At 38.5% G+C, this 57,671-nt stretch carries 60 protein-coding genes (1 of these 60 only partly in view); 40 read left to right on the forward strand and 20 right to left on the reverse strand.

Annotation, left to right across the window (positions count from 1 at the left end; translation table 11 throughout):
• A protein-coding gene (locus tag A6E06_RS17325; protein WP_065593871.1) for an AI-2E family transporter crosses the window boundary here: on the forward strand, positions 1-86 show its end. Its footprint begins 982 nt before the window's first position; 86 of the gene's 1,068 nt are visible here — the last part of the coding sequence; the start codon falls outside the window, past its left edge; the stop codon is at positions 84-86.
• Positions 87-173: 87 nt separating this feature from the next.
• On the opposite strand, the gene bcp is transcribed toward A6E06_RS17325, so the two are convergent.
• Both bcp and A6E06_RS17335 read right to left on the reverse strand, forming a co-directional pair.
• A complete protein-coding gene (gene bcp / locus A6E06_RS17330) occupies positions 174-641 on the reverse strand; it encodes a thioredoxin-dependent thiol peroxidase (protein ID WP_176703448.1) in 468 nt (155 codons plus the stop codon).
• A 32-nt stretch (positions 642-673) separates the two neighbouring features.
• Positions 674-1,207 (reverse strand): glycine cleavage system protein R, encoded by a 534-nt coding sequence (locus A6E06_RS17335; RefSeq protein WP_065593869.1) that lies wholly within the window; start codon positions 1,205-1,207, stop codon positions 674-676.
• Between the two features lie 274 nt (positions 1,208-1,481).
• On the opposite strand from A6E06_RS17335, the gene dapA reads away from it, so the two are divergent.
• Together dapA and bamC are read left to right on the forward strand one after the other, a co-directional pair.
• Positions 1,482-2,363: a 4-hydroxy-tetrahydrodipicolinate synthase gene (gene dapA / locus A6E06_RS17340; protein WP_065593868.1), complete on the forward strand. Its 882-nt coding sequence runs from the start codon at positions 1,482-1,484 to the stop codon at positions 2,361-2,363.
• An 11-nt stretch (positions 2,364-2,374) separates the two neighbouring features.
• A complete protein-coding gene (bamC, locus tag A6E06_RS17345) occupies positions 2,375-3,427 on the forward strand; it encodes an outer membrane protein assembly factor BamC (protein ID WP_065593867.1) in 1,053 nt (350 codons plus the stop codon).
• Between the two features lie 49 nt (positions 3,428-3,476).
• Here bamC and A6E06_RS17350 read toward each other — a convergent pair whose 3' ends face one another.
• The 4 genes from A6E06_RS17350 to A6E06_RS17365 are packed head-to-tail and all read right to left on the reverse strand — an operon-like array spanning position 3,477 to position 5,977.
• The gene (locus tag A6E06_RS17350) at positions 3,477-3,716 is read right to left on the reverse strand and encodes a DUF2897 family protein (RefSeq protein ID WP_065593866.1); all 240 of its coding nucleotides are present in this window, start codon (positions 3,714-3,716) and stop codon (positions 3,477-3,479) included.
• Positions 3,717-3,718: 2 nt separating this feature from the next.
• The gene (locus A6E06_RS17355; protein ID WP_065593865.1) at positions 3,719-4,387 is read right to left on the reverse strand and encodes a M15 family metallopeptidase; all 669 of its coding nucleotides are present in this window, start codon (positions 4,385-4,387) and stop codon (positions 3,719-3,721) included.
• Positions 4,388-4,445: 58 nt separating this feature from the next.
• Positions 4,446-5,579 carry a succinyl-diaminopimelate desuccinylase gene (dapE, locus tag A6E06_RS17360; protein WP_065593864.1) on the reverse strand — a complete coding sequence of 378 codons (1,134 nt, stop codon included), beginning with the start codon at positions 5,577-5,579 and terminating at the stop codon, positions 4,446-4,448.
• A 50-nt stretch (positions 5,580-5,629) separates the two neighbouring features.
• Positions 5,630-5,977, reverse strand: a complete 348-nt coding sequence (locus A6E06_RS17365; protein ID WP_065594242.1) for an ArsC family reductase — start codon at positions 5,975-5,977, stop codon at positions 5,630-5,632.
• A gap of 189 nt (positions 5,978-6,166) precedes the next feature.
• Here A6E06_RS17365 and A6E06_RS17370 point away from each other — a divergent pair, with 189 nt between their 5' ends.
• Both A6E06_RS17370 and A6E06_RS17375 read left to right on the forward strand, forming a co-directional pair.
• Positions 6,167-6,451 carry a type VI secretion system PAAR protein gene (locus tag A6E06_RS17370; RefSeq protein WP_065593863.1) on the forward strand — a complete coding sequence of 95 codons (285 nt, stop codon included), beginning with the start codon at positions 6,167-6,169 and terminating at the stop codon, positions 6,449-6,451.
• Between the two features lie 165 nt (positions 6,452-6,616).
• Complete coding sequence (locus A6E06_RS17375; RefSeq protein WP_060991618.1) at positions 6,617-6,898, forward strand: helix-turn-helix domain-containing protein; 282 nt, start codon at positions 6,617-6,619, stop codon at positions 6,896-6,898.
• 80 nt (positions 6,899-6,978) lie between these two features.
• Here A6E06_RS17375 and A6E06_RS17380 read toward each other — a convergent pair whose 3' ends face one another.
• Genes A6E06_RS17380 through narQ form a run of 3 tightly spaced genes read right to left on the reverse strand, consistent with a single transcriptional unit; the run spans position 6,979 to position 9,630 of the window.
• The gene (locus tag A6E06_RS17380; RefSeq protein WP_065593862.1) at positions 6,979-7,308 is read right to left on the reverse strand and encodes a DUF4156 domain-containing protein; all 330 of its coding nucleotides are present in this window, start codon (positions 7,306-7,308) and stop codon (positions 6,979-6,981) included.
• Between the two features lies 1 nt (position 7,309).
• Positions 7,310-7,921: a response regulator gene (locus A6E06_RS17385; protein WP_065593861.1), complete on the reverse strand. Its 612-nt coding sequence runs from the start codon at positions 7,919-7,921 to the stop codon at positions 7,310-7,312.
• Positions 7,922-7,938: 17 nt separating this feature from the next.
• Positions 7,939-9,630, reverse strand: coding sequence for a nitrate/nitrite two-component system sensor histidine kinase NarQ (gene narQ / locus A6E06_RS17390; protein WP_065593860.1), 1,692 nt, complete (start codon positions 9,628-9,630; stop codon positions 7,939-7,941).
• A gap of 188 nt (positions 9,631-9,818) precedes the next feature.
• Here narQ and napF point away from each other — a divergent pair, with 188 nt between their 5' ends.
• The 6 genes from napF (at position 9,819) to A6E06_RS17420 (ending at position 14,416) form a co-directional block, all read left to right on the forward strand.
• A complete protein-coding gene (gene napF / locus A6E06_RS17395; RefSeq protein ID WP_065593859.1) occupies positions 9,819-10,337 on the forward strand; it encodes a ferredoxin-type protein NapF in 519 nt (172 codons plus the stop codon).
• The gene (locus tag A6E06_RS17400; RefSeq protein ID WP_065593858.1) at positions 10,337-10,621 is read left to right on the forward strand and encodes a chaperone NapD; all 285 of its coding nucleotides are present in this window, start codon (positions 10,337-10,339) and stop codon (positions 10,619-10,621) included. The genes napF and A6E06_RS17400 overlap by 1 nt, the downstream gene beginning before the upstream one ends.
• Positions 10,618-13,107: a periplasmic nitrate reductase subunit alpha gene (napA, locus tag A6E06_RS17405; protein ID WP_065593857.1), complete on the forward strand. Its 2,490-nt coding sequence runs from the start codon at positions 10,618-10,620 to the stop codon at positions 13,105-13,107. Before A6E06_RS17400 ends, napA begins: the two co-directional genes overlap by 4 nt.
• Before the next feature lie 70 nt (positions 13,108-13,177).
• Positions 13,178-13,666 (forward strand): nitrate reductase cytochrome c-type subunit, encoded by a 489-nt coding sequence (locus A6E06_RS17410; protein WP_065593856.1) that lies wholly within the window; start codon positions 13,178-13,180, stop codon positions 13,664-13,666.
• Between the two features lie 32 nt (positions 13,667-13,698).
• Complete coding sequence (locus tag A6E06_RS17415; protein WP_060991610.1) at positions 13,699-14,274, forward strand: NapC/NirT family cytochrome c; 576 nt, start codon at positions 13,699-13,701, stop codon at positions 14,272-14,274.
• Positions 14,275-14,284: 10 nt separating this feature from the next.
• Positions 14,285-14,416: a TIGR02808 family protein gene (locus tag A6E06_RS17420; RefSeq protein ID WP_065593855.1), complete on the forward strand. Its 132-nt coding sequence runs from the start codon at positions 14,285-14,287 to the stop codon at positions 14,414-14,416.
• 65 nt (positions 14,417-14,481) lie between these two features.
• Here the strand turns inward: A6E06_RS17420 and A6E06_RS17425 are convergent, their stop codons facing one another.
• Positions 14,482-14,841 (reverse strand): DUF2956 domain-containing protein, encoded by a 360-nt coding sequence (locus tag A6E06_RS17425; protein WP_065593854.1) that lies wholly within the window; start codon positions 14,839-14,841, stop codon positions 14,482-14,484.
• A gap of 203 nt (positions 14,842-15,044) precedes the next feature.
• Here A6E06_RS17425 and A6E06_RS17430 point away from each other — a divergent pair, with 203 nt between their 5' ends.
• The 3 genes from A6E06_RS17430 to A6E06_RS17440 all read left to right on the forward strand — a co-directional run bounded on the left by A6E06_RS17430 (position 15,045) and on the right by A6E06_RS17440 (position 16,888).
• Positions 15,045-15,494: a DUF2919 domain-containing protein gene (locus A6E06_RS17430; protein ID WP_065593853.1), complete on the forward strand. Its 450-nt coding sequence runs from the start codon at positions 15,045-15,047 to the stop codon at positions 15,492-15,494.
• Positions 15,495-15,507: 13 nt separating this feature from the next.
• The gene (locus tag A6E06_RS17435; RefSeq protein ID WP_065593852.1) at positions 15,508-15,900 is read left to right on the forward strand and encodes a hypothetical protein; all 393 of its coding nucleotides are present in this window, start codon (positions 15,508-15,510) and stop codon (positions 15,898-15,900) included.
• A gap of 82 nt (positions 15,901-15,982) precedes the next feature.
• Positions 15,983-16,888 (forward strand): Dyp-type peroxidase, encoded by a 906-nt coding sequence (locus tag A6E06_RS17440; RefSeq protein ID WP_065593851.1) that lies wholly within the window; start codon positions 15,983-15,985, stop codon positions 16,886-16,888.
• Between the two features lie 329 nt (positions 16,889-17,217).
• Here A6E06_RS17440 and crr read toward each other — a convergent pair whose 3' ends face one another.
• The 5 genes from crr to cysZ form a co-directional block, all read right to left on the reverse strand.
• Positions 17,218-17,727, reverse strand: coding sequence for a PTS glucose transporter subunit IIA (gene crr / locus A6E06_RS17445; protein ID WP_065593850.1), 510 nt, complete (start codon positions 17,725-17,727; stop codon positions 17,218-17,220).
• A 76-nt stretch (positions 17,728-17,803) separates the two neighbouring features.
• The gene (gene ptsI / locus A6E06_RS17450; RefSeq protein WP_065593849.1) at positions 17,804-19,528 is read right to left on the reverse strand and encodes a phosphoenolpyruvate-protein phosphotransferase PtsI; all 1,725 of its coding nucleotides are present in this window, start codon (positions 19,526-19,528) and stop codon (positions 17,804-17,806) included.
• A 57-nt stretch (positions 19,529-19,585) separates the two neighbouring features.
• On the reverse strand, positions 19,586-19,843 hold the full coding sequence (gene ptsH, locus A6E06_RS17455; RefSeq protein WP_005420435.1) for a phosphocarrier protein Hpr: 258 nt from the start codon (positions 19,841-19,843) through the stop codon (positions 19,586-19,588).
• Between the two features lie 319 nt (positions 19,844-20,162).
• Positions 20,163-21,131, reverse strand: coding sequence for a cysteine synthase A (gene cysK / locus A6E06_RS17460; protein WP_065593848.1), 969 nt, complete (start codon positions 21,129-21,131; stop codon positions 20,163-20,165).
• A 163-nt stretch (positions 21,132-21,294) separates the two neighbouring features.
• The gene (gene cysZ, locus A6E06_RS17465) at positions 21,295-22,047 is read right to left on the reverse strand and encodes a sulfate transporter CysZ (RefSeq protein WP_065593847.1); all 753 of its coding nucleotides are present in this window, start codon (positions 22,045-22,047) and stop codon (positions 21,295-21,297) included.
• Between the two features lie 283 nt (positions 22,048-22,330).
• Here cysZ and zipA point away from each other — a divergent pair, with 283 nt between their 5' ends.
• The 7 genes from zipA (at position 22,331) to gltX (ending at position 31,451) form a co-directional block, all read left to right on the forward strand.
• On the forward strand, positions 22,331-23,254 hold the full coding sequence (gene zipA, locus A6E06_RS17470) for a cell division protein ZipA (protein WP_065593846.1): 924 nt from the start codon (positions 22,331-22,333) through the stop codon (positions 23,252-23,254).
• 88 nt (positions 23,255-23,342) lie between these two features.
• A complete protein-coding gene (gene ligA / locus A6E06_RS17475; RefSeq protein ID WP_065593845.1) occupies positions 23,343-25,349 on the forward strand; it encodes an NAD-dependent DNA ligase LigA in 2,007 nt (668 codons plus the stop codon).
• Positions 25,350-25,874: 525 nt separating this feature from the next.
• A complete protein-coding gene (locus A6E06_RS17480) occupies positions 25,875-27,272 on the forward strand; it encodes a multidrug transporter (protein ID WP_065593844.1) in 1,398 nt (465 codons plus the stop codon).
• Between the two features lie 69 nt (positions 27,273-27,341).
• A complete protein-coding gene (locus A6E06_RS17485) occupies positions 27,342-27,698 on the forward strand; it encodes a DUF2799 domain-containing protein (protein ID WP_065593843.1) in 357 nt (118 codons plus the stop codon).
• A gap of 365 nt (positions 27,699-28,063) precedes the next feature.
• Positions 28,064-29,449 carry a multidrug transporter gene (locus tag A6E06_RS17490; protein WP_065593842.1) on the forward strand — a complete coding sequence of 462 codons (1,386 nt, stop codon included), beginning with the start codon at positions 28,064-28,066 and terminating at the stop codon, positions 29,447-29,449.
• A 63-nt stretch (positions 29,450-29,512) separates the two neighbouring features.
• Positions 29,513-29,869 carry a DUF2799 domain-containing protein gene (locus A6E06_RS17495; protein ID WP_065593841.1) on the forward strand — a complete coding sequence of 119 codons (357 nt, stop codon included), beginning with the start codon at positions 29,513-29,515 and terminating at the stop codon, positions 29,867-29,869.
• 154 nt (positions 29,870-30,023) lie between these two features.
• Positions 30,024-31,451 (forward strand): glutamate--tRNA ligase, encoded by a 1,428-nt coding sequence (gltX, locus tag A6E06_RS17500; RefSeq protein WP_065593840.1) that lies wholly within the window; start codon positions 30,024-30,026, stop codon positions 31,449-31,451.
• A 95-nt stretch (positions 31,452-31,546) separates the two neighbouring features.
• Here the strand turns inward: gltX and A6E06_RS17505 are convergent, their stop codons facing one another.
• Positions 31,547-33,412 (reverse strand): tetratricopeptide repeat-containing diguanylate cyclase, encoded by a 1,866-nt coding sequence (locus tag A6E06_RS17505; RefSeq protein ID WP_065593839.1) that lies wholly within the window; start codon positions 33,410-33,412, stop codon positions 31,547-31,549.
• Positions 33,413-33,630: 218 nt separating this feature from the next.
• Positions 33,631-34,767: a flagellar assembly protein FlgT gene (locus tag A6E06_RS17510; RefSeq protein ID WP_065593838.1), complete on the reverse strand. Its 1,137-nt coding sequence runs from the start codon at positions 34,765-34,767 to the stop codon at positions 33,631-33,633.
• Positions 34,768-34,935: 168 nt separating this feature from the next.
• On the opposite strand from A6E06_RS17510, the gene A6E06_RS17515 reads away from it, so the two are divergent.
• Entirely contained in the window at positions 34,936-35,571 is a 636-nt protein-coding gene (locus tag A6E06_RS17515) for a FlgO family outer membrane protein (protein WP_065593837.1), read from the forward strand.
• A gap of 8 nt (positions 35,572-35,579) precedes the next feature.
• The gene (locus tag A6E06_RS17520; RefSeq protein ID WP_065593836.1) at positions 35,580-36,014 is read left to right on the forward strand and encodes an LPP20 family lipoprotein; all 435 of its coding nucleotides are present in this window, start codon (positions 35,580-35,582) and stop codon (positions 36,012-36,014) included.
• A gap of 225 nt (positions 36,015-36,239) precedes the next feature.
• On the opposite strand, the gene A6E06_RS17525 is transcribed toward A6E06_RS17520, so the two are convergent.
• The 3 genes from A6E06_RS17525 to flgA form a co-directional block, all read right to left on the reverse strand.
• Positions 36,240-36,668: a flagella synthesis protein FlgN gene (locus A6E06_RS17525; protein ID WP_065593835.1), complete on the reverse strand. Its 429-nt coding sequence runs from the start codon at positions 36,666-36,668 to the stop codon at positions 36,240-36,242.
• A 49-nt stretch (positions 36,669-36,717) separates the two neighbouring features.
• The gene (flgM, locus tag A6E06_RS17530) at positions 36,718-37,029 is read right to left on the reverse strand and encodes a flagellar biosynthesis anti-sigma factor FlgM (protein ID WP_065593834.1); all 312 of its coding nucleotides are present in this window, start codon (positions 37,027-37,029) and stop codon (positions 36,718-36,720) included.
• Positions 37,030-37,247: 218 nt separating this feature from the next.
• Positions 37,248-37,991: a flagellar basal body P-ring formation chaperone FlgA gene (gene flgA / locus A6E06_RS17535; RefSeq protein ID WP_083190366.1), complete on the reverse strand. Its 744-nt coding sequence runs from the start codon at positions 37,989-37,991 to the stop codon at positions 37,248-37,250.
• A gap of 74 nt (positions 37,992-38,065) precedes the next feature.
• Between flgA and A6E06_RS17540 the strand changes: the two genes are divergently transcribed.
• The 17 genes from A6E06_RS17540 to A6E06_RS17625 all read left to right on the forward strand — a co-directional run bounded on the left by A6E06_RS17540 (position 38,066) and on the right by A6E06_RS17625 (position 57,561).
• Complete coding sequence (locus A6E06_RS17540; RefSeq protein WP_065593833.1) at positions 38,066-38,986, forward strand: chemotaxis protein CheV; 921 nt, start codon at positions 38,066-38,068, stop codon at positions 38,984-38,986.
• Positions 38,987-39,054: 68 nt separating this feature from the next.
• Positions 39,055-39,882 carry a protein-glutamate O-methyltransferase CheR gene (locus A6E06_RS17545; RefSeq protein ID WP_065593832.1) on the forward strand — a complete coding sequence of 276 codons (828 nt, stop codon included), beginning with the start codon at positions 39,055-39,057 and terminating at the stop codon, positions 39,880-39,882.
• Between the two features lie 193 nt (positions 39,883-40,075).
• Positions 40,076-40,471 (forward strand): flagellar basal body rod protein FlgB, encoded by a 396-nt coding sequence (gene flgB, locus A6E06_RS17550; RefSeq protein ID WP_065593831.1) that lies wholly within the window; start codon positions 40,076-40,078, stop codon positions 40,469-40,471.
• A 2-nt stretch (positions 40,472-40,473) separates the two neighbouring features.
• Positions 40,474-40,890, forward strand: a complete 417-nt coding sequence (gene flgC, locus A6E06_RS17555; protein ID WP_065593830.1) for a flagellar basal body rod protein FlgC — start codon at positions 40,474-40,476, stop codon at positions 40,888-40,890.
• 15 nt (positions 40,891-40,905) lie between these two features.
• The gene (flgD, locus tag A6E06_RS17560) at positions 40,906-41,616 is read left to right on the forward strand and encodes a flagellar hook assembly protein FlgD (RefSeq protein ID WP_065593829.1); all 711 of its coding nucleotides are present in this window, start codon (positions 40,906-40,908) and stop codon (positions 41,614-41,616) included.
• A 157-nt stretch (positions 41,617-41,773) separates the two neighbouring features.
• The gene (gene flgE / locus A6E06_RS17565; protein ID WP_065593828.1) at positions 41,774-43,072 is read left to right on the forward strand and encodes a flagellar hook protein FlgE; all 1,299 of its coding nucleotides are present in this window, start codon (positions 41,774-41,776) and stop codon (positions 43,070-43,072) included.
• 213 nt (positions 43,073-43,285) lie between these two features.
• Positions 43,286-44,035, forward strand: coding sequence for a flagellar basal body rod protein FlgF (locus tag A6E06_RS17570; RefSeq protein WP_065593827.1), 750 nt, complete (start codon positions 43,286-43,288; stop codon positions 44,033-44,035).
• Between the two features lie 54 nt (positions 44,036-44,089).
• Positions 44,090-44,878, forward strand: a complete 789-nt coding sequence (gene flgG, locus A6E06_RS17575; RefSeq protein WP_065593826.1) for a flagellar basal-body rod protein FlgG — start codon at positions 44,090-44,092, stop codon at positions 44,876-44,878.
• Positions 44,879-44,890: 12 nt separating this feature from the next.
• Positions 44,891-45,682: a flagellar basal body L-ring protein FlgH gene (flgH, locus tag A6E06_RS17580; RefSeq protein WP_065593825.1), complete on the forward strand. Its 792-nt coding sequence runs from the start codon at positions 44,891-44,893 to the stop codon at positions 45,680-45,682.
• Between the two features lie 2 nt (positions 45,683-45,684).
• Positions 45,685-46,806: a flagellar basal body P-ring protein FlgI gene (locus tag A6E06_RS17585; RefSeq protein WP_065593824.1), complete on the forward strand. Its 1,122-nt coding sequence runs from the start codon at positions 45,685-45,687 to the stop codon at positions 46,804-46,806.
• Positions 46,807-46,942: 136 nt separating this feature from the next.
• Complete coding sequence (gene flgJ / locus A6E06_RS17590) at positions 46,943-47,947, forward strand: flagellar assembly peptidoglycan hydrolase FlgJ (RefSeq protein ID WP_065593823.1); 1,005 nt, start codon at positions 46,943-46,945, stop codon at positions 47,945-47,947.
• Between the two features lie 250 nt (positions 47,948-48,197).
• Positions 48,198-50,078 (forward strand): flagellar hook-associated protein FlgK, encoded by a 1,881-nt coding sequence (flgK, locus tag A6E06_RS17600; RefSeq protein ID WP_065593821.1) that lies wholly within the window; start codon positions 48,198-48,200, stop codon positions 50,076-50,078.
• Positions 50,079-50,094: 16 nt separating this feature from the next.
• On the forward strand, positions 50,095-51,288 hold the full coding sequence (gene flgL, locus A6E06_RS17605; RefSeq protein WP_065593820.1) for a flagellar hook-associated protein FlgL: 1,194 nt from the start codon (positions 50,095-50,097) through the stop codon (positions 51,286-51,288).
• A 582-nt stretch (positions 51,289-51,870) separates the two neighbouring features.
• Positions 51,871-53,010 (forward strand): flagellin, encoded by a 1,140-nt coding sequence (locus A6E06_RS17610; protein ID WP_065593819.1) that lies wholly within the window; start codon positions 51,871-51,873, stop codon positions 53,008-53,010.
• Positions 53,011-53,347: 337 nt separating this feature from the next.
• A complete protein-coding gene (locus A6E06_RS17615) occupies positions 53,348-54,481 on the forward strand; it encodes a flagellin (protein ID WP_065593818.1) in 1,134 nt (377 codons plus the stop codon).
• Between the two features lie 384 nt (positions 54,482-54,865).
• Positions 54,866-55,999: a flagellin gene (locus tag A6E06_RS17620; protein ID WP_065593817.1), complete on the forward strand. Its 1,134-nt coding sequence runs from the start codon at positions 54,866-54,868 to the stop codon at positions 55,997-55,999.
• Positions 56,000-56,433: 434 nt separating this feature from the next.
• Positions 56,434-57,561 (forward strand): flagellin, encoded by a 1,128-nt coding sequence (locus A6E06_RS17625; protein ID WP_065593816.1) that lies wholly within the window; start codon positions 56,434-56,436, stop codon positions 57,559-57,561.
• Positions 57,562-57,671 lie beyond the last annotated feature (110 nt).

The raw sequence follows: 57,671 nt of genomic DNA on the forward strand, positions 1-57,671 counted from the left end.
TATTCTTTGCTATTCCGTTAGCGACACTAGTGAAAGCCGTATGGAAAGCACTTCCTGCAACAGATGAAGTGTTTAATAAAGCATAAAAATAATTTAAGAAATAAAAAAGGCGGGGCTTTTAATGAGCGCCGCCTTTTTATTTTGAGCTTTTAAAATGATTATTTTCGTTTAGCTTATTTATTGTTTAAATAATCCAATACGACTTCATGGTGAGTCTTTGTTTTGAATTTATTGAAGACGTGCTCAATAATACCTTCTTCATTAATTAAGAAGCTAATACGATGTAGTCCATCGTAAGTTTTACCCATGAATTTTTTCTCGCCCCAGACACCAAAAGCATCAGCAGCGGCATGATCTTCATCTGATAATAATGTGAAGTTTAACTTGTCACGCTCAATGAATTTACCTAAGCGTTTTACAGGGTCAATGCTAATACCAAGAGTGATTACGTTATGAGCATCTAATTCAGCTTTAATATCACGAAGTCCTTGAGCTTGAACTGTGCAACCTGGAGTCATCGCTTTTGGGTAGAAATAGAATAAAACCTTTTTACCTTTTAAATCAGAAAGAGAAATAGACTCTCCATTTTGATCAAGTAGTGAAACGTTTGGCGCAGGAGTACCTGCTTCTAATGGTGTAATCATGATATTTCCTTTTGAATTACTTTTTATTATTAGAGCGAGCTTTTATAAAAATTAATCTTACCGTTCACATTTAAGAGAGTACATAAAGCTTCAAATTCTTCTTGGATCTCCATGATGTGACACTCTTGAAAAATCTCTGCGGTAATTTGAATTTGAAATGTATTTTGGTTCTCACCTCTTTTAAGTGTTTGAGCACTTAGGGTTTTTAAATCAATATCGCGATTGGCTAAAAAATCTGTAAATCTCTCAGTTAGGCCTGGGCGATCTTCTGATTCTACAAACGCATCAATAGTGTAGAAAATATCCTTTTCTTGATGAGGAGAGGTTCGCTTCATCATGGTTATTAAGTCGTGTTGTTGACCAAGTAAAGGTAAGGTATTTTCAATACGAGAAATCGCGTTCGCTGTGCCAGACAACAACATGATTAATGTAAACTCATTACCAAATGAGGCTATACGGCTATCTACGATATTGCAGCTTGACTCAGTGACAAGGCGAGTCACCTTATTCGATATACCAGGTCTGTCGGTACCGATTGCGGTAATTACAAGATGTTGAGGCATAAAAAACTCGTGGTTGAAAAAGATAAGCTCATACTAACACGCAAGTGATTGTGTGATAAGCAAGCAATAGTGAACAATCGTCAAAAAAAAGACTCTACAACATAGGCTCTTATGTAATATCCTTGAGGGATATTGAGTGAATGATTTTGCTCATTGCATAAGAAGATGAAAACCAGATAACACATCACGTTCAAGGACGATAACTCTTTGCAATGATATTAATGAATAACAAAATTATTTACACGTTCAGGCTAAGATAAAAAGGGAGAAGGATATGTTCTCAGGTAGCATTGTCGCATTAGTAACACCATTAGATACTGATGGTGAAGTAGATTACACCAGTTTAAAAAATCTTGTTGATTATCATATTGATGCAGGTACAAATGGCATTGTAGCTGTTGGTACTACTGGAGAGTCAGCGACATTAAGTGTAGAAGAGCATGTCAAGTTAGTGATGAAGACCCTTGAGTTTGCTGATGGTCGCATTCCTGTGATAGCTGGTACGGGAGCGAACGCAACTCATGAAGCCGTAACTTTTAGTAAATTATTTAGAGATTCAGGTGTTGCAGGCTGTCTTAGTGTGACGCCTTATTACAACAAACCAACGCAAGAAGGTTTGTATCTGCATTATAAAGCGATTTCTGAATCAACAGATGTGCCTCAAATTCTCTATAATGTACCAGGCCGTACCGCTGTCGATTTATTACCAGAAACGGTTGCTCGTTTGTCTGAATTTAAAAATATAGTCGCATTAAAAGATGCGACGGCTGATCTAGATAGAATTGCAATTACCCGTGAACTTTGTGGTGAAAACTTTATCCAACTAAGTGGTGATGATGCAACAGCACTTGATTTCGTAAAATTAGGTGGTCAAGGTGTTATCTCGGTTACTTCAAACGTAGCAGCAAAAGACATGGCAATGATGTTTGCTTTAGCGGCTCAAGGTAAATTTGAAGAAGCTGAAGTGATTAACCAGCGTCTAATGCCATTACATAATGATTTGTTTGTTGAAGCGAATCCAATGCCTGTTAAATGGGCAACTCATCGTTTAGGTATGATTACTCACCCTGATATTCGTTTACCATTAACCGAATTAAGTCTTTCTGCACAACCAGTCGTTGAACAAGCGTTAATTCGTGCTGGTGTGTTGAAGTAATAGGATTGAAAATGAAAGTGAACACTCGCTTTGTTGTTGGATCGTTAATGATCGCTGTTTTATCAGCGTGCTCAAACAGTCCAACAGAGCGTCGCCAAGCTAAACAAGATTTTAAATATTTAGAAACGGAACCGCTCGTTGAGTGGAAGCAGCCAGTAGAGGCTAAACCGGAATTTTATCCTCAATATGATATTCCAAAAGGGGAGTATGTTGGAGGGATTGGTAAAGATGTTGATATTCGTCCACCTCAACAAGTGCTTGAATTGATCCCTGGAGCTCGTGTTGAAGAAAATAATGGAGAGGTAACTGTCTGGCTGATTAAGGAAGAGGATGTCGATAGATTGTGGCAAACCGTCTTGTCAGTGATTGAAAAACGTGAGATTGGTTTACGTACACAAACGGATTCTGAACTAGAAACGGATTGGATTAAATGGAATTCAGAAGATGAAGACCATGAATTTGGTTCGCGTTATAAGATCAATAAATTTAATAAGAATAATCGTTCAGGTTTCCAAATATCGCTCATTGATTGGCAGGTAGATGGTACGCAAACGGAAGTAACAGAAGCAAATAAAGCACGATATAACATTTTGATGACCAATTTAGTTACGTCTGCTTATGATGCTCAATTACGTGAAGAAGCGCGTATCCGTGCTGAAGAGTTAGTGAAACGAATCCCTATATCAATGGGGCAAGACAGAAGTGGCCTCCCAATAATTATCGCTCGTGCGCCTTATGATATTTTCTGGGAACGTCTTGGTGAATTATTACCAATGATGGGGCTAGAAATTGAAGATAGAAACCGCTCTCAAGGTACGATTAAGGTGAAATATAAAGAACCTGATGATGAATACTGGGAAGAGATAGGTACTAAGCCGTTGGCTTTTGAAGGCAGTACTTATAACCTATTACTAGGTGATTTGGGTAACCGAACGTCTATCAATGTTACTGACGCCGCTGGAAAACCAGTAAACGAAGCAACACTTGATTCAGTTGTGCCTGTTTTAGCTGCGATGGTTGAAAAATCAAATAGCGCACCTAAAGTTGAGACGGAAGAAGAGTAAATTTTAGCGTTAAATTAATAGCGTTTGTTAATAATTTAAGACGTTCACATTAGTGAACGTCTTTTTTTTCATCATTTTTTTCATCATTTTTTTCTGTTGTAATATTTTCTTTGCTTGAGGATGGGATTAAATTGTCGCTTTCAAGTGATTCATGCTCATTTTCTTGTGAGCAAGGTTTTTTCTTTGGTTTGAACTTCATATTCGCTGTTGCTTTTAGGGCTGCAAGGTTACCAATAACGACACTTAAAACAATGACGATAATAACCCAAGGGTTCATTAACCATTCCATATTTATTCCTTATTAATATTAGTAATGTAGCGAACAAATAACGTATCTATGTGTTTAATAATAGTATCTTTTCCCGCTAATTCGATATTTTCCCATGAATCTAAAAGTACATCGGGCGTTAATTTTGTCATAAATAGTGAACTTTGAGCTTTGTGGCTTAAATGCCAAGGTTCAATAGCGACGCCTTTTCTATCTGCTTTATAAGGAAAAAAGAAACCATGTTTTTGCGCATTTTTTTGTAGCCATAGGCTAAAGGAGGCCTGGTGGCCAGTATTATATTCCCAAGGTTCCAATTGAAGCGCGGTGTTTTCAGGAAGGGCGTTTGATGCATAGACATCAAGGTCTGTTCCCCAGTGATGACGGCTTCCTCCAGGGAGTGCTGACCAACGCATAATGGCGTGGATCTTATCTATTTCACTCATATCATCAGTATTAAGTGGTTGTCCATCTTCACCTAAAATAGGACGGATCCCATTAAATTTATTATTCCAAATCATCAATTGGCGTTCAAAATCACGGAAGCTACTTGCAATGGTTAGGGTAAAACCTGAACTAAGTGCTGCTTGTGTTAATGCATGAAAAGAATCAACGCAATGACGATGAAGCTGACGGTTGGGGGTTACAAAAGAGAGGTGTTGAGTCGATAGACCTGTAAGTTGTGCTTTTTCCATAATTCACCACAATAAAAAAGAGAGGATCGAAACCCTCTCATCATATACCCAAAAATCATTAAGCAAATAGGTTATTAAGCACTTGTTGATACATATCAGTTAGCTTTTCTAGATCATCAACTTTAACGCATTCGTTCACTTTGTGAATCGTAGCATTTACAGGACCAAGTTCTATTACTTGAGACCCCATTTGAGCAATAAAACGCCCATCTGAAGTGCCCCCTGTGGTTAATAATTGAGGTTTTTGTTGGTTAACCGTATCAACCGCATCAACAACCGCAGTTAAAAGCTCACCGGTATCAGTTAAGAATGGAAGGCCATTGATGATCCAATGTAATTCATATTCTAAATCGTGTTTATTTAAGGTATCAATGACACGCTGTTGTAGGACTTCAACGGTAGATTCAGTGCTAAAACGAAAGTTAAACATGACCTCTACATCACCAGGTATTACGTTAGAAGCGCCAGTACCACCGTTGATGTTGGGAATTTGAAAACTTGTTGGTGGAAAGTAATCATTACCAGCGTCCCATTCGGTTGTGGCTAGTTCTGTTAATACTGGCATCGCTTGATGAATAGGGTTACGAGCAATATGTGGGTAAGCAACGTGACCTTGGATACCCTTTACAGTTAAGTTACCAGTAAGAGATCCACGGCGACCATTTTTTACTACATCGCCAACATATTCAGTGCTTGATGGCTCACCTACAATACACATATCAATGATTTCATTTCGATCTTTTAGAGTATCAACGACACGTGTTGTCCCATTAATAAATGGACCTTCTTCATCTGATGTTATTAAGAAGGAGATAGAGCCTTTGTGGTTAGGGTGCTCAGCAACAAAGCGCTCAACAGCAACAACCATACAAGCCAAAGAACCTTTCATATCAGCAGCACCACGAGCGTATAGCATGCCATCAATGATGGTTGGTTCAAATGGGTTCGTATTCCAGTGGTTTAATGAGCCTGTTGGTACAACATCGGTATGGCCAGCAAAAGTAAATAAAGGTGCTTCAGTGCCACGGCGAGCCCAAAAATTAGTGGTATCTTCAAAAACCATCACTTCTATTGTAAAACCAAGTGCTTCTAGTCGTTTTATCATAAGCTCTTGGCAACCAGCATCCTCAGGGGTAACGGATTGGCGGCTTAATAAATCTTTTGCAAGAGCTAACGTTGGGGTGTCAGGCATGGTGTATTCCTTTACTTTATCTTTTAATTAGACATCTAAATTTATGAATTTTAAACGGTAAATAGAGCTTCATATTGTGCAGGCTTAAACCCTAAATGGTATTCATTATTATGAATTAATACAGGACGTTTAATCATTGCCGGCATTTCTAGTAATAATGCAATCGCACTTTCTTCATTTAGATTGTTTTTTTGTTCATCGGTTAATTGGCGGTAGGTCGTGCCTCTTTTATTGACGACATTTTCCCAGCCAAGCTGTTTAACAAAAGTACTAACCATCTCTTTATCAATACCATCAGTGCGGTAGTCATGATAAGTAAAGTTAATTTCATTTGCGTCTAGCCATTTTTTACACTTTTTTATCGTATCGCAGTTTTTTATTCCGTAAATTGTAGTCATCACTTTCTTCATTATGTTATTAATTATTAACTCCTTTATAACGAGAATTGAACCAATACGCCAGTCTTGAGCATTATTTATCATTCTATTGATTATTATTTGAAGTGACTCGTCTTTTTCTTCAACGTATTATTTTTGTTTGTATGGAAAATATACACTTTGTTATCGATGTTAATAAGGGCATACATGATGGGGAATGCAGTAAAGATTGGAGATATAGGCAGTGCGCACGATGGTTTCCATCCAAGCCCTGTATTGGCGGGCTCAGCGACAGTTAAAGTTGATGGTATTCCGGCGGTAAGAAAAGGCGATCCTTTAGCGCCTCATGTGAAGCCAAAGCATCCTCCTCATCCTAGATTTATTTCTGGTGGCTCAAGTAGTGTTTTTATTGATGGACAGCCGGCCGCTCGTGATGGAGATAAAATCGGATGTGGTGGCACAGTTAAAGGTGGTGGTACGGTTAATATTGGCTAATTATTTATATTTCACTAATGATACTTGTGAAAATTAATTACAAAAAATGCATTTTTATGTGTTTTTTAATGTAATTATGCGATTATTTTCGTAATTAGTTGATCAATCTCAACATCATAAATACTGAATGATTAATAATTGTTGTTATTAAATCAGGAGGTACCAATGGAGTTGAATCCAGTGTTCGCCAGACGCTTATATTTAGCGTTGTTGGTGCATAATTTAGAAAGACCTAATGTACCGAAGCTTGTCGAGTTAACTGGATGGCCTCGTCGTACGATTCAAGATGTATTGAAAGCATTACCTGGCATTGGTATTGAGTTGATGTTTATTCAAGATGGCCGTCGCCATAATGATGGCTATTATCGTCTTTCAGATTGGGGACCTTATGATCCTGAATGGGTGTGCTCAAGAGAAGATGAAATTGCATCTACTTTGTATCATTAGCATTACTATTCTGACGAAATTTAAATAAAACCGCCAACAAATATGTTGGCGGTTTTTTATTGCTTGGTGTAAAGGTGCGATTACGGGCAAGAATAGGCAGTACCAAGTAGGGTTATTGATGTGTTAAATGCAACTGGATCTTGAACAATAACGGTATTTGCCCCCAAAGCGTAAGCTTCGTTTTTTATATCATTTACCGCTGAAACCATTAACTCTTTGTTGGGTATAAAAAAGAAGGTATACCAATGCCCCTCGCTACCTGTCACTGTTCCTAATTCAGAGCACTGTTTGCTTCCACTATCATTATAATGAAGAGCGACTGAACTTGAATCATTATCTAGAGGCTGGTTTGTTGATATACAGCCACTTAATAAAAATAAGCTTAGGGTTGCGGTGAGCAATCTTTTCATATTAAGAGTCCAAGTAAAGTAAGGTAGCTGCAACTCGTGATTTTACATTTAGTTTTTTTAATAAACTTTTCATGTGTACTTTTACCGTCGCCTCAGAAATAAATAGCTTATCGGCAACTTGTTTGTTTCTCATACCCTTTGCTACGTTTTGTAAAATCTCTAGTTCACGAGCAGTTAAGCTTGATAGTGAATCATCGCCATTATTATCTTGTTCTAAACATAGTTTAACTTGTTCAGAATAGGCTTTTCCGCCTCTCATTGCTTCTTTTAATAATGTAATTAGCTCATCAGGTTCACTGTCTTTTAAAAGGTAACCATCAGCACCAGCTTTAACTAATGTTTTTATATCTTGTTTATTATCAGAAACGGTTAAAATTACGATAGGGCAAGTTACCCCTTCATTACGCAGTGCGTGTAATGTATCGAGTCCTGACATTCCTTTCATATTTAGGTCAAGCAAGACTAAGTCAGGCTCATTTTGGGAAATAAGAGCGACAGCATCAGTGCCATTACTTGCTTCGCCTGTTAGGGTGAACTCATCATCAAAAGAGAGTAATTGGCCAATGCCTCGGCGCATTAACGGATGATCATCAACGATAACAACATTCCACATAATTTTTACCTTCTATTTTATTGGTTTAGTGGAAACGTAACGTTCACTGTACAACCGTGTTCAAATTCAGAGGATATAGATAAAGTGCCATGAACGCAGTTAGCGCGTTCCTGCATTATTCTTAATCCATAGTGATTGATCTTTTCTTCTGTAGGATCAAATCCTACTCCATCGTCTTCAATGTTAATGCAGCCTTGCTCACTGTCTTGAAAACACGTAATGATAATATTATCAGCTTTTGAGTGTTTGATGGCATTTAATGTCGCTTCACGTATTAATTGCAATAAATGGACGTGCTGTTGGGCATTGATAGGTAGAGAAGGCAGTTCATTATTTACTCTAATATTTATGTTGGTTTGCGCTGCCAATGTGGTTGTGATTTCTTGTAGAGCCTCTCCAAAATGAGCTTTATTGATGGTTAATCTAAAAGTATTAAGTAATCCTCTTAATTGAGTATAGGCACTTTTAAGTCCTTCATCTAATTCAATTAACGTATTGCCTGTATTTTTACAGTCACACTTCACAAGCTGACGCTTTAATAGGGTCGTTTGAATTTTTAAATAAGATAGCGATTGAGCTAAAGAATCATGAAGTTCACGAGCAATAGCGGATCGCTCTTCTAACAAAATTAACTGATGGGTTTGTTTTTGGGTTTGATTATAAAAAATGCCACGGGCAAGGATATTTGAGATATTAATAATGAGTTTTTGATCAGGGCAAGGTAAAGAGAATTGCCACATTAAATAACCAAGTTGCTCACCATCAATACTCAGTTCTTGTAGGCTCCACGGAGAATCGTTGGATTCGCCACTGGTTATTTCCCAATCACCACCAGAGGCTTCTTCTACTATCAGGCGAGCACTCGTGACGCCTTCAATATGAATGAATATATCAAGAATATTTTTAAAGGTTTGCTCGTCTAGTTGTGATGCTGATAATTGTTGTGAGCATTTATATAACGTAGTCAATGAGCGATTCGCTTGGCTTAATTTCTTCGTTTTATCCTCAACTCTATTTTCTAATTCTCGGTAGTTAAAGTGAATTTGTTTTGCCATATGGTTAAACGAATCACTTAATAGCCCTAATTCATTATCACTTTTTAAGTCTACTTGGACCGAATAATTGCCTTTTGTCATAGCTTTACTCGCTTGGACAAGTCGATGTAATGGACTAACGATTTGTCGTTGAGTAAAAAAGATAATAAAAACACTTAAAAAAACGATTAAAGATAATCCAAGAGCCCCGATAATCGATAGTGTGATTAATTTTCGTTCTGAAAATTGTTGTAACCTGAAAACAAAGTGATCGATTTGATCTACAAATAAAGACACTTTATTTAAATAAATTTGTTTGTTGTCACTGAGTAATGCTGGCTTTAAGGAGTGCCATTGTAAACGAATGTCTTGATAAGAAAGTTCAATATCATCAGGAACAAACCACTGCTCTAATGCTTGAAAAGAGGGGGAGTCAATAGAGTCAGAAAACTTATTTAAATGACTGACTATTTCTGGGGAATTAGTTTCAATATCATAGGCTAACCGATAACTTTGCATACGTAGTGAGCCAGATATATTAACCGCCTCAGCATCTTTCAAACTAGAAGATAAAGTCATTAAAGCAAAGCTAGTAGTGATGATAGAAATAAGGACTATCCATAACATTACTTGAGCAATGGTTTTTGTTAGTATTGAGGTCTTTGTTTGTTTCATCTTTGTTAAATCTGACCTATAGTTAATTAGAGTTAAATAAACTCTATTTTGTTGTTTTTATTTGTTTTAAAAATTGATCTAAAACAAATACACCCCTCGTTTAGCCATTATGGGGTATATCAATAAATATAACAAAATTTAAAATCCAACGTATAAAATTGTGAATAAACGATGGGAGTTGTGAATAGATGAGTCAAAATAATCTAATTGATCATTCTAAGCGTGGTATTTTTCATCGTTTTTCAAGTAAGAATAAGATACATCCTTTAATACAACAACGATTACCTTGGGTTAATAATGAAGCTGATTTCGTGTCTAAATGTACTCAATGTGAAAAGTGTATTAAAGCGTGCGAAGAAAATATAATTGTTAAAGGCGATGGTGGTTTTCCTATTGTCGATTTTACTAAAGGGGAGTGCACTTTTTGCGAAGGATGTGCACAAAATTGCCCTGAAAACCTATTTGATTTAACTATTGTGCCAACTTTCTCTCATAAAATATCTATAAATGAAAGTTGTTTAGCAAAGCACTCAGTTGAATGTCGTAGTTGTAGTGATATGTGTGAAACACAAGCTATCCGCTTTCAACTTGTGCTGGGTAACGTTGCTCAGCCTCAAATTAACTTAGATGTTTGTAATGGATGTGGAGGCTGCGTAGCCGTTTGCCCTACTTCTGCTATCAGCATGACACTGGAAGAGCAAAAATAATGCTAGAAAATTTGCCTGAGAACGAAGTTCATATTTCAAGTTTAGTGGTTCATGTTAAACCTGAATTTTTAAAGCAGACAAAAGAAAAAATACTGGCACTACCGAATACGGAAATCCATGGAGAAAGTGAAGAGGGCAAGTTAATTGTTGTACTTGAAACTGAGAATCAAGGATATATCACCGATTCAATCGATAAAATAAATGACTTCGAAGGAATTCTAAATGTCGCTTTAGTTTTCCACCAAATCGAGCACTTTGATTCGCAATGTGAGGATGAATCATGAAAATGACAAGACGTGCGTTTGTTAAAGCAAACGCCGCAGCATCAGCTGCAGCTGTTGCAGGTATTACATTGCCTGCATCTGCAACTAATTTAATCGTTAGTTCTGACGAAACAAAAATTAAATGGGATAAAGCGCCTTGTCGTTTTTGTGGTACTGGCTGTTCTGTACTTGTGGGCACTCAAAATGGTCGTGTTGTTGCGACTCAAGGTGATCCAGAAGCGCCAGTAAATAAAGGTCTTAACTGTATTAAAGGTTATTTCCTTTCTAAAATTATGTACGGGAAAGATCGTCTTCAAACGCCAATGTTGCGTATGACTGATGGTCAATACGATAAAGAAGGTGATTTTGCTCCTGTATCTTGGGATGTTGCGTTCGATACAATGGCAGAAAAATGGAAAGCGGCTCTGAAAAAACACGGTCCAACAGGTGTTGGTATGTTTGGTTCAGGTCAGTGGACTGTAATGGAAGGTTATGCCGCGGTTAAGCTGATGAAAGCCGGTTTCCGTTCAAATAACATCGACCCGAACGCTCGTCACTGTATGGCTTCTGCGGTAGGTGCGTTTATGCGTACTTTTGGTATTGATGAGCCAATGGGTTGTTACGATGATTTTGAACACGCAGATTCTTTTGTATTGTGGGGCTCAAATATGGCTGAAATGCACCCAGTATTATGGACTCGTATTTCAGATCGTCGTTTAAGTAATCCACACGTTAAAGTGAACGTATTATCGACTTACTACCATCGTTCATTTGAATTAGCAGACAAAGGGTACATTTTTGAACCTCAATCTGACCTTGCAATTGCTAACTTCATCGCTAACTACATCATTCAAAACGATGCAGTGAACTGGGATTTCGTTAATAAACATACGAACTTCAAGCAAGCAACGACTGACATCGGTTATGGTCTTCGTGATACTGACCCGCTTCAAATGGAAGCTGAGAATCCTAACTCTGGGGCGATGAGCTCGATCAGTTTTGAGGAATATAAAGCGTCAGTTGCACCATACACAGCAGAAAAAGCCTCTGAAATGTCAGGTGTATCAGAAGAAGATCTGATCACATTAGCGAAGCAATACGCGGATCCAAAAACGAAAGTAATGTCTTTATGGACAATGGGTATGAACCAGCACACTCGTGGTGTTTGGATGAACAGTCTTGTCTATAACATTCACTTGTTAACGGGTAAGATTTCAACGCCGGGTAACAGTCCATTCTCATTGACTGGTCAGCCTTCTGCATGTGGTACGGCTCGTGAAGTAGGTACATTCTCACATCGTCTACCTGCAGATATGGTTGTTGCTAATCCTAAGCACCGTGCAATTTCAGAAAAAATCTGGAAGCTGCCAGAAGGTACATTGAATGGTACACCTGGTGCTCACGCTGTTGTTCAAGATCGCATGCTTAAAGACGGCAAGATTAATGCTTACTGGGTTATGTGTAACAACAACATGCAAGCGGGCCCAAATATTAATGGTGAGCGTCTTCCGGGTTATCGGAATCCAGAAAACTTCATTGTGTGCTCTGACCCGTACCCAACAGTAACTGCTCAAGCATCTGATTTGATTCTTCCTACAGCAATGTGGGTAGAGAAAGAAGGGGCTTACGGTAATGCAGAGCGTCGTACTCAAGCTTGGTACCAACAAGTACAAGCAAAAGGCGAAGCAAAATCTGATTTATGGCAAATCATGGAATTCTCAAAACGCTTCACAGTAGAAGAAGTGTGGGGCGAAGAGCTATTAGCTAAAGCACCTGAATTCCGCGGTAAAACTATGTACGACGTACTTTACAAAAATGGCAACGTAGATGCCTTCCCATTATCTGAAGCTCAAGAGCTAAATGATGACGCGAAAGATCAAGGCTTCTATGTTCAAAAAGGCCTATTTGAAGAGTATGCAACGTTTGGTCGTGGTCATGGTCATGATTTAGCACCATACGATACTTACCACCAAGTACGTGGCTTACGTTGGCCTGTTGTTGATGGTAAAGAAACATTATGGCGCTTTAAAGAAGGCTCAGATCCATACGCTAAAAAAGGATCTGATTGGGACTTCTATGGCAAGCCTGATGGTAAAGCTCTGATTATTTCTGCACCTTATGAAGCGCCTCCAGAAATTCCTGGTGAAGAGTTTGATATGTGGTTATGTACTGGCCGAGTTCTTGAGCATTGGCATACAGGAACAATGACTCGTCGTGTTCCTGAACTGTATAAAGCCGTTCCAGATGCACTTTGTTATATTCATCCAGCGGATGCGAAAAAACGTGATTTACGCCGTGGTGAAGAAGTATTAATTTCAAACAAGCGTGGTGAAGTTCGCGTTCGTGTTGAAACTCGTGGCCGTAACCGTCCGCCAGAAGGATTGGTCTTTGTACCATTCTTTGATGCTCGCATCTTAATTAACAAGTTGATTTTGGACGCAACCGATCCGCTTTCTAAGCAAACGGATTACAAAAAATGCCCAGTTAAAATCACTAAAATTGCTTAATTAATAATTGATAGACCATCTGATGTGGTGGTCTATTTCAAAGAGTTTGCCTTAAGGCGGAGAAAGTAGAATGAAAAAATTCATTATAACGCTTCTATCAATTGGACTGTTGTTTGCAGGTGCAGTACAAGCAGAATCAGAACAAACTACCGAATCACCATCCACGGAATTAAATAACCCTGGTGGCATCGGTGGCGTTGAATCATTACGTGGGGCTTCAGAGTTAGAAACGACACGCCCAGCGGATGACTTTAAACGTTTCCCTCGTGACCATGCGTTAGAAAGTGATTACGTTTATCAACCACCATTGGTTCCTCATACCATTCGCAACTATGAAGTATCATTAAACGCAAATAAGTGTTTATCGTGCCATAGCTGGAAGAATGCAAAAGAAATGGGTGCAACTAAGATCAGTGTAACGCACTATGTAAACCGTGAAGATGCTGTTCTTTCAGATGTATCACCTCGACGTTACTTCTGTCTACAATGTCACGTCCCTCAAGCTGATGCAAAACCATTAGTTGAAAATGAATTTGAACGTGTGGACTCATTGCGCTAGTTAATAGCCAATACAGTTAAGAGAGGCTATACATGAAACTATTAAAAGCATTTTGGAAGCGTTTTTCTTCTCCAAGTAAAGCAGCAGTAGGTATTGTCCTATTTATGGGCTTTATGGGTGGTTTGCTTTTCTGGGGCGCATTTAACACGGGTATGGAAGCAACCAATACAGAAGAGTTTTGTTCTGGTTGCCATGCACCAATCGTTAAAGAGATCCAAGAAACCATTCACTATTCAAACCGTTCTGGTGTTCGAGCAATCTGTTCTGATTGTCACGTACCTCATAACTGGACAGATAAAATTGTACGTAAAGTTCAAGCATCAAAAGAATTGTTTGCTCATTACGTAACAAAAACGATTGATACTGAAGAGAAATTTAAAGAGCGTCGAGGTCATCTGGCAGAGCGAGAGTGGCATCGAATGAAAGAAAATAACTCTCAGGAATGTCGTAATTGTCATGAATTTAATTATATGGATTTCTCTGAGCAAGGCCCTCGTAGTGCGAAGCAGCATTCAACGGCACTAGCATCAGGTGATAAAACATGTGTTGATTGTCATAAAGGTATCGCACATAAGCTGCCTGATATGTCTGGCGTTGAAGGGTGGTAAGGAGCTTACTATGAGTACGTTAGAATCGGTTATTTGGCATACGTTAGGTTATATAGCGATGCCTTCAATCATCCTTGGAGGCTTTGCTGTTGTTGCAGTATTGTCTATTTGGGTACTGTCAATTAAAGCTGACAAAGAATAACTTTAGACCTTATTAAAATAATAAAAAAGAGATGACGCTTAATTGCGACATCTCTTTTTTTATGATTAAAAGCCAGATGTAGAATAATAAATAAATCCTACCCAACTTAGAGCCAGTAATACCCATGGTAACGCTTTGTTTGATTTTGGCTTGGCATTATCTTTTAGTATTGCTTTATCTTTTATTTCAGGTTGATCAGTATTGTGTTGTTTTGTACGTAATGTTTTTTTCTTTAGCTTATCCGCTTCTCTTGCCTTTTCTTTTTGCTGTTTTTTATAAAGAGTAATACCTTTCTCTATTCCTTGTGCAATCAATTTAGTTTGCTCTTTTGTTTGAGCCGGTTTTTGTGTAGCTTTAGCTATCTTCATAGCTTCTTGTTGTGACTCAACAGAAATCGTTTCTTTTGCTTTTTTATTATTAGTCATAGATAGTCTTTATTTTTAATATTTGAGAGTATTTTTATGTATATTTAAACAGTAACTGATACAAAGTGTGACGGCAACATTGCTTTTGAATTTTGAGTTGGTTTTAGCTCAAAGTTTTAATTTTATCCAATCGTTATTTTTAATTATTTCAGTAAGCTGACTAAGTCTACTGAGAAAGTTGTTAGTTTATTTGAAGGTAGAGAATGCACTATTCATTTGATGAATATGACGAGCATGGCTGGTTGAAGCCACCAATGTGGTTATGGTTTGGTTGGGCAATTTTAATTCGTTCTGTTGTTGTTTTTGTAATGGCTGGAGCGAGTCGTGAGCAAGGAACAGATTTACTTGCATTGTTTTACCCTAATCATACGCACCTTTATACTAGTTTGTATTTAAGCTTACCCATTGTATTTTTTATGTGGTTAAGTAATTTTAAAAAGCCGACACGGCCTCTTATGCTCACCCTTTGGAAGCAAGGTCGATGGCTTACCATTATTATGGTTCTTATTGATCTCACCATGCTAATACAATCAGTCGTGGTGAATCGTGGAGAGTTTCAGTTAGGAAGCGCGGTAATTATCCTATTTCTTAGCTGGTTTTTAATATTTTTGTTCCGAAGTAAACGAGTGAAAATATGTTTTAGTCTGACTTAAAAGGGGGCAGACAATGGATTTATCAACAAGCGCATTATTATTTAGTGCATTATTAAGCCCACTAGTAATGGCGGATTGGCAATTGGATTTGGGGTTAGAGATTAATCGCCCGAATATGCAACGCATAACGAACTCATCAGCGTCATTAGTGTTGGGTGAAGAAACGTTAGTTTTTAATTCAATCGATAAACAATCCCAAGTACAAGCGTGGGCTGAGCTTAAAAATATCGACGCTGAAAATGTTGAAATTGCTTTTCGTGTCACTGAAGAAGAAGGTGAAGGGAACATCAGAATATTATGTGCTCCAACAATTATTACCAAATTAAATAATTTAGAGTCTTATATGGTGTCAGATTCTTCAGCAAATGAAACAGTAAAACTTTCGGTTGAGGTAATTTCTTCATAAACTCTTATTTTTTATCAAACACTCCCATAGTTTATTACATATAATGAGCTCAGTTAATTCAAAATAGAAAGGAACTGAGTTCATGTCACATACTCCTCAAAATGCATTACTGCCAGAACCAGATCGATTTGCATTATACGTAACGTTAAATATCAAAACTAACGCTCAGCTTGTATTAGAGCAACTGCAAGCACTTCCCTCATTAATTACTGAACTAAATGAAAGTCAGCCTGATGCGAACTTAAGTAGCGCAATCTCTTTTGGTGCTGATTTTTGGGCTACGTTATCTTCTCCAATGCCCCCTGAATTGGCAAAGTTTACGCAATTAGGTAAAGGCGATATTATCGCACCAGCAACACATGGTGACGTATTAATTCATATTCACTCAAATCGACATGATTTGCATTTCTATATTTTACGTAAACTAATGAATGTAATTTCTGAGTACGTAGAAATTCAAGAAGAGACTTCAGGATATCGCTTCCTAGATTCTCGTGATATGACTGATTTTGTTGATGGGACAGAAAACCCTAAAAATGAAGCGCGCGCTGAAGTGGCATTAATTAAAGACGGTGAATTTGCGGGTGGAAGCTACATGATGTGTCAACGTTTCGTGCATAAGATCCCTGCATGGAATCGTTTATCTGTTGCGGCACAAGAAAAAGTCATTGGTCGTACTAAGCCTGATTCAATAGAGCTAGAAGACGTTCCAGCAGCTTCTCACGTAGGTCGAGTTGATATTAAAGAAAATGGTAAAGGCGTTAAGATTTTACGCCATAGCTTGCCATACGGCTCGGTATCGGGTGATCATGGTTTACTGTTTATCGCATATTGCCATTCTGTTCATAATTTCCAGGTCATGTTGGATAATATGTACGGTGAAATCGATGGTAAAACAGATCAATTGTTACGTTTTACGGATGCTGTTACTGGTGGCTACTTCTTCGCACCATCACAAGAAATGTTCGCTGAGCTAAAGGTTAAATAATACGGTTCTAAAGCTAAAGTAGGTGCCATTAGAAATAATGGTATTTGCTTAATGCCAATGTAATTATTTATGTTAGAGCAGATACAAAAAGGCCGCTGTTTTCTCTTAGAGAGAACAGCGGCCTTTTTAATGTCTTCTGTAAACTAATACCAATGCCATTAATTATCTGATCATTCTTACTGGTTAAATCACTTAATAGTTGCGTTAAAAATTAGTATTGTAGAATAACTACAGATAAGAATTTTTGCCTTACTCTTAAGTGGTTTCCCTGCGTAATAAATAGAATATCTAATTAGTTACATTGGTATAAATCAATCGATTAGGAAAGATTATTTAGTTACTTTAAGAACTGGAGATTCACCAACAGTAACAGCACCAGAAAGCTTAGTAAGCTCTTTGATTTCGTCCATGTTAGAGATAACAACAGGAGTTAACGTTGATTTAGCGTGCTCTTCTAGGTACGCAAGATCGAATTCGATTACTGTGTCGCCAGCTTTAACTTCTTGGCCTTCTTCAGCGATACGAGTAAAGCCTTTGCCTTTTAGTTCAACAGTATCGATACCGAAGTGAACAAAAAGCTCGATGCCATCGTTAGATTCGATAGAGAAAGCGTGGTTAGTTTCGAAGATTTTACCGATTGTACCGTTTACTGGAGCAACCATTTTGTTGCCAGCAGGTTTGATAGCAATACCATCACCAACGATTTTTTCAGCGAATACTACGTCTGGCACATCTTCGATGTTTACAATTTCACCAGAAAGAGGTGCGATGATGTCGATAGCACCAACGTTAGCGCTTTCAGAAGAAAATGCGCTTTTAATTTTGTCAAACAGACCCATTGTGTAGCTCCCTAAAGTTTATATTAAATAGCCACTAAAACTTAGTGGCTATATTTAATTCTTTGCAACTATACTATTACTTAGTATTTTCTGCGATAAATTTTTCAACGTGAGCTTCAATTTCTGCTGCTGTAGGCATTTGAAGTGCTTCATCTGCCATTGCTTTTACTGCTGCAAAGTTTGAGTTACGAACGATTTTCTTAACAAGAGGGATAGAAATACCGCTCATGCTGAATTCGTCTAAGCCCATACCAAGAAGAAGTAAGCTTGCACGATCATCACCCGCTAACTCGCCACACATACCTGTCCATTTGCCTTCTTTGTGAGAAGCATCGATTACTTGCTTAATTACAAGCAGAACCGCTGGAGATAGTGGGTTGTACAGATGAGAAATCATTTCGTTACCACGGTCAACAGCAAGAGTATATTGCGTTAAATCGTTAGTACCGATAGAGAAGAAGCTAACTTCTTTCGCTAAGTGATGTGCAATTGCAGCGGCAGCAGGCGTTTCAACCATAACACCGATCTCGATGCTTTCGTCAAACGCTAGGCCTTCAGCTCGAAGTTCTACTTTGTATTCTTCGATTGCTTTTTTCAGCTCACGGATTTCTTCAACAGAAATGATCATTGGGAACATGATACGCAGTTTACCGTGTGCAGAGGCACGTAAAATACCACGTAATTGATCACGTAGAATTTCACGACGGTCTAAACTGATACGGATTGCACGCCATCCTAAGAATGGGTTCATTTCTTCAGGAAGATCCATGTATGGTAGATCTTTATCACCACCGATATCCATAGTACGGATAATCACTGATTCACCATGCATCGCTTCTGCTACTTCTTTATAAGCAACATACTGCTCTTCTTCAGTAGGAAGTGCATCACGATCCATGAATAGGAATTCTGTACGATATAGACCAACACCTTCACCGCCGTTACGAATAATACCTTCACAATCTTTCACTGTGCCGATGTTACCGCAAACTTCAACTTGGTGGCCATCTAGAGTGATAGCTGGTAGGTCTTTTAGTTTTGCTAGTTCTTCTTTTTCAGCAACTAAGTCGTCACGAATTTTTTTCGATTCAGCCAGTTCTGCTTCTGATGGGTTGATAACAATTCTGTTGTTAACCGCATCAAGAATTAACATGTCGCCATTTTTCACTTGCTTAGTGATATCGTTTGTACCAACGATAGCAGGAAGTTCAAGAGAACGCGCCATGATAGAGGTGTGAGAAGTACGACCGCCGATGTCACAAGCAAAACCAAGAACGTAGTCTAGGTTTATTTGTGCCGTTTCAGACGGTGTTAAATCTTTAGCAACTAGGATAACTTCTTCATTGATATTACTCAGTGAAACAATGTTGATACCTAATGCATTTTTAACAAAGCGGCTACCGATATCACGGATATCTGTAGCGCGCTCTTTTAGATAATCATCATCTAAAGATTCAAGTGCACACGCTTGCTCTTCAATTACAGAGTAAATTGCAAAATCAGCAGCAAGCTTTTCGTCTTTGATAAGTGCTAAGATTTCTTCTTCTAGCTCTTCATCTTCAAGAAGCATAATGTGCCCCTCAAAAATTGCTTCTTTTTCTTCGCCGAATGTTGCTAGCGCTTTCGCTTTAACCGCTTCTAATTGCTCAGAAGACTTAGCTCTAGCGTCAAAGAAACATTTAACTTCTGCTTCTATTTGAGATTCAGAGATTGGAGTTTTGTTTAGGACAATTTCATCTTCCTGAAGTAATAATGCTTTACCAAAAGCAATACCTGGAGATGCTAGAATGCCTGAAATCATAGCTTTACCTTAACATTGATCAAATTAGAGAATGAGAATAATTAAAGAAAAAGCTGATTAATGCAGCTCGTCCATTAGTTTAACTAGGTGGTCTACTGCTTCTTTCTCTTGAGCGCCTTCAGCAGAGATAGTTACGTTAGTACCTTTAGTTAGACCTAAAGTTTGTAGTTTGAAAAGGCTAGTAGCACTTGCGCTTTTACCGTTAGAAGTAACAGTGATTTTTGCATCAAAACCTTTCGCTTCTTTAACGAACTGAGCCGCTGGACGAGTGTGAAGGCCGTTTTCTGCAGTGATTACTACGTCTTGTGAATACATTGTGTATACCCCGATTTATATTTTATGTTGAATTAATGTCGTTAACCAATTCTGTTTATGACCGTACTTTCGCACATCATTGCTTCAGAAACAATCCGTCTTAATGTAAATAAGTTAACGACAGTAATTTATACATTCTGTCTTATTTAGTCATACTAAGATGACTTGGTGTTGATACATTATATTAGATTGTAATTATTTTACACCTAAAAATAAAGTGGCTAGATTATTACTAAGGAGTGAAATGAAATCAACAAAAAAACCCCATAAGGGGCTTTTTTGGATGAAAAATTGATTTGAACACGTGAAATTTGTATGTTTATTGCTCGTTTTCTTGTTCTGTAAACAATCCAGCAAAAAGTGCGGTACTTAGGTAACGCTCACCTGAACTTGGTAATACAACAACAATTTGTTTTCCTGCAAACTCAGGAAGGTCAGCAATACGGTTTGCGGCAACGACAGCGGCACCTGAAGATATACCGGCAAGAATACCTTCTTCTTCCATTAAGCGACGTGTCATTGCAATAGCATCTTCAGACGTTACCGCTTCAACACGGTCAATAAGAGATAAATCTAAATTCCCAGGAATGAAACCAGCACCGATGCCTTGGATCTTATGAGGTGATGGTTTTAATTCTTGTCCAGCAAGTGCTTGTGCAATTACAGGAGATTCAGCAGGTTCAACAGCAACTGACAGTACCGCTTTATTTTGAGTGTGTTTTAGATAACGGCTTGTTCCTGTTAGCGTGCCACCAGTGCCGACACCTGCAACAAATACATCTATATTACCTTCAGTAGCTTCCCAAATTTCAGGGCCTGTTGTTTTTTCATGGATAGCAGGGTTTGCTGGATTATTAAATTGTTGTAGCAATAGATACTTGCTTGGGTCACTTGCAACAATTTCTTCAGCTTTTGCGATTGCGCCACCCATGCCTTTTGGTGCTTCAGTTAGAACCAAATTAGCACCAAGCGCTTTAAGCAGTTTACGGCGCTCTAAACTCATTGATGCAGGCATTGTTAGGGTTAACTTATAACCACGAGCTGCTGCTACAAAGGCCAGAGCGATACCTGTATTACCAGAGGTTGGTTCTACGAGTTCAATCCCTTCTTTTAATGTGCCCGCTTTTTCTGCTTCCCAGATCATGTTTGCACCAATACGGCACTTAACACTAAAGCTTGGGTTACGAGCTTCGACTTTAGCTAATACGTTACCATTACTTACACGGTTTAAACGTACAAGAGGAGTGTTACCAATAGTTTGAGAATTATCTTCGTAAATCTTTGTCATGATCTGTTCCTTCATTTCACGTAGCGCGTGATTCGTTTTAGAGTAAATATTTGGCAACTCATTTGAGTAACTCGACCTATCTAGAATACGAAGAGTTATTCAAATGAGAAAGGATCTAAAGGTTATAAGATATAGATGAACTTATGCTATGTAGATTTAAGTCTTAAGAATTAGAGTGCTTATCGCGGTAAACATCGACCCACATTGCTGTTGCACCACATACCGCAATAGGCATGACAAATAAATTAAGAATAGGAGTCATAGTGAAAAGTGTAACTAAAGAGCCAAAAGATAAGCACTTACCGCGCTTGGTTTTTAAATCGTCTCTCATTACTTCAAATGGAACTTTATGATTATCAAATGGGTAATCACAATATTGAATAGCCATCATCCAAGCGGTAAATAGAAACCATAGTATTGGGGCGACACTTTGACCTATAGCGGGAATGAAAAAAAGGATAAACAACCCAAGGGCCTTGGGTAGATAATATTTCAATTTTTGCCATTCACGTTTAAAAATACGAGGTAGATCTTTTAATGCATCAATAACGCCACCGTTTGGTGCTGGCTGATTTGTTAGTTTTGCTTCTAAATGCTCCGCTAATAAACCGTTAAAAGGTGCTGCTATCCAATTGGCTAGGGTACTAAAAAAATAAGAAAATACAGCTAAGATACTGATAACAATTAATGGCCATAATAAATAAGAGAGCCAATCTAACCAACTTGGGATTTGGTCTAGGATTTGATCAATCCACCCCCCAATTTGATTATATAAATAGAAGAATGATCCTCCTAATAATACAAAGTTTATTAGCAAGGGAATAAAGACGAAGCGACGGATGCCTGGTGTCAACGCTAGTGATATACCTTTCAAAAAGTATTGAACACCAGATTGGGTTTGTTTTAATGAACTCATAATATATTTACGTTTTGTGTATCATGCATTCACTATACTCAAAAATACGCACAAAGAAATGGAATTAGAGTAAATAAAGGCGGTGTAAATTGTTCAATTGTAAGATTTATGTCACCACTTTCATTTTGTTATTCAACAATAGGCCTATTATTTGGTACATTACTAATAAGTAGTGGTAGATTAACTTTTATAGTTGAGCTATTTTCATGGTAGTCGAGGTAAACTTTCCTTTGTTTTTTATAAGAAGGGAGGTTCAATAAAGCAGAAGAGCAGAGAGTTAGCGATGCAAGAATTGCGATTAGTATTGATACTTGTTGGGGCATTAGCCATTGCGGCGTTATTGTTTCATGGCTTATGGACGAGTCGTAAAGAAACGAGCTCAAAATTTGGAAAAAAAATAGATATAGATTTTGATTCAGATGCTGATAGTGAGCAGCCTGCTCCTATGCGTGCTTTTGATCAAGCAAAAGAAGATATTATACCTAAAGAGAGAAAAGAACCTGCGTTTGTAAGAGAAGACTCTTCATTTTCTAAAGATCCTCTTTTTGATGGTGAACATGATGATGTAATACCAGAACCAATAGAAAAGATTAAGGAACAACCAATAGAAATACCGGCGGAAGCAATAAGACAACAATCGTCACATGATATAAAGATTGAACAAGAACCAATAATGTCATTTTCAGCGATTGATGAAGCCGTTATCCCTCCTGAAGAGATACCTCAGCCGTTAGTTCAAGTTGAAAAGCCTAATATAGTCGTTGAACCGGTTGCGGTAATGCAAGAAGAACCAGAAGAAGACGTCATTGTTATTAATGTTCATGGGATGGGAAGTGAACGTTTTAATGGTAATCGTTTATTCAATAGTTTAGAGCAAAATGGTTTACTGTTCGGTGATATGGGTATTTATCATCGCCATTCTGATTTGTCTGGTAGTGGGGCTGTATTATTTAGTACCGCAAACATGGTTGCTCCGGGACATTTTCAAGTGCCAGAAGGCGAAGAATTTTCAACACCAGGTATCTCATTTTTCTTGCCGCTCCCGTGCTACGGTGATGCAGAGCATAATTTTAAATTAATGCTGCAAACCGCTCAGCTAGTTAGCTCTGAATTAGGTGGCAATATTTTAGATGAAAAACGAGATATGCTGACACCAAATAAGATAGATGAATATAAACAACGAGCAAAAGTGTTTTGTCATAAGTAGATCGTCTATCATTATAGTTAATTGAGAAAGGCTCCTTGTGAGCCTTTTTTTTATTTTTTGTAAAAACAGAAAAAGAAGTTGATGAGCCATGAGTACTGAACAGACATTGGATGAGTTGAAACAACAGCTAAACTATCACGCTTATCGTTATTATGTAGAAGACAGCCCTGAGCTGCCTGATGCTGAGTACGATCGAATGATGCAACAATTGCTTTCTATTGAATCTGAACACCCTGAATTAGTAACGATAGATTCGCCAAGTCAACGAGTGGGTGGTAAGGCTCTTGATGGGTTTACTCAAGTTCAGCATGAAATAGCAATGCTCTCTTTAGATAATGCATTTAATGATACAGAACTAGAAGCTTTTGAAAAAAGAATGAATGATCGCCTTATTGCTAAGTCGATATCACTTTTCTGTTGTGAGCCAAAGTTAGATGGCTTAGCTGTTAGCCTTTTATACGTTAATGGTAGATTAGTTCAAGCAGGTACTCGAGGTGATGGTTCAACGGGTGAAAATATAACAGAGAACGTAAGAACTATCCGTTGCATACCTTTAACGTTACAAGGTGAGGGCTGGCCTGCACGTTTAGAAGTTCGTGGTGAAGTCTTTATGCCAAAAGCCGGTTTTGAGGCATTAAATGAACGTGCATTTAAACGAGGAGAGAAGCCATTTGCTAACCCTCGTAATGCGGCTGCTGGGAGTTTACGTCAATTAGATTCTAAGATTACCGCAACTCGACCTCTGAGCTTTTATGCTTATAGTGTTGGAGTGATTGATGGCGGTGAATTGGAATCAAGTCATTATCAACGCTTTGTACAGTTAAAACGTTGGGGACTTCCAATGTGTGAAGAAACCAAACAATGTACATCTTTAAGTGAAGTGAAAGAGTACTATAAAGATATTCTTGAACGTAGAGATGCATTGAAATATGAAATTGATGGTGTTGTTATTAAAGTTGATGATATCGAGCTGCAAGAGCAACTTGGTTTCGTTGCGAGAGCTCCTCGTTGGGCGATAGCTTATAAGTTTCCCGCACAAGAAGAGTTAACAATACTGAAGGGGGTTGAATTTCAAGTTGGGCGTACTGGAGCAATTACCCCTGTCGCAAAACTAGAGCCAGTATTTGTTGGTGGGGTAACCGTAAGCAATGCAACACTACATAATGCAGATGAAATCGCACGTTTAGGCGTTCATATTGGCGATACTGTGATCATTCGTCGTGCAGGTGATGTTATCCCTCAAATTGTGTCTGTTGTGGAGGCCCGTCGTCCTGAAAATAGTACAGCTATTATATACCCAACTGCGTGTCCTGTATGTGATTCGCAGTTAGAGCGAATACAGGGTGAGGTAGTTACTCGTTGTGGTGCAGGGTTAGTCTGTGCGGCACAGCGTAAAGAAGCATTAAAACACTTTGTGTCTCGTAAAGCACTTGATGTTGATGGGTTGGGAGATAAGGTTGTCGAGCAGTTAGTGGATAAAGAAATGGTAGAAACGCCAGCCGATTTATTTAAACTTTCTGCTGGAGTGATTACTGTATTAGAGCGAATGGGACCTAAATCAGCTCAAAATGTTGTTGATGCATTAAATAAAGCCAAAGCAACGACCTTACCTCGATTTTTATATTCTTTAGGGATCCGAGAGGTGGGTGAAGCAACGGCTGCGAATTTAGCACTACATTTTTCAACATTAGAAGCCGTTCAGGTTGCTAGTTTTGAACAGCTTATAGAAGTAAGTGATGTCGGTGACATTGTCGCAAAGCATGTATTAAACTTTTTTGCTGAACCACATAATCAAGCAGTTATAGATGATTTACGAGGAATGGGAGTCCATTGGCCTGAAATTAAAGCGCTTGATGAATCAGTACCGCAACCATTAGCGGGTAAAGTGGTCGTTCTTACCGGTACGCTTCATAAATTAAAACGTAATGAAGCCAAAGCAGCATTGCAAGAGTTAGGCGCAAAGGTTACTGGTAGCGTATCTAAAAAAACCGATATTCTTTTTGCAGGTGAAGCGGCAGGATCCAAATTAACCAAAGCGGAAGAGCTTGGAATCGAAGTAATGAATGAAGAACAGTTAATTGAGTTGCTAAATTAACAATTAAATAGCCATTTATTAAATGAAAGGAGCCTAGAGCTCCTTTTTTTATGCCTGAAATAAATGGTTTTAATTGTTTGGTATAACTTAAATGTTTGTATCGATACTTGTTGTGATTATTTATATAAAACAAACAACTGCTTGCAAGGTAATTGTGATCTTCGTCGCATTGAGTCTTTTTTTATATTTATAACGTGCTGTTTTAACTTAAAAAGATGATTTTTTATGATTTTTGATCTGTTTAATTTGATCTTAATCACTAATGCGAAAGAAGTTTGCGCTCGCTCATATTTTTTTTATAGAAAATTAAGTTTTTGTTTTATGTTTTTTTTGAACGGTTTAGTATTTATCTCATGGATGCACAGCGTGTATGCAGGAAAAATATAAGGTAATTACAATTTTTAAATTCCCCTTTTCTTATTTAAAAATTGTGTGAATTAGGAGATTTATTTACTGCTTTCGGCGGCCAACTTAAAGCCAGTAAATAATGAACACAGCTATATCCATTTTTAGGAGCTTTATTCCATGGAAAACAAATTTTTTAAAGTATCAGCAATTGCAGCTGCGCTTACTGGAGCTTTAGTTGCTCCTCAGGCAATGGCTGAAGAAGTTGTTTCTGAGCAATATACTAGTGAAGTGTCAGAATTCTTTTCTGAATCGACAATCAGCGGTAATGTTAACTTTTTTATGCGTGCTCGTGATCGTGGCGATGTTGATGCTAACGGTAATGATACGAAGAAAACAACGAACTTAGATCATGGTTCTATTTTCGTAAATCTTGGTTTTAACTCTGGTTATGCTGGTGATGTTGTTGGTACTGATATTGTTGTTTATTCAACATTTGATATGTGGCAAAACGGTGGACCAGATCATGAGATGAACTTTTGGGGTGTAAATAACCCGTACGATAAGACTCCAAATGATAGTAACTGTTCTGGTACATGGGCTGCGGATTGTACTGATAATGGTGTTTCTTTTGCAACAGCCAATGCTAAATTTAAATTTGGTGAAAATGTAACTGCAAAATTAGGTTATTTCCAACCATCAGTACCTAGTTCATTAGGGGTTAACTGGTCGTTTGCTCCTGGTACATATCGTGGTGGTGAAGTAGGCGCGAATCTAGGTAACCTTTCATTAGGTTTAGTGGTTGCTGATGAATATAAAGCACCGTGGTTTAAAGAAACGTATGAATTCCAAGATGGTCAAGGAAACGATGCCGGTGAGGTTATTTCTCTAGGTGCTCGTTATGTATTAAATAATGGGATTTCATTTGATGCAGGTTACGGTACGCTAACAGATGGCGACCGTTCAAACATGCATTTTAAAGTTAAAGGTACAACTGACGGTGGTTTCTACTGGTCTCCACAAGTATATATCGTAAGTGATAAAAATCAGTATGATGACGATATTGCAGCACAGTTAGCTTTCCTATCGGCATTTAGCTCTGGTCAATACTCATTCCGTGCAGAAGCAACCATGACAATGGCTGATTCTACAGAAACTCGTGGCAATGTAGGTAACATGTCTTACCGTTTGACTGAGCAATACGGTGGTTCAAACGGGGCATATGATATTTGGTGGAATAACCGTTCTGACTTTAACCATGATGGCGAACTTGCAGGTTTTGTTTCAGCGACTCGAGACTTTTCAGATATCGGTGGAACAGGGTTTAGTGCTGGTTTAAGTGCGGCAGCTGGTGGCGGTGCTTCATCTCCAGGTTATGATGATTTAGTTGAATATGCTTACAGTGCATTTGCAAATTATGCAATTCAAGCTGGAGCATTAAAAGATGCAAATGTTAGCTTCTACTATACTGAATACTTTAATGATTCAGATGCAGGTAACTGGGCTCCATATAGTAATGCCTTCCAAGACGAAACTGACTTTAAACTGATGTTAACTATTCCGTTTTCAGTTAAATAAAATAAGATTGTAGTAATTACTTATATTTAAGCTGAGCCTAGTGCTCAGCTTTTTTATTGATGATAGAAAATGAAGATAACATTATTGTTTTTCCCTTTATTATTGACAGCTTGCTCTTCATCACCTAAGACGGCAGAGGAATATTGGTTTGGACAGGGAGAGCGTTTTGGAAGTCGTGGTTATAATGTTGAAACTGATACGCTAGAAAGCATCAAGGAAAAAGTGCCTTTTAGTGAAACGGCTTACCTTAATGGGTATAAAAAAGGAATAAATGATTATTGTGATCCTTTTCAGGCTTTTGATAAAGGAGTCAGCGGGGTTCGCTATACAGGACAGTGTGACTCCCAAAAAGAAGTGATTATGATTAAAGCTGAATGGGAAAGAGGATGGCAAGCTTTTATTGCTTGGGATTTTAATATGAGATAAATGAGTGCGACTTAGTTCGCACTTTTTTTTTAATTAAAATAAATAGATCTAATTGATGCTAAAAATGATGTGATCTAGGTTCGTATATCTCATGTTAAAGTGAGTTATTTTTGGGATTTCGATCTCTTTTGTTTTATTTTTAGTTGTAGTTGTTTTTTGTTTTATTTTTTAAGTTGTTGATTTTTGTTGTTTATGTTTTTTTATGATTTGCGTAATTTGAACTTCGTCACTCAAAAAACATAACTATATTTTCTTTGTGAAAAAACATTGTCATAGTCTGCTCCAGACAACAAATCTAGTGCATGGTTCATTTCGGCGACCACTTAAATATCCATGCATTACTACATAAGTTAAATGAAGGAATTATGACTATGTTCAAAAAAACACTTTTAGCGGCTACTATTACTGGTGCATTAGTTGCGCCACAAATGGTTCTTGCTGAAGAAGCAGTATCACAAGAATATGTATCAGAGACGTCTGAGTTTTTTTCTGAATCTACTATTAGTGGTAATTTAAATTTCTGGATGCGTTCTCGTGACCGCGGTAATGTTGATGCTAATGGTAATGATACTAAAAAAACGACAAATTTAGATCATGGTTCGATTTTTGCCAATCTTGGTTTTAATTCTGGCTACGTTGGTGGAGTAGCTGGTGCTGATGTCGTTATTTATAGTACATTTGATATGTGGCAAAATGGTGGCGCAGACCACGAAATGAACTTCTGGGGTGTAAATAACCCATACGATAAAGCAGCTGAAGATAGCAGCTGTAGTAATGTATGGACAGATTGTAATGATAATGGTGCATCATTTGCTACTGCAGCGGCTAAATTTAAATTTGGTGAAAGTGTTACTGCTAAGTTAGGTTACTTCCAACCATCAGTGCCTAGTTCACTAGGTGTTAACTGGTCTTTTGCTCCGGGTACTTACCGTGGTGGTGAAGTTGGTGCTACATTTGGCGATTTAGCATTAGGTGTGGTAGTTGCTGATGAATACAAAGCTCCTTGGTTCAAAGAAACTTATGAATTTAGAACTTCTGATGGTGAAGATGCAGGGTTAGTATATTCTTTAGGAGCTCGTTATAATCTTGCTAATAATATGTCTTTAGATTTTGGTTATGGTGCTTTAACTGACGGCGATCGTAAGAATATGCACTTTAAAGTGAAAGGAACAACAGAAGGTGGTTTATTCTGGTCTCCTCAACTTTATGTAGTTGATGATAGTGAACAATTTGATAGTACAGCGTTCCAACTAGCTTTCCTATCTGCAAAAACATATGGGCAATACTCATTTAGAGCCGAAGCTACATATACCGTAGCTGAAGACTTAGACTCTAATAATGTTGGTAATATGTCTTACCGTCTAACGAAAGAGTATGGTGGTTCAAACGGTGCTTATGATGTTTGGTGGAATAACCGTTCTGACTTTAACCATGATGGAGAACTAGCTGGTTTCTTCTCTGCATCTCGTGATTTCTCTGATATTGGTGGCAAAGGATTTAGTGCTGGCCTTAGTGCTGCAGCAGGTGCTGGTTCTTCAGCTCCTGGTTATGATGATTTATTAGAGTATTCATACAGTGCATTTGCTAACTATGCAATTCAATCGGGTGCATTAGAAGGCGCGAATGTTAGCTTCTACTACACTGAATACTTTAACGATACAGATGCTCCAAACTGGACTGGATACACTAACTTGTTCCAAGATGAAACAGACTTTAAACTTACATTAACAATTCCGTTTGGGATCAAATAGAGTTTAATTTGCTAAACTTAAAGCTGAGCTAATGTAGTTCAGCTTTTTTTTTAAGGAAATAATATGAAAAAAATATCCTATCTAACTGTGTTTTTATTACTCGGTTGTAGTTCGGTACCACAAACGGCAGAAGAATATTGGTTTGGACAAGGAGAGCGGTTTGGTAGTAGAGGGCATAATATTGAGACTGATGCGCTTGCAAAAATGAAAGAGAAAGTTCCTTTTAACGAAGCCGCTTATCTTGATGGTTATAACAAAGGAATAAGTGAGTATTGTGATCCTTTTCAAGCCTTTGAAAAAGGAATTCGTGGTGTGCGTTATACTGGTCAATGTGATGAACAAAAAGAGGTTGTCATGATAAAAGCCGAGTGGCAGAGAGGTTGGGATGCTTTTATTGGTTATGATTTTGGCTATAAATAAGGCATAAATTTCGTTCTGTATTGAAGTAATGTTTATATTTACTACTTATATTAAAGTAACTCAATCATTGTAGATTTACCTTATGGTGCTAAAATAGCGCATAAATTATGTGGTGCTGACAGATTCAGCGCAACCTCTTTAAAAGGTAATAACAATGACGGTTAAAACTCGTTTTGCTCCAAGCCCAACAGGTTATCTTCACGTTGGTGGTGCACGAACTGCACTTTATTCATGGCTTTTTGCTAAAAACCAAGGTGGCGAATTTGTTCTTCGTATTGAAGATACAGACCTTGAGCGTAACTCTCAAGAAGCGGTAGACGCTATTATTGAAGGTATGCACTGGATGGGAATGGAATGGGATGAAGGTCCTTATTACCAATCTAAGCGTTTTGACCGTTATAACGAAGTTGTAGATCAACTGCTTGCAGAAGATAAAGCTTACAAATGTTATGCATCAAAAGAATTACTTGATGAAATTCGTGCAGAACAAGAAGCTAACAAAGAAATGGCTCGTTATGATGCAAACCACCCTAAAGTTGTTGCAGCAAATGCAGCAGCAACAGAAGGTGATGATTGTGTTATTCGTTTCCGTAACCCTAAAGAAGGTTCGGTAATATTTGATGATCAAATTCGTGGCCGTATCGAAATTTCAAACAGCCAAATGGATGATTTAATTATCCGTCGTACTGATGGCGCTCCTACATATAACTTCGTAGTAGTTGTTGATGACTGGGACATGGGTATTACTCAAGTTATCCGTGGTGAAGATCACATCAACAATACACCTCGTCAAATTAACATCTATGAAGCATTAGGTGCTCCAGTACCTAAATTTGCCCACTGTGCAATGATCCTTGGTGATGATGGCGCAAAACTGTCTAAGCGTCATGGCGCGGTATCAGTTATGCAATACCGTGATGAAGGTTATCTACCAAATGCACTAAACAACTATTTAGTACGTTTAGGCTGGTCTCATGGTGATCAAGAGATTTTCTCTCAAGAAGAGATGATTAACTTATTCAGCTTAAATGCAGTAAGTAAATCAGCATCTGCTTTCAACACTGATAAGCTGCTATGGTTAAACAACCATTACATTAAAACATCAGAACCAGAGTACGTTGCAAAATACCTACAATGGCACCTAGATCAAAAAGAGATCTCTCTTGAAAATGGTCCAGCAATTACTGATGTAATCACTTTAGTTGGTGAGCGTTGTAATACGCTAATCGAATTAGCAGAGCAATCTCGCTACTTCTACCAAGATTTTGAAGAGTTCGAAGCGGGTGCAGCGAAGAAACACCTACGTGGCGTTGCTAAAGGCCCACTAGAGCTTGCTCTTGCTAAAGTTGAAGCTCTAGAAGAGTGGACAACTGAAAACCTTCACAATGTGATTGAAGAAGTATGTGCAGAGCTTGAAATTGGTATGGGTAAAATTGGTATGCCACTACGTGTAGCGGTAACTGGCGGCGGTCAATCTCCATCAGTAGATGCTGTTATGCAATTGATTGGTAAAGATCGAGTTGTTGCTCGTATCAAAATGGCACTAGCATTTATTACTGAGCGTGAAGCTAACGCTCAATAATATTAAGTATAAAATTCAGCTTTAACTGTATATTTAAAGTCTAATAAAAATCCGTTGAATAGTTTATTATTCAGCGGATTTTTGTTTAAAGTAAGCTAAGTTATTTCATCTACTAATGCATCAACAATGCAGTTTTTCCCATTTTGTTTTGCTTGATAAAGCCCTTCATCTAATATGAAATATATTTGTTCAACATCTTTCATTTCTCGCTCAAGATAGACCCAAGAAAAACTGGCGGTAATAGATAGATTTTTTCCATCTAGCGTAGTGAAACTGCTTTTTTCTAAAGTGGAGCGAGCAGATTCAATCATTTCAAAACATGCATTTTTTGTCTCATTAGAAAGTAAGATTAAAAACTCTTCTCCACCAATACGGCCTATTTGATGAGGTGGTGGCATTGCCTTTTCTAAAATTGAATAGAGATGCTTCAGCCCTAAGTCACCATTTGGATGACCGTGTAGGTCATTTAATTGTTTAAAATTATCAATATCCAGCATGACTAACGCTGTTTGATCATGAAAATTCGTTAATGTTTCATTTATGATTTCAAATATAGAGTGTCGATTATTCGCATTAGTTAATACGTCTTTATGCGCCAAAGTATTGAGTCTTTTTCTTGAACGTAAAATAAAATAGATTGTAATACTTAGAAGAACGATGATTATTTGAAATAATAATCGATATTTCTTTTCTATGTTTATTTCAAGTTGTTTCTGATGCATTGTCTTCAAATTATTGAGTTGTTCTTCTTTCTGTTCAATAAGAGATTTACGCAGTTGCAAGGTAGTGTAAGCCTCTTGATTATCAATAGAATGGATTTTGTCTATAATGCTTTCGTATTGTTTTCGAGAACTTAATGCTAATTCAAAGTTACCGATAAATTCATGTATTTGAGATTGAATTAAGTAGGAGGAAGATAAGGCTTGTTGGTTTTGTGATTTCTCTGATTTTTCTACTGCGATAGTAATATAGTTTAATGCTTTATTTACGTTCTCATTTTTCAAGTAAACCTGACTGAGAGCTTGGTATATTTCGATATTTAGATCTGAATTTGAATTGAGATCAAGTTGTTTAAGAGCAAGTAATAGGTACTCAATACCGTCATCATAATAACCTTGGGCGTTAAGAACACAGCCAAAGGTGAAGTAAGCTTGGCTTAATGATTTAGCGTTATGACTGTTTTGTAGGTGTTCTATGGCTAATGTCGCTGAAACCTTAGCTTGGGCGTAATTTGATGATTGTAAATATATTCTTGCTAGAATAAGGTGCGATTGCGCTATTTTTTGCGGTATTTTTCGCTCAGTTCGTATGTCTAGTGCTTTAATCGCATATTCTTTTGCTGAGTTTATTTTACCCATACTCAACAGTAAGGTGCTTATATTATTGTAAGCCGTATCGTTAATTTCATAAGGTTTTGTAAGAGAAAGAGCTTTTTCACTCGCAATTAATGCCGATTGATAATTTGTAACGCCTTGATAGCTTAACGCTAATAAGCGATATCCCCATTTTATGTCAATATAATGGTCTGGTTTTTTTTCTAAATGTTTTAGTGCCGATTGGCAGTAAAACTCAGCCATATAGTGGTTTCCTAATGCTAAATTAGCTCGACATTGTTTGAGTTGAATGAAACTATTTAAATCTAAATTATTAAGGCTCTTTGATTTATTTTTCGCCGTTTTAATATAATGCAGGGATTTTTCATATTGCCCCTCATCTTCTAAGTCCATTGATTTTAAAATCAAATGCTCAATATTTTCATAAAGATCAGTACTGTAGTTATTTGTTTGATGAGAATAAATATCCCCTCTACGAGTTACAAAACCATGAATACGGGCTGCTGTATAGATACGTTCAGCCGAAGGGGGTAATGATGAATAGACGTCATTAAGCATCGATAAGGCTTTGCTTTGATCCTGAATTCGATAGTTGTGGTATTGTTTTTGCCACGATTCTTCTGACATCACTGAACTTGCAGATGAAGTGGAACTTATCAGTAATAATATACTACTAATAATGAGGAGGAACGATCCTAGCATGATGGCTCAATTGGAATGTTGTTCTAATTATAGAAGGAAGAGTATCTTAAGATTGAAAGTAAAACGAGGATAAGTCTCATAAAAAAAAGAGAAACTACCATTATTGATAATTTCTCTTAGATATTAATGATCTACGTCTATTTTTATTGTATTACAGTTTTATGCATTACATCGCCAATTTGAACACTATTAATAAGTTGTGGTTGATTTATTACCAACTCAGCATTCTGCTCATAGACGCGTTCAACGGTTAATGTGATGTCGGTTTTTGCCACTTTATTACGTGGCAAACCATTTTGATCTATAAATGAACCGGTATGCCAAAGATCTAATTTATCACCTTTGTTAACGCCATGAATACGACCAAGATCCATTGTGATGCGATTGTTATTAATGCTGACAACTTGTGGGAGAGTGATCTTACAAGCAAATTGGTTTTCAAGATCCAGCATTATATCGCGATTTACTCGAAGAACCATTTCTCCATAAGCCGAAGTCCAAAAACGAGCACTCTGAGTATCGACTTCGCTTGTTTTTGGAAAATCCCACTGGGCAACTTCACGGTAATTATTGTTATAAATTGTTTGTCCTGTTTTACCATCCAATACAGCAACATCAATAGCGAATTGACGATTTATCGTATCTTTTTTCAATAAATTTTGATCAATCGTTGCACTTAGATCTGTAATATTCCCAGAGAAAATATATTGAGCGCCATGATCTTCTGCGATCATTTTTGCCACTTCTGGTTGACGTTTTTCAATTCGTATATGGGAGGTACCAACAGAAATAAAGCTTTGTGATTCTTTATCTAATTGGCGAGAAAAAACGGTACTTAGATCTTCGCCTAGTTTGTAAACTTTTCCCATTACTGCTTGTTGTGGGGAGTCTACCGTTATTTCACTTGTCATTATGGTTTTCTTGTATTGACCAACATGGCAACTGTTTGCCGAAGGGTAAATATCAATACGAGCAGTAATGTATAACTTCCCGTTTTTTTTCTTCTCTTTTACTACTTCAATGCTGCGAATTTCACTACCACTAAATTGATAGCGCTTTTCATCATTCTCAAAGAAGACTTTAAGATCATTTAAACGGCTAATGTCCGCCCCTGAAAATAGCATAGCTTGATAAGCGGCATCTTCTAGTGCATGAGGTCTTGCCGCATTTTTGCTGGTTAAGACACTTGCTGAGCCAGTTACTTCAAACCACTCAGCATTAGCTGGTGATGTATAACTTATTGTTAATATTGATGTAAGTAAAAAAAATATTCTTTTCATTGTTGCTATCTGCCAAGTGGGTATGAAATTTGCTAACTAATATTTGTTGATTGATAAAAGTACTTACAAATTGCGTTTCCTAAACTACTGCAATTTTTGTTCCTAGTTTAAATTTGACGCTTAAATCAAATGAGTAAGTACATAAAAACATTATCTGGAGATAATAGAATGAGAGTATTAGTTGTAATTTTGCTGTCTATGGTGATAAGTGCCTGTGCATATTCACCTATTTATAATGGTAAAGAACCTTATAACGGCAGCCCATTTATGTTGGCCGATACACCTCGACATACAATGGATTACTTTGTTGAAAGTTTAACTGAGCAATTGGTCACATCGAATACGACATTGTCGGCACGATCTCCTATTGCGATCACATCTTTTGTTGATTTACAGCAGATGGATCAAACGAACTGGTTAGGTAACTCAGTAACCGAAGGATTTATGTTTCAGTTACAACGCCGTGGTTTTAAGGTTATTGATTATAAAACAACGGGTAATATTCGCGTCACTCAACAGGGTGATTTTGCGTTTAGTCGTGATTGGAAAGAGTTAGTACAAGAACAGCAGGTTGATTACGTATTAACAGGCACCATGCTTCGCCAAGATGGTGGTGTGTTAATTAATGCTCGTATTATCGGCATGCAAACACGAATTGTTGTTGCATCGGCACAAGGTTTCCTTCCTGCGGATCGAATTGGCCGTGATTTAGACACATTAAACACCATGCGTATGGAAGATGGTGTTCTTATTCGTTCTGATGTAAAAAAAGCAGAGCGTAATACCATTATTTTACGCCCATAGGAGATCTAATGATGAAACATTGGTTTTTAGTCGCATTATTAGTCTTAGTTGGTTGCCAGCCTTTAGGTGCTATGCGTGAAAGTGACCATTTAAGTGCTATCGGATATGCGAGTATTAGTGAGCAGTCTGGTAAGAATATTGATGAAAAACGCATTCGTGCCATGCGAGCATCAAAGGTTGATGCTTATCGTGAACTCGCAGAGCAAGTGTATGGAATGCGTATCAGTGGTAAGGTTGAAATGAATGATCAACAATTGGGTGAAGAAACCACCAGTGCAGGGGTTGATGGTATTATTCGCGGTGCCGAAGTAATTCGAACGTACCCTGTTGGAGATAGCTACGTAACAGAATTAAAATTAGATTTAAAGAAAATGGAACGTATGAAAAATCAGGGTCAGGTTTATGACGTACCATCAACACAGAGAAAAACAACGTTATTCTAATTAGTAAATAAATACTCTCATTCGACATATTTGCCCTTGGCGCTTTTAGCTCCGAGGGCTTTTTTATGGGGGAGATAAGGGCTAGAGTTTTACCCTAATTACATAAGTTATGGGTGAGTAAGAGATAGGAACTGCAGGAGTTAGGTTTTAGTCAAAGATAAAAGGGCAGATAGTACTGTGCCGTATATCGAGGATCATTATGGATACTTGGGAAAGTTGAGAAGGTTAGGCTTTTATGTTGGTGCCTAGCGTTGTGATATTGCGAGTTTGGCCTTCTGCTGTATATGTCATGCCATTTTTACCGCGGCTTTGCTGCATTAAGTTGTTTAACTTATTGAAACTTAGTTGTGCGCGTTGAAGTGCTTCGCCATTGATCACATTTTCTTCTTTGCAGTCGTGAATGATAGATTTAATCTCAATCACTTTTTCATTTAATGCATTGTCTTCAGAAAGAAGTTGTCTTTCCGCATGGCTGCCTAATAGTTGGTCATATTGGCGTAATTGGTTTAGTAACCCCAATTTATCGTGAGCGATATTCTCCATTTCTGTTGGTTTTCTACTTGCAATTGCCACTTTCTCTCGGCTAAGAACTGTCGAAAGCGATAATGCAACACTGCGTTGTAGATCCAATAATTCAGTTAATGTTTGAGCCATGTTGTCTCTATATTAAAATGTACACAAAGAAAAAAGTAACCAGCCTAGGTTATAGGCCGGCTAATTCATCTTCAAATTTAATCATGTTGTCTGCTAGACGCTCAGGATCAACAGAATAAGAGCCATTTGCAATTGCGGCTTTAATTGCGGCTACTTTATCTTCATTAAAAGAAGGTTCAGTGGCCAGTTGTTGGTGCATCTTGCCAATTTCTTTTCCTTGATTACTCAAAGACACAGCATCCATTTTTGCAGGCACAGTCGATGTTGGATTCGTTGGTGTTTTATCACCGGAATCGACACGACTCTGATTACGTAATGTTGCCATCGCTTGGCTAGCACGTAGTTGGTCAATACTTGTCATATATTCAAGCCTTTTAGCCGGTTAATACATTTTCATAATCTATCTATCGGCTGTCAAAAAATTAACTTAAGCAAATAATGAAGTTTTTTGACGCTTTTCCCATTATTTTTAAACTTTAGTAAACTAAGCATAAATAATGCCACAATAATCATATCGGCGCTAAGTAAAAGAAGTTTAGCGAAATATCTAATAGTTAACTAACAATTACGTATTATTTTTTAAAAACGAATACTAATCTCACCTACCGCGGTAACGATGCCGCTAACGATGCGTTTAGATTTGTCATTTTTAACATTTACTTTATCACCAAGAGCCCCATCACCCAGTGCGGTTCCCTTAGTTAAGATGCTTAATTCACCTTTCTCAGCTTTAATTATAACACTGTCGTTACGACACACCATACAGATGTCGTTTTTTTCGACAACGTCGCCAGCTCTTACACTCCGTTTAATTCTTGAACCGATAAGTTCATTAGGATTAGCATAGCCGCCACGTCGATAAGTTCGACTATTTACAAGAGTTAAGGTTAAATCGTTACTTGATATTGAGTGCCCTTTAGATAAAGAGGACAGAGCAGTAACTAATGGCATCATTAATTCTGTTTTTACAGGAACATAGACTTTCCAATCGTCTGGTTGGCATTCAATTAAAACGGACGTATTACCACTTGTATTTAATCGGCCAGGCAAAGAGGCGCTCAATGGTATTGGGCAATCTGTTGCGTAAATTCGGCTGTCAATTCGAGCAGCTTCGATAGTCATAGTTCCACTTTTAGGGAGTTCAATTTGCGCTTGAATGAACGATTCTGCCGTGTGTTTTATGCTGCTTAATTGATCGTCCGTGGCTGCATACGCAATAGTATTAAAGAAACTTATAAATAGGCCGATAAGACTTATAAGTCGATAAAAAGTGGTTCTGGAATCACGTATTTTTATTATCATATTTTTATTATAAAATGCCATAGGGTATATCGTGTTCTTAATGGGGTTATGTTAGGCTCACGGTTCATTGATAATGGCACAAGATGGAGTCATATATGACAGGTATACTGGATTCGGTGAATCAGCGCACACAACTTGTTGGACAAAACCGCTTAGAACTACTTACTTTCCGTCTTATGGGACGTCAACGTTATGGTATTAACGTTTTTAAAGTAAAAGAAGTATTACAGTGTCCGAGATTGACTTCAATACCAAATTTAAATCCCTTAGTAAAAGGAATTGCTCACATTCGAGGTCAAACGATCTCTGTGATTGATTTAAGTCTTGCTACTGGTGGGCGAGCAACAACCGATATCGATAAATGTTTTATTATCATTTCAGAATTCAACCGTACTATTCAGGGCTTTCTTGTTAAGTCAGTTGAACGTATCGTTAATATGCATTGGGAAGCTATCTTGCCACCACCGCAGGGTACCGGGCGCGCAAATTATTTAACTGCAGTAACCAACATTGATGATGAATTAGTTGAAATTTTAGATGTAGAGAAGATTTTATCTGAAATTGCACCTATTGATGAAACGATTAGCGAAGAATTAGTTGAAGAAATGGCAGTAATTAGCCCTGAAATTGTACGTAGAGTATTAATTGCAGATGATTCAAGTGTTGCTCGTAAACAAGTGCAACGAGCTGTTCAATCGATTGGTTTTGAAACCATAATGGTAAAAGACGGTAAAGAAGCACTAAATAGATTAGTTGACATGGCCAATGAAGGCAGTATTTATGAGCAAATTGGTCTGGTAATATCTGACGTAGAAATGCCAGAGATGGACGGTTATACACTAACGGCAGAAATTCGTCGTGAACCCGCACTGAAAGACTTGCATGTTATATTGCATACCTCTTTAAGTGGTGTATTTAACCAAGCCATGGTTGAGCGTGTAGGTGCAAACCAATTTATTGCAAAATTTAATCCAGATGAACTGGGTGCCGCTGTGAAAAGAGCGGTTGAAAAATAAAGTTTACCTGTTATTTTGTCACCTATAACTAAAGTGACATTCATTTTTATGTGGAAATTTATTCGTTAATGACAACTATAACTATCAACGAACAAGAATATCGTGATTTTAGCCGATTTCTTGAGTCTCAATGTGGCATTGTTCTTGGTGACAGTAAGCAATATTTAGTGAGAAGCCGACTGAGCCCTTTGGTTGCTAAGTTTTCATTAGCTTCATTGTCTGATTTATTAAAGCTGGTTGTTTCTGGTCGTAATCGTGAATTACGCGTTGCAGCAGTTGATGCAATGACAACAAATGAAACGTTATGGTTTAGAGACGGTTACCCGTTTACGGTATTGTCTGATAAATTACTGCCTGAATTAGCGGCAAACCGTCGCCCATTAAAAATTTGGTCAGCGGCAAGTTCATCTGGTCAAGAACCTTACTCGATGGGCATGATTATTTCTGAAATTCAAGCACGTAAGCCGGGGTTTCTTCCAAACATTAGCATTACAGCAACTGATATTTCACCATCAATGCTAGAAAGCTGCAAAGCAGGCGTTTACGATAATCTGGCATTAAGTCGTGGTTTATCGCCTGAGCGTCGTCGTGCTTTTTTTGAAGATGCCGGTGATGGAAAAATGAAAATTAACGATAAAATTAAACGTATGGTTAATTTCCGCCCTCAAAATTTAATGGACAGCTATAGCTTACTTGGTAAATTTGACATTATTTTCTGTCGCAACGTGTTGATCTATTTTGCTCCAGATATGAAAGCGAAAGTGTTAAATCAGATGGCGGCAAGTCTTAACCCTGGTGGGTATTTATTGCTTGGTGCGTCAGAGTCACTAACGGGTTTGACCGATAAATTTGAAATGGTTCGCTGTAATCCAGGAATTATTTATAAGCTTAAATAATTACATTTGAGCATTTTATGAACAAAAAGCGGCTTAGGTCGCTTTTTTTGTGCCTAAAACTCAGGTTCGGCATGTTAATTGCTATATTTTCATTAGTAGTACGTCAATCTGCTTGTTGAATAACAAAGTTGGCATACAGGTTGCTATATAGAAATTATATATACTGCTAGTCAGTTCTTGTGGAGGGTTTGAAATGGCAATTTCTTTTGATAACGCATTAGGTATTCATCAGTACACGGTAGGAGTTCGCTCTGAACGTGCTGAAATGCTAGCGACCAACATCGCTCAAGCAAATACACCTGGCTATAAAGCAAAAGGGATGGATTTTCAAAAAGCAATGCAGTCGGCAACATCGAAGGCAAGCATGGGTCTTAGCCGTACCGATGGTCGGCACATCAATGCCTCAACACGAGTGGCAGGGGAGATTCAATACCGTGTACCAACTCAACCAGATACAGGAGATGGCAACACGGTAGATGTGGATTTGGAGCGTAATTTATTTATGCAAAACCAACTTCGTCATCAAGCATCATTGGAATTTTTAGGTAGCAAATTCAAAAACCTAACCAAAGCAATTAAAGGGGAATAGAGATGAGCTTATTTAATGTTTTTAACGTTACAGGTTCTGCCATGAGTGCAGAGTCAGTTCGTCTTAATACCACTTCAAGTAATATGGCAAATGCCGACAGTGTAAGTAGCTCTGCTGCTGAAACGTATAAGGCTCGCCAAGCTGTCTTTGGTGCGGAATTGAGTAAAGCGAAATACAACCAAGATCATACTGTTCCAGTAAAAGTTCTTGGTATTGTAGAAAGCCAAAAACCGTTGCGTGCAGAATATAATCCTGACCACCCTATGGCAAATGACGATGGTTATATTTTTAAACCAAACGTTAATGTGATGGAAGAAATGGCAAATATGATCTCTGCTTCTCGTTCATACCAAACGAATGTTCAAGTAGCAGATGCGAGTAAACAAATGTTGCAGAGTACTCTGCGAATGGGTCAATAAGGATAGGAGGTAGCTATGACTGGAATCAATAACGTTGGTCAAAACGGCTTGTCCTACATCGACCAGCTTAAAAGTCTTCAAGAGGCAAATAAGCCTGAAAAGACCACTGGTGGTAAAAATGAACTGAAGCAAGAAGACTTCCTTTCATTATTAACCAAACAGTTGTCTCAACAAGACCCGTTTAAGCCGGTTGAAAACGATCAAATGATTGCTCAAATGGCATCATTTGCAACCGTTGATGGTATTGGCAAGATGAATACACAGTTTGATAGCTTGAATTCATCAATGACATCTAACCAAGCATTACAAGCGTCTTCGCTTGTAGGCCGTGATGTTCTAGTACCTGGCGCTAAAGGCTTAAAAGAAGCAGATAAAAGTATGGCGGCAATGGTTAAATTGCCACAATCAATTAATAACCTAATGGTTCGTGTTGAAAACGAGCAAGGTCAATTAATTCGTACTTTAGATGTGGGCGCTAAACCTGCTGGCGACACTCGTGTTGAGTGGGACGGCAAAGATGAAAAAGGCAATGCAATGCCTGCTGGTCGCTACAGTATTAAAGCGGCGGGCGTGCTTGATGGAGAAAACAAAGAATTTGGCGTATCAACATACGCTAACGTCAACAGTGTTCTTCTAGGCAAAGGCGATGGCAATGTTCTGCTTAATCTTGCTGGCTTTACCTCACCTATGAAACTAGCAGAAGTGTTAGAAGTAGGTAAGGCGTAAAAGGGCGAATATTCAGTGCAGCATTTTAGCTGCCTGAATACTCCCATTTATAGTGAAATTCATTAAATAGAGCTATGCCAATTCCTTTAACATTCCCAATGACGGTGATCGTTAATGGAATTGGAAATCATCAGCGTAGCTAGATAGGAGATATCAAATGTCATACGTAGCATTAAGTGGTCTAGCCGCTGCTCAAAAAGACTTAAACACAACATCAAACAACTTGGCGAATGCCAATACATTTGGCTTTAAAGAATCTCGTGCAGAGTTTGGTGATGTGTATTCCTCATCATTATTTTCTAATGCAAAAACCACAACTGGTGGTGGTGCACAAACCACAAAAATTGCTCAGCAATTCCATGAAGGTTCTAGTATTTATACGAATAATCCAATGGATTTACGTATTTCTGGTCAAGGTTTTTTTGGTGTCGCAAAAGATCGTTTGCAACCAGCGACAAATGAATTAAGCCGTAATGGTGCGTTTCATTTAGATAATGAAAACTATATGACGACATCAAATGATGAGTTTTTATTAGGTTATTCAGTTGATCCTGAATCAGGAAACGTATCGTCTTATGAGCCAAAAGCACTTAAGATCCCAGATCAATTTGGTAAACCAAAAGCAACTGAAAATGTACAAATTGGAATGAACTTACCAGCGACAGAAGTACCAAAAGACCCCGCTCTTTTTGATATGAACGATCCAGATACTTATAATAAAGCAACGTCAGTAACGACGTATGATTCATTAGGTCAACCATACAAAATGACGACGTATTACGTAAAAGATGCAACACAACCAAATCGCTGGAATGTGTTTTATTCTTCAACGGATACTGAAGGTGAAAAAGCCGTAAACATTAATGCGGGTGATGCAACAAATGCGGCTGGTCAAGTTGGTCATTCTATTATCTTTAATAATGATGGTACGACTCAAAGTGTGAATGCTGGACAACCTGTCACGACAACAACATTAGGTTCTAATGGTTTGAACTTAAATGGCGCAGATACAGAACAAACGTTAACCATGGAATTTGATAATCCAACTCAATTCTCCGCCCCGTTTGAAATGCGTCGTTTCAGTGAAGACGGTGCAACAACGGGTTACTTATCAAAAGTAGATATTGATAAGAGCGGTAACATTGTAGGGTCTTATTCAAACGGAAAAGACGTGACTCTTGGTCGTGTGGCAATGGTTCGTGTTACTAACCAGCAAGGCCTTGCACAAAATGGTGGCACGCAGTGGTCTACGACACAAGCGTCTGGTGCTGCAATTTGGGGTGAAGCAAACCAAGGTTCATTTGGTGATATTCAAAGTGGTACGTTAGAGCAATCAAACATCGATATGACTCAAGAGTTAGTTGATTTGATTTCTGCACAGCGTAACTTCCAAGCGAACTCTCGTTCACTGGATGTACATAACCAACTGCAACAAAACATCCTACAAATTCGTTAATTTAAACGAAATTATCTTTACAGAATTGCCGTCAGCCTTGACGGCAATTTTTTACCCAGATTATTTGCCTCTTATTCTCGTTTCCTTTCCTCTTTATTTATTTAAACGCTATATATCTCACTTCATAATCAATTAACTGCATGAAAATAAAGGTTAATTAAAGTTGGCACACTCATTGCTATTATAACTTCAGATAGATTATTGGAGTTCATTATGGATCGCGCATTATTTTTAGCCATGAGTGGCGCAAAGCAAAACATGCAAGCTATGCAGCTTAGCTCAAACAACCTTGCTAACGTAAGCACTACAGGCTTTCGTGCGGATTTAGAGCAAGCGCGTTCAATGCAAGCGTATGGCGAAGGTTTGCCTACTCGTGTATTTAGTATGACTGAGCGTCCAGGCAGCAGTTTTTCTCAAGGCTCAGTGATTACTACTGGTCGTGATTTAGATTTAACTATCGAGGGTGATGGTTGGATTTCGGTTATGGATAACACAGGCCGTGAAGGCTTAACTCGTGCCGGTAATCTAAAAATTGATGAAACGGGTTTATTAATGAATGGCAGCGGCCACCTAGTATTAGGTGAGAATGACGCGCCAATTACGTTACCGCTTCCGATCTCAAAAATTCAAATTGCAAAGGACGGCACTATCTCTGTTCTTGAGCAAGGCGCCCCAGCCGAAGCAATGGCTGAAGTTGACCGCATTAAATTAGTTCGTACCGATAATCGCGATTTATTTAAAGACACGAATGGTTTGTTCCGTTCAAAAAATCCTAATAATGCATTTCAAGCGGATGCGGGTGTCACCGTATTAAAAGGCGCATTAGAAGGCAGTAACGTTAATGCCGTAGGTGAGATGACCAATTTAATTGATTTGCAGCGTCAGTTTGAAATACAAGTCAAGATGATGAGTACCGCTGAAGAGATGGATAAAGCTTCAGACTCATTATTACGTATGGGTTAATTGACCAATTAACTTGATTAACTTAATACATTAAAGAATTTAGAGGAATACACAATGAATCCAGCATTATGGGTAAGTAAAACAGGGTTAGACGCACAACAAACGAATATTGCGACTATTTCAAATAACTTGGCGAATGCCTCTACGGTTGGTTTTAAAAAGAGCCGTGCCGTATTTGAAGATCTGTTTTACCAAAACGTAAACCAAGCCGGTGCTCAATCAACGCAAAATACTGAGCTACCAACAGGTTTAATGCTTGGTTCTGGTTCTAAAGTTGTGGCAACACAAAAAGTATTTACGAACGGTAATGCACAAACCACCTCGAACGGCATGGATATGATGATCGAAGGTAAAGGCTTTTTCCAAGTAACGATGCCAGATGGCAACATTGGTTACTCTCGTAATGGTCAATTTACCTTAAATGATGAGGGTGCAATCGTAACAACGGGCGCTGGCTATCGTTTAGAACCTGAGATTGTTGTTCCTGAAGATGCAATCAACGTGACAGTGGGTACTGATGGTGAAGTGTCTGTTCGTCTGCGTGGACAACAAGATAACCAAGTTATTGGTCAAATCACAACGGTTGATTTCATTAACCCAGGCGGACTAGAGCCTGTAGGTCAAAACCTTTACTTACCAACAGGCGCAAGTGGTGATCCACAAGAAGGTACTCCCGGTCTAGAAGGTTTAGGTGCAATTCGTCAATCTATGCTTGAAGCATCAAACGTAAACGTAACTGAAGAACTAGTAAACATGATTGAAGCACAACGTGTTTATGAAATGAACTCTAAAGTAATCTCTGCTGTTGATAAGATGGCAAGCTTTGTTAACCAACAATTGTAATTGGTGATTAAGATGAAACGTCTTCTTTGTTTATTGATGCTAACCGCTTTAACTGGCTGTGAATCATTATTGGTACGAAACCCAAGCTTACAAGAAAGTGAAGTGACTTCAGCGACTACAAATGTAGATGCTGTGGAAGGTGACAAAGCAAAAGAAGAAAGTGGTGGCATTATTGATACCCTTCGTGGTCGTAATGATCCCATCTCTGGTGATCCAGCATGGGCTCCGATTCATCCTAAAGAAAAACCAGAACATTACGCAGCAGCGACAGGATCATTATTTAACACAGATCATGCTCAAGACATGTACGATGACACTAAGCCTCGTGGTTTAGGTGATATTGTTACTGTCACGCTTGCTGAGAATACCAAAGCGGCAAAAAGTGCCGATGCCGAATTATCAAAAAAAAATGACTCAAGTATGGATCCACTGCAAGTCGGTGGGCAAGAGCTACAAATGGGTGGCCAATATAACTTCTCTTACGAATTATCAAACGATAATAACTTTACGGGTAATACCTCTGCAAACCAAAGCAACAGCTTAAGTGGCTCAATTACGGTAGAAGTGATTGAAGTATTATCAAATGGTAACTTATTGATCCGCGGTGAGAAGTGGCTAACACTTAATACGGGAGATGAATATATTCGTTTGAGTGGCACTATTCGTCCTGAAGACATTAATTTTGATAACACCATCGCATCAACCCGAATTTCAAACGCACGTATCCAATATTCTGGTACGGGTGATCAACAAGATATGCAAGAACCTGGATTCTTGGCACGATTCTTTAATGTAGCACTGTAATAATGACGAATCGTTGGAGTTTTGACGTGAAGAAAAACCTAGTTACCTTAATTCTTACTTGGTTATGCCTAAGTATCTCTACTGCACAAGCGGCACGTATTAAAGACGTGTCAGAAGTAGCGGGAGTTCGTAGTAACCAATTAATCGGCTATGGTTTGGTTTCTGGTTTGCCGGGAACGGGTGAATCAACCCCATTTACCGATCAAAGCTTTAATGCCATGTTGCAAAACTTCGGTATTCAATTGCCACCAGGCACAAAGCCAAAAACAAAAAACGTAGCGGCCGTAATGGTCACCGCGACATTGCCAGCCTTTTCAAAACAAGGCCAAGTGGTTGATGTTACGGTTTCTTCTGTTGGTTCAGCAAAGAGTTTACGTGGTGGTACTTTACTGCAAACGTTCTTAAAAGGTTTAGATGGTAAGACCTACGCAATTGCACAAGGTAATTTAATCGTAAGTGGCTTTAGTGCAACGGGTGCGGATGGTTCTAAAATTGTTGGTAATAACCCAACAGTAGGCCGTATCTCTGGTGGCGCAATGGTTGAACGTGAAGTTCCCTCTCCATTTGGACGTGGTGATTTCATTACTTTCAATTTATTAGAGTCTGATTTTACGACGGCTCAGCGCATGGCTGATGCAGTAAATAATTTCTTAGGGCCAAATATGGCGTCAGCGATTGATGCGACATCAGTGCGAGTTCGTGCTCCGCGTGATATCAGCCAACGCGTGGCTTTCTTATCAGCCGTTGAGAATGTCGATTTTGATCCAGCCGATGGTTCTGCAAAAATTATCGTTAACTCACGTACAGGCACTATTGTTGTAGGCAAGCACGTTAAATTAAAAGCGGCGGCAGTCACTCACGGTGGTATGACCGTGGCGATTAAAGAAAATCTACAAGTGAGCCAACCGGGGCCATTTAGCGATGGCCAGACAGTCGTTACGCCAGATTCAGACATCGAAGTAACGGAAGAACAAGGTAAAATGTTTAAGTTTGAACCGGGTTTAACGTTAGATGATTTAGTTCGAGCGGTGAATGAAGTGGGGGCAGCGCCTTCTGATTTAATGGCTATTCTTCAAGCATTAAAACAAGCCGGTGCAATTGAAGGCCAATTGATCATTATTTAATGTTCTTGATACATAGCTAAATAATTACAGGAAACGCACTTCTTCGGAGGTGCGTTTTTTTTGGCATTAAACTTGCTCTGTTAGTAATGTAGAGACAGTCGATTTATTACCCTGATTAAAAAGAGTAAGCGTAAAGATGAATAATTCAGTAAATATGACAGACGTAGGTTTTATCCATGATGTGGGTGGCCTAGATAAATTACGTAAAAGTGCGGTTAATGGCGATCAAGAAAGCCAAGACAAAGCGCTGCGTGCTGCGGCTGAGCAATTTGAATCCATCTTTACACAAATGCTTTTTAAATCAATGCGTAATGCGAATAGTTCATTTAAATCAGATATGATGAGCAGTGATAATCAGCAGTTTTTTGAACAAATGCGTGATGATCAAATGTCGACTGAATTATCGAAAAAAGGATCGCTGGGTTTAGCCGATATGATCGTGGCTCAACTTGGTGCATCACTGAATCAAGAGCCTCCAGTACATAACGGCAAGAATTTAGAGCAAGATGCACGCATGGCAATGCGCAAAGCGGCAACAGATGAAACGTTACGTTTACCGGTTGATTATTCATATCCCAAGGGATCTGAAGCGAAACAAGCATCGCAAGTGGAATCACCAGCCATTACACAGTTAGAAAAAGCATTGGCAGCAAGACCTGTGCAACAACCACAGAAATTTGATTCTCCTCAACAGTTTGTTGAGACCATGAAACCGTATGCAGAAAAAGCCGCAAAAGCGTTAGGTGTTGATTCAAATGTTCTTATTGCTCAAGCCGCATTAGAAACTGGCTGGGGTAAGAAAGTGATTCAAAATTCGGTGGACTCAAGTCATAACTTATTCAACATTAAAGCGGATAGAAGCTGGCAGGGTGATAAGATCGCTAAAAACACCTTGGAGTATCACGATAATATCGCAGTGACAGAGAATGCCGCCTTCCGTTCATACGATAATTATGAAGAAAGCTTCAGTGATTTTGTTCGTTTCTTAAATCAAAACCCACGTTATGAACGTGCACTGCAGCAGACTCAAAGCTCTGAAAGCTTTATTAAAGGCATTCACAGTGCGGGTTATGCAACAGACCCAAATTATTCAGATAAAGTCATGAGTGTAATGAAAACGGTAGAAAGTCTCACTAAATAACGTTAATTACCTTATAAAAATCCTGCCTCTTATAATAAGCTGCAGGATTTTTTTGTTCTTGCCGCTTAAATAAAGGAAAGAGGCAAAGAAAGGCAATAAAATAGACTAGGAAGAGGCAATAAGGCGTCGTAATGATTGTTTTATCTTCTATTTTATTGATATTAAATAAAATAAAAGTTGGCACATTGATTGCTATATTAGATTCGTTAGGAAATATTTATCGCATCTTTTATAGAGTTTTGGAGGCTACATGGGACTTGATATGCTACATCTGGGTACACAAGGTGTGCTTACGGCGCAGCGTCAACTGAATACGACCAGTCACAATATTAACAACGTTAATACTGAAGGCTTTAGTCGTCAATCGGTTGTTCAAGAAACCAATATGCCTCATTGGATGTCAGGTGGAAACCTCGGCGCAGGCGTGCACGTTGCCGCTGTGCGACGTTCGTTTGATCAGTTCGCAATAAATGAACTGAATTTATCGACAACCAATTTAAACTACTCTATGGATACAGAAGCAAATCTTGATGTTCTAACGAATATGATGTCGTCTATTGGCGCTAAACGTATTCCAGAAAACATCAATGATTGGTTTGATGCCGTAAAAACCCTTGCCGATAGCCCTAACGAAATCGGTGCGCGTAAAGTAGTCCTAGAAAAATCACGTCTTGTTTCACAAAGCTTAAATGACTTTTATGAAAACGTACGTCAACAAAACTCAGACGTAAATAAAAAGATGGATCTAACGGTAGAGCGTATGAATGGTATCGCTCTCGAGTTAAAAGAAATTAACCAAATGATGGTCAAGACCCCAGGTCCGCACAATGACCTAATGGATCGTCATGAAAAGTTAATTAAAGAACTGTCTCAATACACAAAAGTGACCATTACTAAGCGTGATAACGAGAATTCATTCAATGTCTTAATTGGTGGTGGACACATGTTAGTGTCTGGTACTCATGCAAGTGAATTGAAAATGATAGCAGGGACTCCTGACCCATTACAGCGTCGACTAGCGATGATTGAAGGTAAGGGGATGAAAGCGATTCAGCATGACAGTATTGGCGGTAAATTATCGTCGCTATTTGAATTGCGTGATAGCACAATCCCAACAATGATGGATGAATTAGGCCGAGTTGCTGTTGGTTTTAGCAGTGAAGTTAATCGCCTACAAAGCCAAGCTATTGATTTGCGAGGTCAAATTGGTGCAAATATTTTCTCTGATGTGAACTCAGAACAAGCCGCTTTTAGCCGTGCAATTGTTGAAGGTGATTCATCTGCTGAAGTCGGTGTATTTATTGATGATATTAGTCAATTAAAAGCCGGTGATTATGCTCTGAAGTATGACGGAAGCCAATATACCGTGACCCGACCTACTGGCGACGTACAGCGCTTAGACCCAACCGGTAACCCATCGACTTTTTTCTTAGACGGTATGCGAGTGGAAATTCGTGAACCACTCACTGCAGGTGAGCGTGTGTTACTTCGCCCAACGCGTACTGCGGCTGGTAACATGAAGCTTGAAATGAATGAAGCAGAAAAAATAGCCGCACAAAGCTATGCAAGCTCAGCAACATTTGCAACAGGTAATGCCAAATTTAAAGTATTACAATCGGGTGATTTAAAAGAGTTTCAAGTAGTCATTTCTCCTGCCGCAAATCAATTTGCAGTATTGGATATGAAAGGAAAGATGTTACTTGAACCACAAACGTATCCGCCAAAAGGTCCGGTAACCGTTGGTGGAACAACATTTGAATTGTCTGGTGGCGCAGCCGCAAATGATAAATTTGCAGCAAACCTCGTTCCATCAGAAGGTGATAACGGTAACTTACTGTTAATGCAAGGTCTTCAAACGCGTAAAGTGATGGATGAAGGTCGTTCAACGGTGATCGATTTATACCAAAACATGAATACAGAAGTTGGCCTTAAAAAAGCAACGGCATCTCGCTTATCTGAAGTTTCTCGTGTTGAAAATGAAGCCGCGCAAAGTCGTGTAGCTTCGGTTGCTGGCGTAAACTTAGATGAAGAAGCGGCAAATATGATGAAGTTTCAACAAGCGTACATGGCCTCTTCTCGGATCATGAAAGCGGCAGATGAGACGTTTAATACTATTTTGCAATTATCGTAACTAAGAGGCATTAGATATGTTAACTCGTATTTCAAGCTTTCATAATTACCAATCTGTACAGAATGATATTTCTCGTCAAGAAGCGAAAGTACATCAAAATAGTGCTCAATTAGCATCAGGTAAAAAGCTATTAACCGCAGGTGACGACCCCGTAGCTGCATTATACGCCCAAAACCTAACGCAAAAGAAAGAAGAATTACGCCAATACAGCGATACCATTATTTTAGCGCGTAACCGTTTAGAGCGTCATGAAGTTGCGATAGCTAATGCAGAGCAATTTGCTGATGATGCAAAACGCAGTGTTATGGAAATGATTAACGGTTCTCTTGCACCAGAAGACCGTTATGCTCATGCGCAAGACATTAAAGGTATAGCTGATAACTTTTTAAACCTAACCAATATGTTAGATGAATCAGGGAATTATTTATTCTCTGGTACCAAATCAAAAACACAACCATTTTTCCGTTCGAATGATGGAACCGTTGCTTATGCTGGTGATGAATATCAGCGTAGTTTGAAAGTGTCAGGTTCAATAGAAGTGGCTGTTAATGACTCGGGCAGTAAATTATTTACAGAAATTAAAAACCCATTTGGTGATTACGACCCACAATACTCACTGAAAGAAGGGTCTGAATTACTGCTGTCTAAAGCGACAAATACAAATTATACCGATCCTGCAACGTATGAAATCAGTTTTAATGCAGGTGCTGATGGTAAATATAATTACCAATTATCCAAAGATGGCAGTGCAGTGAAAACCGCTCAGTTTGATCCTGCTGATGGGATTAAGTATGAAGGGGTAGATATACAGATCCGTGGCCAGCTAAAAGCAGGCGATACGATTACTCTTGAACCAAAGAAAACGATTAGCGTTTTTGATTCTTTCAAAAAAGCACAAGAACTGGCATTAAATGATGTGTCTGATGCATCAAGTACGGCAGAGTTACATCAAGTGACGGATGAGTTTCATGCGGCATTTATTCACTTAAGCCAAGCACAGGCTGAAGTGGGAACAAGGCAAAATACACTTGATCAACAAGAAATGCAGCACCAAGATTTTGATTTAACGATATCTAAATCGTTAAGCTCTATCGAAGACTTGGATTATGCTCAAGCCGTGATTGAATTTAGCGAGAATACACGAGCTCTTCAGGCTTCTCAGCAAGCCTTTGGTAAAGTAAAAGACATTACTTTATTTAATTACGTGTAAATAAATAAGTTTGATAAAAAGCCTAGCTGTGAAGTTAGGCTTTTTTTATATGTTAGCCCTATGAATTATCAATATTCATAGGGGAAGTACATTGCCGTTTTTTTGTTTTTTGCTTGAATAAAGTCAGAGAGATAAAAAGAAAAAACAGAGAGGCAAGGGCGGCAAATTAGCTTTTAAAGCGGCAATAAAATAAATGATATAAAAAATATCGATGAGGAATAAGGGTAATGCCCATATTTAACTTATTGATATTATATGCTTTAGTTGTTTTTTTTATTTAATGGCTATTTTTATTAAAGTTGGCACACCTTATGCTAATTATATAACTATGACTGAGACGCTCACAGTTTGCCAATGGTGAATAGTGGCATGGCAGGGGCAAGTGGGGTTCATCCCTTTGTTCTTTGTATGTCAGTCATTAATTTATGTATCCGTCTTGTCTTGGCATGAGATTTGATAGGTAAATTACATGACATTGAAAAACATTGGCCAATTGTGGCTGATATTTAACTATGAATTTTAAATATTTCTGAATAGAGCAGAAAGTAGATTTCGTGAAAACGAAGCTAAAGGAGAGCAACGATGGCTGTAAATGTAAATACTAACGTATCTGCGATGACTGCGCAGCGTTACCTAAATAACGCAACAAACGATCTAAATAACTCAATGGAGCGTTTGTCTTCAGGTACTAAAATCAACAGCGCAAAAGATGACGCTGCTGGTCTACAAATTTCTAATCGCTTAACAGCGCAGACTCGTGGTCTTGACGTTGCTATGCGTAATGCGAACGATGGTATCTCTATCGCTCAAACGGCTGAAGGTGCGATGGGCGAATCGACCAATATCCTTCAACGTATGCGTGATTTATCATTGCAAGCGGCAAACGGTTCAAACACAGATCAAGATCGCTCTTCAATTCAAGAAGAAGTGCATGCGCTTTCTGATGAACTAAACCGTATTGCAGAAACAACCTCTTTTGGTGGTCGTCGTCTACTTAACGGTACGTTCGGTGAATCTGCATTCCAAATCGGCGCAAACGCGGGTGAAGCCATTCTTATCGAATTAACGTCTGTACGTGCTGATGATAGCCGTATGGGTGGTCAACGTTTTGTTTCTGAAAACGGTAAAGGCGCTGATTGGGGTGTTGAAACTGGTAAAAATGACTTGAAATTAGAGTTCACTACTAAAAAAGGTGAAGCCGTTTCTATCGATATCAGTGCAAAAACTGGCGATGATATTGAAGAGCTAGCGACCTACATCAACGGTCAATCAGACAAGATATCTGCGTCTGTTGGTGATGACGGTAAACTTCAGCTGTTTGCTGCTGAACCCTCTATTCAAGGTGAGTTAACCGTGTCTGGTAACCTTGCTTCTGAGTTAGGTTTAACTGGCGGTGTTGGTACTAAAGCAACGGTTGATAAACTAGACGTAACATCAGTAGGTGATGCGCAAGTGTCTATCGGTGTTATCGATTCAGCATTAGCTTATATCGACCGTGAACGTGCGGATTTAGGTGCAAAACAAAACCGTTTAGGTCACAGCATCAATAACTTGTCTAACATTCAAGAGAATGTGTCTGCTTCTAATAGCCGAATCAAAGATACTGATTTTGCCAAAGAAACAACAAACATGACAAAAGCACAAATCCTTCAGCAGTCTAGTACGTCTATTCTTGCTCAAGCGAAACAGTTACCAAACGCTGCACTAACTTTACTGCAGTAATAGAGTAACTAGCAACAGTCATCTGAGTGAACAAGAGGTGCTCTCATCTCTCATCAACCTCTTGTTCATTTGATTGTTGTGCAAGTTTTAGGTAACTGGTTTTTTGTGTTCTTCTCACAGATCTCCTCATAAAAAACCAACCTAGCTTTATGCCCCTTTAATGGGGCTACCCTTTTCTATTTCTCCCTTTCGTGTTTTCTTATCTTTTTCTAGTTCCTTTATTTTTAGTTCCTTTCTTTCTATTTTCCTCTTAAGTTTATTTTTTCAGCGCCGATAAAGTCTTATAAGAGTCTATTTTGCTATATCAGTGAACCGCTATTTTAATTAAGAGGTCATTATGACAGTGACAGTAAACACCAATGTGTCTGCCATGACGGCACAGCGATATTTGAATCAAGCAACAGAACAGTTAAATCAATCGATGGAACGTCTTTCTTCTGGTAAGCGCATTAATAGTGCCAAAGATGATGCGGCAGGATTGCAAATTTCTAATCGACTACAAGCTCAAATGAGCGGGTTAAATGTTGCTGTGCGTAATGCCAATGATGGTATTTCTATTGCTCAAACGGCGGAAGGTGCGATGAATGAAAGCACCAATATCCTTCAGCGTATGCGTGATTTAGCGTTGCAATCATCAAATGGTTCAAATGCTTCACAAGATAGACAAGCGATCCAAGAAGAAGCCGATGCGCTAAATGATGAATTAAATCGTATTGCTGAAACAACCTCTTTTGGTGGACGTCGTTTATTGAATGGTCAATTTGGGACATCAACTTTCCAGATTGGTGCCAATGCAGGTGAGGCGGTACAACTCACGTTAGGCAGTATGCGTTCTGATACCTTAGCGATGGGCGGTTTTCATTACACCTCTCAAAATCAGCTAAATAAAGGTTGGACTGTCCCAGAAGGCGGCCAAACCTTAACCATGTCATTTGCTGATGAAAATGGTAAAGCTCAAGAGATCACGATAGAAGCGAAAGCGGGTGATGATATTGAAGAGTTAGCAACTTATATCAATGGACAGAATGACACGGTTCAAGCGTCAGTGGATGAAAAAGGCCAGTTGCAGTTATTTACTGCCGGTGATTTAGTTTCAAGTGCGGTGACCTTTGGTGGCTCGTTATCAGCGGAACTTGCGATTGGTGGTGCGGTATTTGATACCGTCAATGATTTAGATTTAACCAGTGTGGGTGGTTCTCAAAAAGCGATTGCTACGTTAGATGCCGCATTAGGATTTGTTGATAAAGAACGTGCCACTTTAGGGGCTTTTCAAAATCGTTTTGGTCATGCAATTAATAATTTAAATAATATTAATGAGAACATCTCTACATCGAACAGTCGAATTGAAGATACTGATTTTGCTAAAGAAACGGTCGAAATGATGAAGGCTCAAATATTACAACAAGTGAGCTCAACAATATTAGCTCAAGCAAAGCAATCACCAGACATTGCATTAAAATTACTAGGCTAATGAGAGAGTGAATGTATGTTCTCTTTTTATTAAACCAGCGTTGAGCTGGTTTTTTTTCGCCTAGAAAAAATAAGCGGCGTTATAAGGAGAGAGAATTTGCTTTTGTTGACGAAAGACTCAAAGGTTATTTTATATCAATAAGATACCGCTTACTTGGTGGGTTCGCTTAAAACTTGAGCTGTTTTTCTGTCAGATTGTAAAAACTTTGAAGCATGATCATAGTTCATAAAGTAATCAGTCGTTTTATAAATAAATCAATAAAGGTTTATTTTTAACCGTCGCTACATTAAGTATCAGGCGCTAATAGCAATATTGTTAGTACCAAATAATAAAGCTCAGTTTCTGAACACGGAAACCATCGGCAAATTAAACGGAGATACAACAATGTCAATTACAGTAAATACGAACGTATCAGCAATGACAGCTCAGCGTTACCTGAATAGTGCAACGGATGGCGTCAATAAATCAATGGAGCGCTTATCTTCTGGCTTTAAAATTAATAGCGCGAAAGACGATGCGGCAGGTCTGCAAATTTCAAATCGTTTAACGTCCCAGTCTCGTGGATTAGAAGTTGCTGTACGTAATGCGAATGATGGTATTTCAATGGCACAGACAGCAGAGGGTGCAATGAATGAGTCGACCAACATCCTTCAACGTATGCGTGATTTATCACTGCAATCATCAAATGGTTCAAACACAACAGCGGATCGCGAAGCGATCCAGCAAGAAGTTGGCGCTTTAAATGATGAGCTAAACCGCATTGCAGAAACAACCTCATTTGGTGGTTCTCGCCTTCTAAATGGTCAGTTTGGTACAAAGTCATTTCAAATTGGGGCAGATTCGGGTGAAGCCGTCATGCTTAGCTTAAATAACATGCGCTCAGATTCTGCATCAATGGGCGGGACGAGTTATAAAGCAGAAGCTGGACGTGATGCTAATTGGATGGTTAACGCTGAAAATTCGGAACTTACTGTATCGTTTTTAAATAAAGCCGGTGAAGAAAAAGAGCTAACGATTAATGCAAAAACTGGTGATGATATTGAACAGGTAGCGACGTACATTAATGGCCAAACAGATTCAATTAATGCATCAGTGTCTGAAAACGGTGAACTGCAAATCGTCACCTCTAATGACAAGGTACAAGGTGAAGTTACATTTGGTGGCTCATTAGCAAACGAGCTAAACATGGGTAAAGCTCAAGCTGAAACCGTAAAAAATATTGATGTAACCACAGTTGGAGGCTCACAGAAGGCCGTTGCTATACTTGATGCAGCAATGCAGTTTGTTGACTCTAACCGTGCAGATCTAGGTGCATTTCAAAACCGCTTTAATCATGCTATTTCTAATTTAGATAACATTAATGAAAATGTATCAGCGTCAAATAGCCGTATTAAAGATGTCGATTTTGCCAAAGAAACGACAGAGATGACGAAAGCTCAAATTCTTCAACAAGCAAGTTCATCCATCTTAGCTCAAGCTAAGCAAGCACCTAATGCTGCGCTTGGGTTACTACAATAATGTAATTAAACTTTTAAGGTAATTGTGCTCTCACACTATATATAAAAGCTGAGGTTTTCCTCGGCTTTTTTTATATATCATTATTTTTAGAATGGCATTTCATAATGGCTAAAAATAATTCTGAACAATAATTAATCTAATTATCTTTTAAATTTTCTATATATAGAGATGTCCTTCACGTTTTATCTCTTATTTAAGTTAATTTCATTTTTTTTATCTTTTTTCCTAAAGAGTTTTTGATCTTGAGCGATAACCTAATTACAAGACAGAACGATGTTAAATACTTAATCTTCTTTAAAAAGAAAAGCTTAAAAAATAAAAAGTTTTTTCTAAAGTAATTCAAAGTTAGGTCGTTAAGTTATGTATCAACGATGATTAATACGGTTTCCAATCCAGGAGCGGAGTGATTCGGAACCAAAGCGGAGAAATAAATTATGGCTATCAATGTAAACACAAACGTATCAGCAATGACTGCGCAGCGTTATTTAAATAATGCAACTAATGACCTAAACAGCTCAATGGAGCGTTTGTCTTCAGGTCTTAAGATTAACAGTGCAAAAGACGATGCGGCTGGCCTACAAATTTCAAACCGTCTAACTTCTCAAACTCGCGGCTTAGATGTTGCAGTTCGAAATGCAAACGATGGTATCTCAATGGCGCAAACTGCTGAAGGAGCGATGAACGAAACAACGAACATCCTTCAACGTATGCGTGATTTATCACTTCAATCTTCTAACGGTTCAAATACATCATCTGACCGTGGTGCAATTCAAGAAGAAGTGGTTGCTTTGAATGACGAATTAAACCGTATTGCAGAAACAACATCGTTTGGTGGTACAAACCTATTAAACGGTCAGTTTGGAACTAAGTCTTTCCAAATCGGTGCAGATTCAGGTGAAGCGGTAATGCTAACACTGAACAACATGCGCTCAGATACAACAGCGATGGGTGGTCACACTTACTCTGCGACGGAAGGTAAAGACGCAAGCTGGTCAGTAAATACAGAAAAAACAGAATTAACAATGAACTTTGTCGATAAAGAAGGCAAAGAGCAAAATATCTCAATCAATGCAAAAGCAGGCGATGATATTGAAGAAGTTGCGACTTACATCAATGGTCAAAGCAATGCGATAAACGCATCTGTTACCGGTGAAGGCAAACTGCAAATATTTGCATCTGCTGACGCGAGTGAGATTAAATTTGGTGGTTCACTAAGCAATGAATTAGGTATGGGTAACAAGGTTGCCGATACAGTAAAAAGCATCGATGTAACGACCGTAGGTGGCTCACAAAAAGCCGTTGCGATTCTTGATTCAGCAATGCAATACGTTGATTCAAACCGTGCAGACCTTGGTGCTTTCCAAAACCGCTTTGGTCACGCTATCAGTAACTTAGAAAATATTAATGAGAACGTTAATGCGTCTAACAGCCAAATCAAAGATGTTGATTTTGCTAAAGAAACGACAGCAATGACGAAAGCTCAAATCCTGCAACAAGCGAGCTCGTCTATTCTAGCTCAAGCTAAGCAGGCACCAAATGCAGCATTAGGCCTGTTGGGCTAATCAGCATCGTAAATACTTGTGAGTATGGGGATTTATGCGACACGCTGAGTTCCTTCCCAACAGGTCATAAGTGAGTCTGACTTACTTTTTTAAATTAACCTAGGCTATCC

This window comes from Aliivibrio sp. 1S175, assembly GCF_001690985.1.
Taxonomy (GTDB): domain Bacteria; phylum Pseudomonadota; class Gammaproteobacteria; order Enterobacterales; family Vibrionaceae; genus Aliivibrio.

Bases quoted from the DNA above. Each gene is read 5' to 3' on its own strand.
- A6E06_RS17335 (WP_065593869.1), bottom strand. From the start codon at position 1,207: ATGCCTCAACATCTTGTAATTACCGCAATCGGTACCGACAGACCTGGT.
- dapA (WP_065593868.1), top strand. From the start codon at position 1,482: ATGTTCTCAGGTAGCATTGTCGCATTAGTAACACCATTAGATACTGAT.
- bamC (WP_065593867.1), top strand. From the start codon at position 2,375: ATGAAAGTGAACACTCGCTTTGTTGTTGGATCGTTAATGATCGCTGTT.
- A6E06_RS17350 (WP_065593866.1), bottom strand. From the start codon at position 3,716: ATGGAATGGTTAATGAACCCTTGGGTTATTATCGTCATTGTTTTAAGT.
- A6E06_RS17355 (WP_065593865.1), bottom strand. From the start codon at position 4,387: ATGGAAAAAGCACAACTTACAGGTCTATCGACTCAACACCTCTCTTTT.
- dapE (WP_065593864.1), bottom strand. From the start codon at position 5,579: ATGCCTGACACCCCAACGTTAGCTCTTGCAAAAGATTTATTAAGCCGC.
- A6E06_RS17365 (WP_065594242.1), bottom strand. From the start codon at position 5,977: ATGACTACAATTTACGGAATAAAAAACTGCGATACGATAAAAAAGTGT.
- A6E06_RS17370 (WP_065593863.1), top strand. From the start codon at position 6,167: ATGGGGAATGCAGTAAAGATTGGAGATATAGGCAGTGCGCACGATGGT.
- A6E06_RS17375 (WP_060991618.1), top strand. From the start codon at position 6,617: ATGGAGTTGAATCCAGTGTTCGCCAGACGCTTATATTTAGCGTTGTTG.
- A6E06_RS17380 (WP_065593862.1), bottom strand. From the start codon at position 7,308: ATGAAAAGATTGCTCACCGCAACCCTAAGCTTATTTTTATTAAGTGGC.
- A6E06_RS17385 (WP_065593861.1), bottom strand. From the start codon at position 7,921: ATGTGGAATGTTGTTATCGTTGATGATCATCCGTTAATGCGCCGAGGC.
- narQ (WP_065593860.1), bottom strand. From the start codon at position 9,630: ATGAAACAAACAAAGACCTCAATACTAACAAAAACCATTGCTCAAGTA.
- napF (WP_065593859.1), top strand. From the start codon at position 9,819: ATGAGTCAAAATAATCTAATTGATCATTCTAAGCGTGGTATTTTTCAT.
- A6E06_RS17400 (WP_065593858.1), top strand. From the start codon at position 10,337: ATGCTAGAAAATTTGCCTGAGAACGAAGTTCATATTTCAAGTTTAGTG.
- napA (WP_065593857.1), top strand. From the start codon at position 10,618: ATGAAAATGACAAGACGTGCGTTTGTTAAAGCAAACGCCGCAGCATCA.
- A6E06_RS17410 (WP_065593856.1), top strand. From the start codon at position 13,178: ATGAAAAAATTCATTATAACGCTTCTATCAATTGGACTGTTGTTTGCA.
- A6E06_RS17415 (WP_060991610.1), top strand. From the start codon at position 13,699: ATGAAACTATTAAAAGCATTTTGGAAGCGTTTTTCTTCTCCAAGTAAA.
- A6E06_RS17420 (WP_065593855.1), top strand. From the start codon at position 14,285: ATGAGTACGTTAGAATCGGTTATTTGGCATACGTTAGGTTATATAGCG.
- A6E06_RS17425 (WP_065593854.1), bottom strand. From the start codon at position 14,841: ATGACTAATAATAAAAAAGCAAAAGAAACGATTTCTGTTGAGTCACAA.
- A6E06_RS17430 (WP_065593853.1), top strand. From the start codon at position 15,045: ATGCACTATTCATTTGATGAATATGACGAGCATGGCTGGTTGAAGCCA.
- A6E06_RS17435 (WP_065593852.1), top strand. From the start codon at position 15,508: ATGGATTTATCAACAAGCGCATTATTATTTAGTGCATTATTAAGCCCA.
- A6E06_RS17440 (WP_065593851.1), top strand. From the start codon at position 15,983: ATGTCACATACTCCTCAAAATGCATTACTGCCAGAACCAGATCGATTT.
- crr (WP_065593850.1), bottom strand. From the start codon at position 17,727: ATGGGTCTGTTTGACAAAATTAAAAGCGCATTTTCTTCTGAAAGCGCT.
- ptsI (WP_065593849.1), bottom strand. From the start codon at position 19,528: ATGATTTCAGGCATTCTAGCATCTCCAGGTATTGCTTTTGGTAAAGCA.
- ptsH (WP_005420435.1), bottom strand. From the start codon at position 19,843: ATGTATTCACAAGACGTAGTAATCACTGCAGAAAACGGCCTTCACACT.
- cysK (WP_065593848.1), bottom strand. From the start codon at position 21,131: ATGACAAAGATTTACGAAGATAATTCTCAAACTATTGGTAACACTCCT.
- cysZ (WP_065593847.1), bottom strand. From the start codon at position 22,047: ATGAGTTCATTAAAACAAACCCAATCTGGTGTTCAATACTTTTTGAAA.
- zipA (WP_065593846.1), top strand. From the start codon at position 22,331: ATGCAAGAATTGCGATTAGTATTGATACTTGTTGGGGCATTAGCCATT.
- ligA (WP_065593845.1), top strand. From the start codon at position 23,343: ATGAGTACTGAACAGACATTGGATGAGTTGAAACAACAGCTAAACTAT.
- A6E06_RS17480 (WP_065593844.1), top strand. From the start codon at position 25,875: ATGGAAAACAAATTTTTTAAAGTATCAGCAATTGCAGCTGCGCTTACT.
- A6E06_RS17485 (WP_065593843.1), top strand. From the start codon at position 27,342: ATGAAGATAACATTATTGTTTTTCCCTTTATTATTGACAGCTTGCTCT.
- A6E06_RS17490 (WP_065593842.1), top strand. From the start codon at position 28,064: ATGACTATGTTCAAAAAAACACTTTTAGCGGCTACTATTACTGGTGCA.
- A6E06_RS17495 (WP_065593841.1), top strand. From the start codon at position 29,513: ATGAAAAAAATATCCTATCTAACTGTGTTTTTATTACTCGGTTGTAGT.
- gltX (WP_065593840.1), top strand. From the start codon at position 30,024: ATGACGGTTAAAACTCGTTTTGCTCCAAGCCCAACAGGTTATCTTCAC.
- A6E06_RS17505 (WP_065593839.1), bottom strand. From the start codon at position 33,412: ATGTCAGAAGAATCGTGGCAAAAACAATACCACAACTATCGAATTCAG.
- A6E06_RS17510 (WP_065593838.1), bottom strand. From the start codon at position 34,767: ATGAAAAGAATATTTTTTTTACTTACATCAATATTAACAATAAGTTAT.
- A6E06_RS17515 (WP_065593837.1), top strand. From the start codon at position 34,936: ATGAGAGTATTAGTTGTAATTTTGCTGTCTATGGTGATAAGTGCCTGT.
- A6E06_RS17520 (WP_065593836.1), top strand. From the start codon at position 35,580: ATGATGAAACATTGGTTTTTAGTCGCATTATTAGTCTTAGTTGGTTGC.
- A6E06_RS17525 (WP_065593835.1), bottom strand. From the start codon at position 36,668: ATGGCTCAAACATTAACTGAATTATTGGATCTACAACGCAGTGTTGCA.
- flgM (WP_065593834.1), bottom strand. From the start codon at position 37,029: ATGACAAGTATTGACCAACTACGTGCTAGCCAAGCGATGGCAACATTA.
- flgA (WP_083190366.1), bottom strand. From the start codon at position 37,991: ATGGCATTTTATAATAAAAATATGATAATAAAAATACGTGATTCCAGA.
- A6E06_RS17540 (WP_065593833.1), top strand. From the start codon at position 38,066: ATGACAGGTATACTGGATTCGGTGAATCAGCGCACACAACTTGTTGGA.
- A6E06_RS17545 (WP_065593832.1), top strand. From the start codon at position 39,055: ATGACAACTATAACTATCAACGAACAAGAATATCGTGATTTTAGCCGA.
- flgB (WP_065593831.1), top strand. From the start codon at position 40,076: ATGGCAATTTCTTTTGATAACGCATTAGGTATTCATCAGTACACGGTA.
- flgC (WP_065593830.1), top strand. From the start codon at position 40,474: ATGAGCTTATTTAATGTTTTTAACGTTACAGGTTCTGCCATGAGTGCA.
- flgD (WP_065593829.1), top strand. From the start codon at position 40,906: ATGACTGGAATCAATAACGTTGGTCAAAACGGCTTGTCCTACATCGAC.
- flgE (WP_065593828.1), top strand. From the start codon at position 41,774: ATGTCATACGTAGCATTAAGTGGTCTAGCCGCTGCTCAAAAAGACTTA.
- A6E06_RS17570 (WP_065593827.1), top strand. From the start codon at position 43,286: ATGGATCGCGCATTATTTTTAGCCATGAGTGGCGCAAAGCAAAACATG.
- flgG (WP_065593826.1), top strand. From the start codon at position 44,090: ATGAATCCAGCATTATGGGTAAGTAAAACAGGGTTAGACGCACAACAA.
- flgH (WP_065593825.1), top strand. From the start codon at position 44,891: ATGAAACGTCTTCTTTGTTTATTGATGCTAACCGCTTTAACTGGCTGT.
- A6E06_RS17585 (WP_065593824.1), top strand. From the start codon at position 45,685: ATGACGAATCGTTGGAGTTTTGACGTGAAGAAAAACCTAGTTACCTTA.
- flgJ (WP_065593823.1), top strand. From the start codon at position 46,943: ATGAATAATTCAGTAAATATGACAGACGTAGGTTTTATCCATGATGTG.
- flgK (WP_065593821.1), top strand. From the start codon at position 48,198: ATGGGACTTGATATGCTACATCTGGGTACACAAGGTGTGCTTACGGCG.
- flgL (WP_065593820.1), top strand. From the start codon at position 50,095: ATGTTAACTCGTATTTCAAGCTTTCATAATTACCAATCTGTACAGAAT.
- A6E06_RS17610 (WP_065593819.1), top strand. From the start codon at position 51,871: ATGGCTGTAAATGTAAATACTAACGTATCTGCGATGACTGCGCAGCGT.
- A6E06_RS17615 (WP_065593818.1), top strand. From the start codon at position 53,348: ATGACAGTGACAGTAAACACCAATGTGTCTGCCATGACGGCACAGCGA.
- A6E06_RS17620 (WP_065593817.1), top strand. From the start codon at position 54,866: ATGTCAATTACAGTAAATACGAACGTATCAGCAATGACAGCTCAGCGT.
- A6E06_RS17625 (WP_065593816.1), top strand. From the start codon at position 56,434: ATGGCTATCAATGTAAACACAAACGTATCAGCAATGACTGCGCAGCGT.